The organism is Prevotella sp. oral taxon 317 str. F0108, assembly GCF_000162415.1.
GTDB lineage: Bacteria > Bacteroidota > Bacteroidia > Bacteroidales > Bacteroidaceae > Prevotella > Prevotella conceptionensis.
In genome coordinates this window covers 502,776-560,446 of the sequence record NZ_GG740072.1, presented here as the reverse complement: position 1 = coordinate 560,446, position 57,671 = coordinate 502,776, and the positions used below count along the sequence as shown (strand labels likewise).

The window sequence follows — 57,671 nt, the reverse complement described above, 5'->3', positions numbered from 1 at the left end:
AGGCTGTTATCCTTAGTAGGCACAACATACGTGCACCACTTTCTACAAAGGGAAGTTTGTTGGAACAAGTTACTACGCATCCTTGGTTCAAATGGACAGCAGGAGCCAGCGAACTAACAACTCGTGGGGGCGCATTGGAAAATCAGTTCGGCCTCTATTTCCGCAAATGGTCAGTAGATGCTGGTCTTTTCAAAGAGAACGCCACACCATCCCATAACGAGGTAATCGTTTACGCCAACAGTATGCAACGCTGTATTGCAACAGCCAATTATTTTACAACGGCACTCTTCCCTGTGGCCGACGTTCCTGTTAACCACCGTTTCGTGCCAAGCAAGATGGACCCCATCTTCTTCCCGCAACTTACCAAGTCGAGCAAGTCGTTCAGGGCACAAGCCATGAAAGAGATTGCCGCCATGGGTGGAAAGAAAGGTATCGTTGGTATTAATGAAGGTTTGAAGGAAAGCTACGAAATTACAGCCAAGGTTCTCGACTTGAAGGATTCGCCTGCATGCAAGGAAAAGAATTTGTGCGCTTTCGACAACTACAACACTCAGCTCATCCTCGACAAAGGTGATGAACCACGCATGAAAGGTTCATTGAAAGATGCCACTACCTGCTCGGATGCGCTTATCCTGCAATTCTATGAAGAACCAGATGCCAAGAAAGCTGCCTTCGGACACGACATTACTCTCGACGATTGGACAAAGATTTCCAAGATTAAGGACGTTTACGGCGACGTGCTCTTCACAGCTCCCGTAGTCGCTGTCAATGTGGCCCATCCACTTCTCGTCTACATGCGCGACGAACTAATGGATAAAGACCGCAAGCTGGCTTTCCTCTGTGGTCACGACTCTAACATTGCATCAGTAACGGCCGCTTTGGAAGTTGAACCATACGACCTACCCTATTCGATTGAGAAGAAAACGCCCATTGGCTGCAAGCTTGTTATCGAAAAGTTTGAAGGAAAAGACGGGAAAATGTATTGCGACATCAACCTTACCTACCAGTCAACCGAACAATTACGGCACATTGCGATGCTTAGTCTCGACAATCCCCCACAGATTTTCTCGCTTTCATTGAAAGGATTGCAGAAAAATGCAGACGGACTGTATCTGCTTAAAGATGTAGAGGGAAGATTTATGAAGGCCATTCGTGCCTACGACAAGATTGAGGACGAGCTTTAAAAGGCTCCTTAGATTTAGAAACATGAACAAGAAACTATTGCTTGCATTTGCTGCCTGCCTTTACATGGGGGCCGCAAGTGCACAAGAAAAGCTAGAAATCAAGGTTACGGGGCGCGCCCTCTTTGATGCAGCTACTTACACCCAAAACGCCCAGGCAAAGAGCGAAGACGGCAAGATGAACGAGGGTGTTGGCATTAGGGACATGCGCGTTGGCTTAAAGGCCACCTACGGCAAGTGGTATTTCCGTGGAGATGTTTCATACTCCAACAATAAAGTGTCCTTGAAAGATGTGTACCTACAATACAGTTTCAACGAGAACAACTTCTTGCGTGCCGGTCACTACACTGCACCATTCGGACTTTCGTCGGCTTATAGTTCGGCAAAGAAAGAGTATCTGGACGAGCCTGAAGGCAACATCTACCAGCCGGGGCGTCGCATTGGTGTGATGCACACCATTGCCAACCACAACCTGTGGCTCCAATATGGTGCATTTGCCGACAACTCGGCCCTAACAACCAGCACGGATAAGTCTGGTCCACAGGGCTACACGATTTCTGGAAGGTTTGTCTATCGCCCCATCATGACCGATGCAGGCGGTTTCCATGTTGGTTTCAGTGGCATGCACGTTAAGGCAGAGGCCGTAAAGGAAGGCGAACATGCCCACATAAAATACGACAAGAAGTACCTAACAGCAGTAGACAAGCGTACTGCCACGGCTATTGACATTACTGATGCACGATGGGAAAACAAGTTCACAGCCGAGTTCCAAGGCATTTGGCACAACTACCAACTTAGCAGCCAATACTATTGGTCGCATATCAGCCGCGACGAAAACAAAAGCTACAATACAGATGGTTTCTACGTTTCGGCACGTGGCATCATCATCAACCCGGCAGACTACAAGTATAACTATGCGTGCTCTGGCGTTGACAATCCTGCCGACAAGAACCTTGAATTGATGTTAGGCTTTGGGTATCTGAACTTGAAGGATGCAAAAGCATTGGCCGATGCTCCAATAGCTGGCATGGCCAAAGCTGGTCGCATGTCCGACCTTAGTGCTGGTCTTTCTTTCTTCTGGAACAAATATGTCACCTTGCGCCTGAACTATCATTACATACATTCGCACACATGGGATCAACCCACTGCTAAGGTGGTGAATGTCGTACAGATGCGTGTTCAGTATATGTTCTAATTACATAGTTTTAAAATCAGAAACATACAAAGTACGGTTCTCGTACAACTAAGCTAGATTACGCCAGCTACCGCATAATGGTAGCTGGCGTATCGTTTTTTCATCAGCAGGCCTATACAAATACAAAGGTTTAAATTCCATCGACAAACAACACATCGCGCATAGAAAACGACAAAATAATAAGAGAGGTTACACAACTTGTGTACCTCTCTTATTATTATCCGCTCTACTTACAGAATTAATCCATATAGAATTGAACAGGGATATTAGCCGTCAAAGGCGAATGAGATTTCTTAACAGGAGCGTTTGTACAAACCTGCGGAATAATACCATTGGTAGGCAAGAAACCATTTGGCAGATCCTTACGGTAAAGCACATCTTTGCGATAATGAGCCTCTGCTCCTTCGGCAATGCTCATACCAAGCATTCCACTGCGCCAATCCCCATCGTTGTCTACCTCGTTCATCACATCCACAAGTTCTGCACAATCAGATGGGACAGCAACTTTTCCCGCTTGCATATCTTGCAACTGTTTAATCACGCGTTGCATCCACTCTTCGTTGCATTGATGCGCTTTGTCTACGGCAACGATGGTAATCGCATGGAATGCCTCCCCTACTTTGTGGCCAGGTTTGTACAGTTCTGATTGTGCCGCAACAACTCCACGATACACAATTGGACCCTCACTATACTTTCTTCTCCACTTATCTTTGCCAAACCAAGGTGCCTTTCCGGCAACAGCCTTGAAAAATTCGCTATCGACACTGTGGGGTGTCTTCATATAAGGTTCAAGCTTAGAGAGATTGGTACAATTCTCATGGCCATTTCGTATTTCCTCCTGCGTAGTACTCCTTGGATGCTTAAATTACCAAAACATCACCCACTTACAACGAACGCCCGATTGCTATTAACAATCGGGCGTTCGTTGTAAGTGCAGCGTTCTTTCGCCTTATCTTTGATACTTAAAGCGTTTGATACTCTTCTTAGGCGTTTTCTCAAATTCTTCAGCATGGATTTCAATACTTGACAACTTACTATACGCAGGCAATATCGCGTTTAGTTGTTGACGGTTCTGTTCCATCAAGTTCACAAGGTCGTCGTTGTTCAATCCCAGGTTCTTAGCCTCATCAAAGTCGGGGAACACTAGGCCGACAAGCTTGTCGCCATCTTGTACCACCACGCTTTCAGTAACCATCGTCATCGAATTGAGCTTGTCTTCTATCTCCTCTGGATAAATGTTTTGTCCATTCGACCCAAGGAGCATATTCTTAGAACGACCTTTGATAAACACATTGCCTTCGGCATCCATCAATCCGAGGTCGCCCGTATGGTACCAACCGTCCTTATCAAGCGTTTTGCGTGTTGCCTCCTCATTCTTATAGTAACCCAACATCACATTCAAACCACGCGCCAAAATTTCGCCAGGTACGTTTTGTGGGTCGTGACTATCTATTTTCACCTCCATGTGAACCACAGCTTTGCCGCACGACGTGGGAACAAAGTCCTTATAATCGGCGTAAGTGATGATGGGTGCACATTCGGTTGCGCCATAACCAACAGTAAAGGGCAAGTCGATGCGTGTGAGGAAAGTCTCAACTTCGCGGTTGAACGCCGCTCCACCAATGATAATCTCATAGAATTCGCCACCAAAAGCCGCCGCCACTTGTTCTTTAATCTTTTGGTTTATCTTCTTGTTTATCACAGGCATATTAAGCAACAAGCGCATCTTGTTGTTCTGTATTTTTGGGAAAACACGCTTCCTAATAATCTTTTCGATAACCAATGGCACGGCAATAATCACCTTGGGCTTAATCTCGGCGAACGCTTGAGCGATGATGGCAGGACTAGGCATGCGATTAAGATAATAGATGTGGCATCCACAACAGAACTCGAAAATAAACTCGAATGCCATGCCATACATGTGAGCCATAGGCAGAATGCTGATGATGTGGGCACCCGGCGACACATGCGGACCTAGCACGCCCATGGCGAAGTCTAAGTTGCTCCACAGTGCGCGGTAGGGAATCATCACACCTTTCGAAAAACCTGTGGTGCCGCTTGTGTAGTTGATAAGCGCCAGTTCGTCGGGGTTCTCCTCTATATAATAGTTCACATGCTCCTTACGGAAGTATTTTGGGTACTTCTTTCCAAACATTTCATTAAGATGTTCACGTGCGTAAGTAAGCTTATCGGTACGCGAAAGCACCAACGAATAGTCGGGAATGTAGATGATACCTTCAAGTGCGGGCATCTTGGTAGCGTCTATCGTAGTTGCCACCACATCGCCCACAAAGAGCAACTTGGCCTCCGAGTGGTTCACGATGTTGTGCATTTGGTCGGCGGTAAACTCGTGTAGCACGGGTACGGCCACTGCGCCATAGGTGAGCGTTGCCAAAAAAGCCACCGCCCAGTTAGCACTATTGCGCCCTGCAAGGGCAATCTTGTCGCCCTTTACTACCCCGCTGTTTTCGAAGAGAATGTGCAATTTCTCTATCTTGCGCGCCACATCATGGTATTGTAGCGTTTGCCCTTTGAAGTCGGTCAGCGCATCAAGGTCCCAATGGTCTATGATGCTCTTCTGAACACAGGCATTAAAGCTAGGTATCTTTTCCATATTTGTTTGCTTTTAAACGTTATACTTGGTTTTGGTGCTAACCTTTAACCGCTATTCTCTGTTTATCGTTCTTTATTATAAATATAAATAGGAGTCGGCATCACACGTTTTGGTAAAGGTAGCGTTTTATGCTACGCTTGGGGGTTTTTTCAAACTCTGTGTCGTGCAACTTAATGGCCGACAGCTTGCAGTAAGTGGGCAAGATGGTGTTCAACTCGTGTCGGTTTTGTTCCATAATGGCCTCCAATTCTTCGGGCGAGAGGTCAAGCGATGCAACTTCTTCCATTTCGGGATACACCAAACCCACTAGTTTATCGCCCTTTTGTACCACAAGACTCTCGTTAACCAAGGTCATCGAGTTGAGTTTATCCTCAATTTCCTCCGGAAATACGTTCTGTCCATTCGATGCCAGCAGCATATTCTTAATGCGCCCGCGTATATAGATGTGTCCATCGGGGGCCATCGTGGCCAAGTCGCCCGTGTGATACCATCCGTCTTTATCTAATACTTGCCTCGTTGCCTCCTCGTTCTTATAGTAACCCTGCATCACATTGATACCGCGCGCCACTATTTCGCCTGGAACATTTAGCGGGTCGTTGCTCGCAATCTTTACTTCAACGTGTCGAACAGGCATGCCGCACGAACCTGCGGCAAACTGACTTTGGTCGGTAAAGGTTAATACGGGTGCGGTTTCGGTGGTGCCATACACCACCGTGATGGGGAAACCAATATCTGTAAGAAAGTCTTCTATCTCCTTATTAAGACTAGCACCGCCCACAATCACTTCGTAAACATTTCCTCCGAAGAGGTCACGAACCATCTGGCAAAGGCTGCTTTTCACCTTCCTGCCTATCACTGGCATGCTGGTCAGCAACTTAATGCGATTGTTTTGCACCTGCGGAAATATCTTCTTACGTATAATCTTGTCTACCATCAGCGGCACTGCCGAAACGATAGCAGGCTTTACTTCGGCCATAGCTTCAACGATAAGCGAGGGCGAAGGTTGGCGTGTAAGGAAGTGATTGTGCGCTCCAACGCAGAGAGCCAATAAGAACTCGAACATCTGCCCATACATGTGCGCCATAGGCAATATGCTCAATATGTTACTACCTGCTGGCACATGCGGTGCCAACTCGTGCATCATGAAGTCGAGATTACCCCACAACGCCCTATATGGCAACATCACACCCTTAGAAAAACCCGTTGTTCCACTGGTGTAATTGATGATAGCCAGCTCTTCGGCATGGTCACAATGGTAAGCCACATGCTCCTTACGGAAGAACTTAGGATATTTCTTACCAAACAATTCATTAAGATGTTCGCGCGCAAACGACAGCTTTTCCGACTTGCACTGGCGCAGTGAGAAATCGGGAAGGTAAACAATGGCCTCGACGTTAGGCATCGGTTCCATCGTTAGGTATGGCGCAACAACATCGCCCACAAAGAGCAACTTCGACTCCGAGTGGTTAACGATGTTATAAATCTGTTCGGGTGTAAACTCGCTTTGCACAGGAACAACTACCGCGCCGTAAGTGATAATGGCCAGATAAGCCACTGCCCAATGCGCACTATTTCGTCCGCAAAGTGCAATCTTGTCGCCTTTCACGATGCCGCCACTTTCGAACAGTATGTGTAACTTCTCTATTTTGCGTGCCACATCGTGGTATTGTAGCGTTTTCCCTTTATAGTCGGTAAGGGCATTAAGGTTCCAATGGTCCTTGATGCTCTTCTCGATATAGGCATTAAAGCTGGGTATTTGTTTCATTGCACATATTTCTTAATCTTGTGCAAAGATACAACGTTGTTTGCACATTCCCAAAACTTATGTGCAATTTGTGGTTTAATCTAGTAAATTATTCTGCTGTAACTCGTTCGTTCTATGCCTTTCATTTTCGATGGAAGCGGCCGTTATGCCAAGCCTACTTCCTTTCGTTCAACATTGCAATGAGCTCGTCGCGCCTTTCGCAACTGAACACATGTACGCGGTTAGGCGTATGCACCACCACCATTTGGTCGCCGTTTTTTACGTATGCCCGATACCTTCCCAAGCTGCGATTATAAAACAAACCATAATGGCCAAAGAAGAAAGAGATGCCCCAAAGGCGCAAGTCCAGTCCTATTTCGTCTTTGGTCTCCACCTTGGTGATAGAGTTTAACGGTATTCGCACCTTACCTATCTGTCGATGAATAACAAGTGCAGAGTCATCTACCGTAACTTTTCGTATCTGTAAACAAAAGGCATAGAGCACCACAAAAACGCAAGCGGCGAAGATAAGCAGATAGGTGAAGAAACGACCCGAACCGAGATCGCTACGAACCATTCCGCCCATGCAAGCCATAAAGGCACCGTGCATAAGCACCATACCTATAATGGTGGTTACAAGCATAAACTTTGAATAGGGCGAACGAAATGTCAATGTATTCATTTTTATTATCCGTTTTGTTTTATTTGGTTGCACAGGATGGGTAGTTTAAATCTCGCTTAGTTCTAACCAACGCATGCTCTTCTCGTCCAATTCATCTTTCAGCACGGGCAAGCGTTTGCTTTTCTCCGTTATTTCGACCACCGACAACGTGCCGCTAGAAAGTTGCGCCTCTATTTCAGCTTGCTCGGATTCAAGCGCGGCAATGTCTTTGCCCAACTGTTCGAACTCCGTTTTCTCCTTATAAGTTAGCTTGCGCTTGGTTTCGTTGCGATAGGCAGGTTTCTCTTTCTTCTCAACAGGCGCGGGCTTACTTTCTGCTTGCGATGCCAATTGGCTCCATTGGCGATACTGGGTATAGTTGCCAGGGAAGTCTTGTACCTCTCCCCCACCCTTAAACACCAAGAGATGGTCTACCACCTTATCCATAAAATAGCGGTCGTGGCTCACAATGATAACGCAACCGGGGAAGTCTTGCAAATATTCTTCAAGCACTTGCAGTGTCTTAATGTCCAAGTCGTTGGTGGGTTCGTCTAGTACAAGGAAGTTGGGATTGCGCATCAACACCGTACAAAGGTACAATTTTCGTTTCTCGCCACCACTCAACTTATATACATAGTTATACTGTTCTTCGGGCGAAAACATAAAATGCTGCAAGAATTGAGATGCCGAAAGGTGTCGGCCACTGCCCAAATCAATGTATTCGGCAATGTCGGTAACAACGTCTATCACCTTTTTTTGTTCGTCAAACTTCAAGCCTTCTTGCGAGAAATAGCCAAAGCGAACGGTTTCGCCGATGTCGAAACGTCCGCCATCGGGTTGCACCTCGCCAAGCAACATCTTAATGAATGTAGATTTTCCCGTACCATTGTTGCCCACGATACCCATCTTCTCGAAACGTGCGAAGTTATAGTAAAAGTCGTGAAGGATAACTTTTTCGGGCGACCATGCTTTGGAAACATACTGGCATTCGAATATTTTAGAGCCAATGTAGACATTGCTGCTTTTAAGGCGCACTTGCCTTTCTTCAATGCGCTGCTTGGCCTTGGCCTCCAATTCGTAAAACGCATCTTCGCGATACTTCGCCTTATGGCCGCGCGCCTGTGGCTGTCGGCGCATCCAATCCAGTTCGCGCCGATACAAGTTGTTGGCATGTTGCACCTCGGCACGCGCATTGTCTAGTCGTGCTTGCCGCTTTTCCAAGTAATAGGCATAGTTTCCCTGATAGGTGTAGATGGTGTTATTGTCTAGTTCAACAATCAAGTTGCACACGCGGTCCAGAAAATATCGGTCGTGTGTAACCATGAGCAAGGTTTTGTTACCTCGCGAAAGAAATCCCTCCAGCCATTCAATCATCTCCAAATCAAGGTGGTTGGTGGGTTCGTCTAGTATCAGGAAGTCGGGCTCGGTAATAAGCGTGTTGGCCAATGCCACGCGCTTTTGCTGTCCGCCACTAAGCTCTCCCATCGGCTGGTTCAAGTCGGCAATTTTCAGTTGCGTAAGTATCTGCTTGGCTTTAAGTACCTTATCGTCGTCACCTTGATGGTTAAAGCAAGCGTCGAGCACGGTTTCCTTAGGGTCGAACGTGGGCGATTGCACCAAGCAAGCCACGCGTAAGCCGTTGCGATAGATAACCTCGCCACCGTCTTTACCCTCTTCGCCCATCAGTATAGACAGCAGCGTAGACTTCCCTGTCCCATTTTGGGCAATCAGTCCTACGCGTTGTCCCTCGGCAATAGCGAACGAAATGTTTTCAAACAGCACCTTTGCACCAAATCTCTTGGTGAGGCTCTGCACGTCTAGCACAGGTTTCGGGTTTGCCATAAGTTTTATTGGGCCTCTATTTTTTTGTTTATTTCGTCAATGTAGTTAAGCAGTTCTTCACGCCCGATGCGCTTTTCTGAGCTGGTTATGAAGTAAGGCGGCAGTTCTTCCCACGAGTCTTCCAGCTGTTTCATCCACTTCTCGGCATTCTGTTTGGCCTTTACCAAACCCAGCTTGTCGGCCTTGGTAAACACGATGGTAAAGGGAACTCCACTCTCGCCAAGCCAATCAATGAACTCGCGATCAATCTTTTGCTGTTCGTGCCTGATGTCGATTAGCACAAAGAGGTTTACCAATTGTTCGCGTTGAAGGATGTAGCTAGAAATCATTTGTTGCAGTTTCTGCTGCACGGTTTTAGATCTCTTGGCAAATCCATAGCCAGGAAGGTCTACCAGATACCACGAATCGTTGATGATAAAATGGTTGATAAGTAGCGTTTTGCCAGGCGTGGCCGACGTTTTGGCCAAGCCCTTGTGGTTGCAAAGCATGTTTATGAGGCTCGACTTGCCCACGTTTGAACGGCCAATAAAGGCATACTCTATCTTGTTGTCTGTGGGACAAAGCCTTATCGAGGGGGCTGAAAGGGTGAAAGCCGACTTCTTGATGTCCATAAGTTCCGTAATTTTGTACCTTATATATAGGGTGGTAAAAGTTCGTGGGGCGTTACCCCCTGCAAACAGCAAAAGGACGTATCCCATACATCTATATATGGCATTGTACTGGTTGTGCGATTCCTGCCTTAACAACTGCCATATTCATTGCAAAGTTAGTGAAAACAATTGGTTTTCCTGCTTTTCGGGTAAGAAAACATAGCGCAGATAGGTATCAAATGGCTACCGAATGGCACAACGATATAGACCCATCTATAACTAACGATAGATAAAAACAATAAGGTATACATTGGAGAATTAAGAATAAAAGCCTAACTTTGAAGAAATAAATCATGCAGATATGACCGCACAATATATCGTCATCGCCGCCATTATAGCCATCGCCATTGGCTATGCGGCTTATAAAATATACGAAACTGTTAGCAATGCTAACAACCCTTGTGGGGGCTGTAAGGGCTGTTCTATGGGCCAACAGCAGCCCGAAAACGGCTTGCCAGACGAGAAAAAGCCTACTTGCGACCACAAAATGTAGAAAACATTTGGTGTTCCGAATAATTATCTATACCTTTGCATCGCATTTAACAAAAGGGTACCTTGGCCGATCGGTTAGGTAACGGTCTGCAAAACCGTGTAGGGCAGTTCGACTCTGCCAGGTACCTCAACAAAATGGGAAAGTTCTTCATTGAACTTTCCCGTTTTATTTTGATTTTAATTTACCCGATTGGCATTATTAAGGCTCAGCGGAAGATTATTAACGAAGTAATGCTTTGTTGAGCCATTTATAGCAGGTTGTAAGATTAGTGATATTGGCTCAACAATCAAACAAAATCTGCACAGGCCAAAATGTCCGATTTGGTTTAAAACACAAGTCAAAATAAATTTCCAAAGGAAACCTTAAACCGGAATCGGTTATTACGTATTTTCAAAAGCAAAGTTCTAGGAAGTTCTTCATTTATTATTTGAAATACGACCGGCGAGTTAACTCTTTGCGCGTGTTCAGCGTTTTCTTCAGCAGAATGAAAACGATTTATATAATAACCGATTTGGGTTACACATCAATTTGTCTTGGCTTTTAGTATTTTGGCCTATGGGTCAGAATCATCGCAACAAAAACAGGTTTTGCACGCCCTTTAAGTAACGTACAAAACCTGCTTTTGGTATTGTTTAAAGAGCCACTAGGGCCGCTTTAAGTGTTTAGCTTAGTCTAACCACTTCACGTAAGCGAAGTCTTGGCGATGTGGCAGAAGGTCGTTCTTGGGGTACATCCTCACACAACTTCTATACGTACCTGCGTTAGAAGGCTCTATTTCGGCCTCGAAGGTGAAGAGATTACCCTCGCGTTTAACCATCTTAAACTGATGTGTGCTGTACACTTCGCGTTCTGAGTCGCTTTGTTCGTTGTTCAGCGAAACAAGTTCCAGACCTACGGCATCATCCAAACCTTGTTCGTCGATAACATAGCGTATCTTGTACTTCATACCCGTTTCGCCTCCGTTCTCCAAGAACGAAGTTTCTTTCGAAACCACGTGGATGCCATCCCAGCGTTCGGCAACGGCCTCTTTCCACAGCGAAATCTTCTTGGCCAATTCGTTGTTGTTGGCCAACAACTCGGCAGAACGCTTTGCCTGACGGTTATAGAACTTGTCGAAGTAGTCGTCGAGTTGACGTTTCATCGTGTAGTGAGGTGCGATAGTGGCAATCGAATTCTTGATAACATGAATCCACTTCTCGCTATAACCTTTCTTGTTCTTCTTATAGTACATCGGGATAATCTCGTTTTCGAGCAATCCGTAGATGGTAGCTGCGTCGAGTTTATCTTGATACTCTTGGTTTTGATAGGTGCGTTTCTCGTCCAAAGCCCATCCTGCGCCTTCGCGATAGCCTTCAACCCACCATCCGTCGAGTACAGAGAGGTTTACTACACCGTTTAGTTCGGCCTTCTCGCCCGAAGTTCCCGATGCCTCCAAGGGACGTGTGGGCGTGTTCATCCAAATGTCTACGCCAGATACCAAGCGACGAGCCAACTGCATGTCGTAGTCTTCCAAGAAAATAATCTTGCCCAAGAACTCTGGCCGCTGGCTTATCTCGAAAATACTCTTAATAAGGCCTTGACCTGCGCCGTCGGCGGGGTGAGCCTTACCAGAGAAGAAGAAGAGTACGGGATGTTCGGGGTCGTTAACTATCTTAGACAAACGCTCAATGTCGGTAAAGAGTAAGTGTGCGCGCTTGTAAGTGGCAAAACGACGGCAGAAACCAATCATCAATGCGTTGGGGTTGATGCGTTCGAGCAGCGAAACAACGCGCGAAGGGTCGCCTTGGTTTTTGAGCCAAGTTTCAGTAAACATCTCGCGGATAAAACGAACAAGCTTGTTTTTCAACGCCATGCGCGTGTTCCAAATCTCCTCGTCGTCTACATTGTAGATGCCATGCCAAATCTTTTCGTTGCTTTGGTCGGACATGAACGAAGGATCGAAGTACTTATCGTAAAGCTTACGCCATTCGGTAGCGGTCCAAGTGGGCAGGTGAACGCCATTGGTTACATAGCCCACGTGGTTTTCTTCGGGGTAATAGCCTTTCCAAATGGGGGCAAACATCTTTTGGCTAACCCATCCGTGCAGGCGACTAACGCCGTTAACCTCTTGGCAAGTGTTGCAAGCGAACACCGACATACAGAATCTTTCATCGTGGTTATTGGGGTTTTCGCGGCCCATACCGATAAACTCGTCCCACGAAATGCCCAGGCGTGAGGGATAGCCACCCATGTACTTGCCGAACAAATTCTCATCGAAATAGTCGTGTCCAGCAGGTACGGGCGTGTGAACGGTGTAGAGTGAAGAGGCGCGAACCAGCTCCATTGCCTCGTTGAAAGGCATACCTCCATCAACGTAATCGCACAAACGTTGCAGGTTACACAGTGCGGCATGACCCTCATTGCAATGGTAAATCTGCTTTTTTATGCCCAGTTTCTTCAACGTTAAGATACCACCCATACCCAAAAGAATTTCTTGTTTCAGGCGGTTTTCGTTGTCGCCGCCATAAAGGGCGTGCGTAATGGGGCGGTCGTATTCAGAGTTCAGCTCGTTATCCGTGTCAAGCAAGTATAGGCTAATGCGCCCAACGTTCATGCGCCACACGTAAGCGTGAACCATATAGTTCATGTAAGGCACGTCTACAACCACAGGATTGCCGTTCTCGTCCAGCTGTCTTACCAACGGAAGCGAGTTGAAGTTCTGTGCGTCGTAGTTGGCAATCTGCTGTCCGTCCATGCTCAACGACTGCTTGAAGTAGCCATATCTGTACAAGAACCCGACGGCACACATGTCGACATTGCTGTCTGATGCCTCTTTAAGGTAGTCGCCGGCGAGCATACCCAAGCCGCCCGAATAGATTTTCACCACTTGGTTGATGCCGTATTCCATGCTGAAATAAGCCACCGAGGGGCGTTTGCTGTCGGGTTTTACATCCATATACTTGCGGAACATGGCGTACACGTCCTTCACTTTCTTCATCAGGGCCTTGTCCTTCACGATTTCTTCCTTACGGTCGTAGCTCAATCGTTCGAGCAACATCACGGGGTTGTGTCCCACTTTTTCGTAAAGCGTTTCGTCGAGGCTCTTCCACATGTTGCGTGCCTCATAGTTCCAAGCCCACCACATGTTGTGTGCAAGCTCGTCCAGACATTTCAGTTCTTCCGGCAGTCGCGACTTAATGGAAAGTTCTTTCCATACCGGATCATTTGAATAATCGGCTTTAATCTTCATAATTTCAGTTCAATTATTGAATAATGTTGTTTCTTCATCTTATTTTGTTCGTTCTTCCGCCTTTCTCAACGCAATGTCGTAAGCGTCTTCGTAATAGGCGATGAACTTTTTCCAAAGGGCTTTCTTCGAAAGGTTTCTTGCCTTTTCCCTTGCTTTCGCTACCTGTGTCTTGGTCAACAAGGTATAGTTTGCAACCGCATCCTTTATCTCATCGGCCACTTCGTGGTAGTTATAATCGGTGCGATGCACAACCTTTACGCCGTTTTCAAGACTGTTTTCTGCCTTCTCTTCGGCCAAAACATGTTGTGCCCAGATGCCAAACCCAGCCAAATCGGTAGTAATGCAAGGTATGGAGAAAGCCACAGCTTCGAGAGGCGTGTAACCCCAAGGCTCATAATACGAGGGGTAAACGCAGAGATCGTTACCAAGGATGAGGTCGTAATAAGGCATATTGAAGATACCATCGTTGCCGTTGAGATAGCAAGGAACAAAAATTATCTTTACCTTATCTTGCTTATTGTTCGCAAAATCCAACGAACGCATCATCGACAAGGCCTTGTCTTGATCCATGTTATGCAGCCAATGGGTGAGCATGGGACATTGTAGGGGTGTGTCGAAAGTGGTATTGGCCTTTGCTTTCAAGCGTTCGGCGAGGTCTTCGCGTGCGTTTCCCACCCAAGCGGGCACATCTATAAAGGCCACAACCTTCTTGTTCAGCCGTTCGTCGAAACGCAAACGGTTCATGGCATCAATAAAAACGTCGATGCCTTTATTTCTAAATTCGTATCGGCCACTAGTAGAAACGATGAGTGTATCGTCGTCGAAGGTGTCGCCCGTAAGACAATTCGCCACGCGTAACAACTCTGCACGTGCACGTTTTCGCTTGGTTGCGAAGGCATTAGACTTCGGAACAAAGTCGTCTTCAAATCCATTTGGCAGCACCACATCAACCTCTTTGTCCAGCAGTTCGCGGCATTCGTTGGCTGTGATGTCGCTAACGGTGGTGAAACAGTCAACGTTCCATGCCGTTTGTTTCTCTATCGAATGCTTGCTTTGCATGTTTAATTCGTCGGCCATTAGGTCTCCGTTGTAGGCAAACAGATATTCGTAGAGGGGCTTGTTGTTGCCGGCAATACTTCGTCCGATGCTTGTTGCGTGGGTTGTAAATATGGTTGCAACCGCTGGAAGGTGCTTTCTTACGTACAACAGACCCAATCCGGCCATCCATTCGTTACCATGATACACCACTTTTTCGTTCTTTCCTACCTGGTAACGGAAGAAACTCTCTACCACTTTGGCCGCTGCATACGAGAACATCGACGCCTCGTCGTAATCTCCATAGCCGTGCAAACTGTCCACTTGGAAGTCTTCCCACAGCTCCGTATATATCTTATCTTTCTCTGAAAAGAAGGGTTGAAAGTCTACCAACACAGCAACAGGCGAGCCAGGAACATCCCAACGACCCACCTTAACGTTCAAACCATCCGTCCGAGCTTGCTTTACCCAATCGGCATAAAGGCTATTCACTTCCTGAAAACCTGTGTTCTCTCCATTCAAGAGCGGCCCTACGAAGATTATCCTGTCGGGCATTACCGCCTGTAAAGTCCGTGCCCGTGTAGAAAGAACCGTGTAAATCCCGCCAACCTTGTTACATACTTCCCAACTTGATTCTAGAATATAGTCGGGGAATAGCTTTTTTCTATTCATTTATATATATAAAATATTGTTGCAAAGATAGCATAAATTTTAGACAACGCCCAAGTTATAGTTCATTAATTTGCTAAAAGGTGGTGTATACTTGATTTAGATTGGGTGGGCAAATGCACGTTAGGGCTTGTGTTAGAAAGCCCACAACTGGGATATATTCGGCCTCCCTTATGTTCAAAATGCGCATATAACAAGGTGCTCGAGCCTGCCGACACAAGCCACACTCCTTACAACTGATTGCACAAGTCGGCGAAACTGGCCTGTAAATAGTTGGGGATAATCACCTTAGTATATTGATTTATCACCTCAACGGAGTTTGAAGTGGCCAGTCCCACAAGCGGCATACCAGCCGACTTAACAGATTTAAAGCCATTAACACTATCTTCGAAAGCCACGCACTCGGTGGGTTTCACCCCGAAATAGCTTGCTCCAAGCAGATAACAATAGGGGTCGGGCTTGCTTTTGGCAAAGTCTTCGGCCGTGAAAACGTGGTCGAAAAGTGCCTTAAAGTTGGGATGTTGGTCATAAACCTGCTGCATTTTTTCTTTGTTGCTGCTTGTAACAACGGCCGTATTAACGTTAAGCTGATGCAATTGGGCAATGAAATCCTCAAAACCAAGCACATATTCAAACTTCATATCGCGCTCGAATACGTTAAGTTCTGCTGTTATTTCGTTCTGCAAATCAGGTTTATCAGCAAAGTAACGCTCATAAATCCATGTCAAAGTTTGTCCTTTAATGCTGGTGGCCAATTGAGGTTCGTTGGGATAATGGCGTGCAAATACGGTGCTCCAGAACGCCGTATATTGTGGTTCTGTGTCGAAAACGACACCATCCAAATCAAAAAGAGCTGCTTTTTTGTAACTCATATTCTCTATGTTTTAAAGGAAAATCCATCATATCATCCTACACGGGGCCTGGTGCGATGTCATTGCAAACAAAGCCATAAAGCCTGCCCTACCCTTTCTTTACTTGCGAACATACATGCCGGCATTTAGGTTTGCGATAAATTTTTCGCCCTCTTCAAACCCCTCTTCGTAAAGCTTTTCCAGCTTGTTCGTGTCTTTTTCAATTCTGCCCACATCCATAGGGCGTTGCGGACGAATACAAACTATTCGCCCTTCGCGCTCCAAATCTTCGGCCAATTGCAGCTGTGCGTTGTACACTTCAAGCCTTCTGCTTAGTGCAACCCTCAGTCGCGGATACTTCTTATATATAAAATTAGGTATCTTATGGTCTTTTCCCGTAGCCCTAAACCCATAGTTGCGTGTCATCACCACCACGTTAAAGTCGTGTCCTGTGTCGATAGCTCGTTGCACGGGTATGCTGTCTACGATGCCGCCGTCAAGCATGGGAATGCCGTCTACCTCTACAATTTTACAAACAAAAGGTAAACTGCTCGATGCCCTAACCACATCAAGCGCGCGTTGCTTGTCGTTTTTCTCCGTCAGGTACATTGCACCGCCTGTCAAGCAGTTGGTAGTAACCATTTCGAATGTTGTTCGATTGCTGAAATAAGCATCGTAATCGAAAGGCAATAGCTCATTGGGAAACTTGTCGTACAGCAAGTCTTGGTCGAATATACAACCTTGCGTAACCAAGTGGCGTAATCCCAAATAATCGTAACGGGCCAGAAAGTCGATATTTGAAAGTCTTGCCCTTCTTGGTTGCCAGCTCATATACGACATGCCGTTGCAGGCTCCGGCGGACACTGCAACAACATAATTAAATCGCAAGCCATGTTTCATAAAAGCGTCTAAAACACCGCTGGTAAACACCCCGCGCATGCCTCCGCCTTCAAGAACTAAGCCCGTATTTGCCCCTATTTGCATAAAACACTTTAAATTTTAGGGGCAAAGTTAATAAAACATGCTCATTTTTTCATATCTTTGCGTACAAATGTTTTAAAACTAATTATCATGTTCAGCAAGGAAACTTACATCCGTAGGCGTACCGAACTTAAAAAGTTGGTACAAAGTGGTGTGATTGTCATTTTTGGCAACAACGAATCACCATGCAATTTTCCCAACAATGGATACTATCCATTCCGTCAAGACTCGTCGTTCCTCTACTATTTCGGCGTACAACGCGATGGACTTGTTGGAGTAATCGACATTGACAACAACGCCGACACACTCATTGGCGACGACATCGACATTGACGACATCGTGTGGTATGGGTCGGTTGACAGTGTAAAAGACTTGGCCGCGCAGGTGGGCGTAGAGCATTCGGCCCCTATGAAACACCTCAAAACCGTTTGCCACGATGCCATTAAGCAAAAACGGAAGATACATTTCTTGCCTCCCTATCGGCACGACATCAAGTTGCAGATATTCGATCTCCTAGGCATTCACCCCAACCAACAAAAGGATGCTGCCTCTATGCAACTTATCAATGCCGTGGTGAAAATGCGTTCGGTAAAAGAAGACCAAGAGATTGAAGAACTAGAAAGGGCCTCTGAGATTGGTTACCTGATGCACACCACAGCCATGAAACTGATAAAGCCCGGCGTAACAGAGAAGTATGTGGCAGGACAAGTCAGCGGAATTGCCGGCTCGTACGGTGCAATGGTAAGTTTCCCCACAATCTTTTCGCAACACGGAGAAATTATGCACGGCAATCCTTCGATGGCCGTCCTAGAAGAAGGCAGGCTGGCCTTGTGCGATTGTGGTGCCGAAACGATTAACAACTACTGTTCGGACAACACGCGTACAATGCCCGTTAGCGGCAAGTTCACACAACGCCAATTGGAGATTTACACCATCGTTGAGGCTTGCCACGACCATGCGCTCGAGCTTTCTAAACCCGGCGTAAAGTATTACGATGTGCACATGGGTGTTTGCCGCATGATGACCGAACGCCTGAAAGAGCTGGGACTAATGAAGGGCGACACCGACGAGGCGTTGGCAGCTGGCGCACATGCCATGTTCCTGCCCCACGGACTTGGACACATGATGGGCATGGATGTGCACGACATGGAGGCGTTAGACCAAAAATACGTGGGCTACGACGAAGAAATACAGCCTTCTACCCAATTCGGCACCTCGGCCCTGCGCATGGCACGCCGCTTGGAAAAGGGATTTGTGGTTACAGATGAACCAGGAATATACTTCATTCCCGACCTTATCGACGATTGGCGAGCCAAAGGACACTGCAAAGACTTCCTTAACTTCGACCTCATCGAAACTTACAAAGACTTCGGCGGCATCAGATTGGAAGACGATGTGCTGATAACCGACAATGGTTGCCGCATGCTTGGCAAGCAAATCATACCCTACCACCCCAAAGACGTGGAAGAGTATATGGCCAAACACCGCGTGTAAGAACTACGCAAATGCCAGCAACGCCGGCACACACCTAAAAGGATGCCCACACGGGGGTGCGCCCTTGTGTGCGGCATCTCTTTATAAGGGCAGGCCAATGTCTTCGCTTATGCAACACAACTTTAAGCATGCAAACAGCAAATAGTGGCAGCCCCGAACAAACATGGCCGCATTTATAATGCCCACAACATAACAAACAAACCTACCGCGAAAGTGGTTAAGAACATGGTTTCAATTAACAATTTAAATATTTAAAAACAAGCAGAACAATGAAAAAAGTATTCTTCGCTGTACTTGTTGCGCTCACTGCGACAGGTTTGAACGCTAAGACTCCTAAGACAAAAACCACCCCTACTAGGAGCAAACCCGTGTTTACGGTGGTAAAGGAGAACAAAATTACCAGTATCAAAGACCAGAACCGCAGTGGAACGTGCTGGGACTACGCCACGATGAGTTTCATCGAGAGCGAAATCCTACGCAAGTCGGGTAAGACCTACAACCTCAGCGAAATGTTTATCGCGAGCAAAAACTACATGGATCGTGCCGTTAAGGCCGTTAGAATGCACGGCGACGTGTCGTTCGCACAAGGCGGTAGCTTTGACGACCCCATCCACGTTATCAGGCAACACGGTATCGTTCCCGAAGAAGCAATGGCTTTGCCTGGCACAATGACAGGCGACTCGTTGGCCAACTTCGGCGAGTTTTTTAGTGTGATGTCGCCTTATGTGTCTGCCGTTGCTACAAGCAAGGCCAAGAAACTTTCTCCTGCATGGAAAAAAGGCTTGCAAGGCATTCTCGATGCGTACCTAGGCAAATGCCCTGAAAACTTCACTTACGAAGGAAAGAGCTACACGCCGCAATCGTTCGCAGAGAGTCTAGGCCTTGATTGGGACGATTATATCACCTTCACCAGCTACACCCACCATCCTTGGTACTCTAAATTTGCCGTAGAGGTGCAAGACAACTGGCGTTGGGCACAAAGCTATAACGTACCTATCGAAGACCTTACCCGCATTATCGACAATGCCATCATGAACGGCTACACCATTGGTTGGGGTGGCGACGTTACCGAAGATGGTTTCACTCGCAAAGGTTTGGGTATTGCTATCGATGCCAAGAAGGTGCGTTCGATGGCTGGAACAGATGCCGACCGCTGGTTTAAGCTTTCGCAAGACGAGAAGAAGCACCGCTACGACTCGCTGGGCGTAAACGTTCCCGAACTTGTTCCCACACAAGCACTTCGCCAAGAGGCTTACGACAACTGGGAAACAACCGACGACCACGGCATGCACATCTTTGGCATTGCTAAGGACCAAAACGGAAAAGAATACTATATGGTGAAGAACTCGTGGGGTAAGTATGGCGACTATAAGGGCGTTTGGTACATGACCAAGGCTTACGTTGCCCTCAAAACGATGGACTTCATGGTAAATAAGAACGCCGTTCCTGCCGACTTGTTGCAGAAGATTGGCTTGTCGAAGTAATTCGAGTATAAAGGTACATTTACCTTTCCAAGTAAACAATCGTCTAGGCTGGGCTTGAAACATTTTCTTCTTGCCCGTCCTAGACGATTCTTTTTGTGCGCCAACAGATGGCGCATGCAGCATGGAGAACCGCATAAAGAAACTAACTACAAATGTTTCATCTGTTTTTTTAGGCAGACAATTTCTCCACGTATCGGCTCATTACCCAGAGCAAATCCGTCTTGACTTTTAATATTTCTGTAAATCGAGAGGAGTTTGTTGTCTTTGTGATGCCAACATAAGATAAACACTCCTCCCAGATACAAAGTGCAGAACAAATCAATTCACGGGCTTATAAACTCGCGAAAGCCCAACAACTTCCGAATACAACAACTCATCAAATTACAAACTCATCAACTCAAAAACTCATCAGCTCATCAACTCAAAAACTTATCAACTCACCAACTTATAAACTCACACACTCATCAACTTACAAAGTCATCAACTCAAAAACTCACCAACCCAAAACTAATCAACTCAAAAACTTAAATTATTACTTTTTATTTTACAATTCCACTCTGTTTTTCACTCCGTTCTAGCGAAAATATAGGCTATAAAGTAGTTAAATTGGTACTCTTTCTAGTTTTTCAGGCCTTCCAATATGTTCGTTTTTAAGAAAAAGACCTGCATTTTGCACCATTTAGCCTTTCTAGATTGGTCGTTGACTCATAATTTTTCATGCCCAGATACCCACTTTTAGACCCTAAAACCCCACTTTTTAACGGTTATTTTGCCCTTTTGAACCATGTTTTTGATGGTTCGAAGAGGTTTTGTCCATACCATTGCAGTGCATTTTTATGCACACCGTTACACATTTAGCAGCATTTTAGCTTGCGTTTTGCACCATTTTGCACGGCGTTTAGCACCATTTTACCTTGCATTTAGCACCAAAACGCACTCCATTTAGCACCAAAACGCACTCCATTTAGCGGCAAAACGCACTCTATTTTGCAGCAAATAGCCCCGAAAATGGTGCAAATGGCGGCTCTTTGAAATAAATATTCATTTTTCCGTATGCACAGACTGCCCACTTTTTGCACCAAAACCAACCTTCGCGAGAATCGTTTTTTTGCGGCAAGGTGAGCGATTGGTGAACGAAAATGGCACTCACAATGTTAAATTTCTTACCAAAAACTAGACAAAAACAATTGCGCTGTGTACACGCGCGTATGCAACGACACCTAATGCACGTGCGCTTACAACCGCCAGCGCGTGGGGTTGCAGGGCATGCAGCCAACGGCCAACGGAGATAGCATCATGGAAACGCAGAAGTAATCTGCCATCGACAGTCAGTTTTCTGGCTTGTAGTTTTCCAACTCGGCAACTTGTTAACCAGGTTACTTCCTACCTCATCAACTCGTTAACTTTATGGTTGAATGAAAGTAAACACGCCTAAATCACCCCGAAACGTGCGCGAACCAGCCGAAGTTAAGATCCTATCACAATGCGATGAGACAGCGGATAAGGACATATTTGAGCGGCACATAAAGCACGAAAAACATTATTTCGTGCTAAAATCGTGCTAAAATCGTTTGTCCGTGCAATGGGTTCACACACTTTTTACTATATTTGTATCTGCAAAAGACGAAAAAGACATGGTTCTACCACAAGAATTTACCGCTTATACAAGGGCACTCATGGGCAACGAGCTATATGGAAAGTTGCTTGTCGCACTAGAACAAGAGCCTCCCGTGAGCCTCAGACTGAACCCGTTTAAGACGAAAAACGGCGAGGTGGAGGTGTGTAACGCGGACGAAAGTGTGGCATGGACAGACTATGGTTATTACCTTTCGGGACGTCCAAACTTTACGTTCGACCCGCTTTTTCACGCTGGCGCATATTATGTACAAGAGGCATCGTCGATGTTTGTGGCGTGGATAGTGAAACAATTGATACACTCGCCCATCACAATGCTCGACCTTTGTGCGGCTCCCGGCGGCAAGTCTACGGCATTAAGGAGTGTTCTTCCACAAGGAAGTCTGCTGTTTTGCAATGAACCCATAACGCAAAGGGCGAGCATCTTGGCAGAAAACGTGCAGAAGTTTGGGCATCCCGACATGGTGGTGAGCAGCAATTTCGCCGCCGACTACCGCAAAAGCGGCTTGCAATTTGATGCCATCCTAGCCGACGTGCCCTGCTCTGGCGAGGGTATGTTCAGAAAAGATGCAGGGGCAATTGCCGAGTGGAGCGAAACAAATGTGGAGCGCTGTTGGCGATTGCAGCGCGAGATAATTGCCGATATCTGGCCTTGCCTAAAACCTGGCGGACTGCTTATATACTCTACTTGCACCTTCAACGACAAGGAAAACGAACGCAATGTGGAGTGGATTGCACAAGAATTTGATGCTGATTTTGACCTGCCACCCATCCCATCTGCATGGAATATCACGGGGAGCATCGGTTCGGACATCCCTGCATGCAGGTTTATTCCAGGCATATCTAAGGGCGAAGGGCTCTTCTTATGTGTGCTTAGGAAGAGGTACGAGCATGGTATGGTACACGATGAGCGGAAGAAACGTTCCTCAAAAAGCATGACAACAAAGGTAAGCTTGCCCGAAATGCCACAGTGGTTAAACGCAGATTTGGCGTTCGACACACGCCAAATAAACGGCAACATCCACGCTATTCCCTGTCTATGGACAAGTCTGTTCGACAAGGCTAGCGCAACATTGCGCATTGTTCATGCAGGAGTTGCGCTGGCTACACCAAAGGGAAAAGACCTCGTTCCACACCCAGCACTCGCCCACTCCATTGCACTCAACAGCGACGCATTTTGCAAATGCGAGTTAGATTACGCCTCGGCCATCGCCTTCTTGCGCCGCGAAGCCATCACCTTACATGCAGATACACCCCGTGGATACGTGTTAGTTACCCATCAAGGCATGCCGCTGGGCTTTGTAAAAAACATCGGCAACCGCGCCAATAACCTCTATCCGCAAGAGTGGCGCATAAAAAGCACGCACATACCACAACCACAACAGATTATAAAGTTAAAATGAAACAATATCTAGACTTGCTACAACGCATCGTGAACGAAGGTACACGCAAGGAAGACCGCACAGGAACAGGAACGCTAAGCGTTTTTGGACACCAGATGCGCTTTAACCTCGAAGAGGGTTTTCCGTTGCTAACCACGAAGAAACTACACCTCAAATCCATCATTCACGAGTTGTTGTGGTTTCTTAAAGGAGACACTAACGTAAAGTATCTGCAAGAAAATGGCGTGAGGATTTGGAACGAATGGGCCGACGAGAACGGCGAACTGGGGCCTGTTTATGGGCATCAGTGGCGTTCGTGGCCCAACTACAATGGTGGGCATGTCGACCAAATACAAGACATTGTGAATGCCTTGAAGAACAATCCAGACTCTCGGCGGATGATTGTCAGTGCGTGGAACGTGGCCGAAGTAGACCAAATGGCACTCCCACCCTGCCATTGTCTGTTCCAATTTTATGTGGCCAATGGCAAGCTTAGCCTGCAATTGTACCAACGTTCAGCCGACACTTTCCTCGGCGTACCCTTTAATATTGCCTCGTATGCTCTGCTAACGATGATGATGGCACAGGTTAGCGGACTGAAACCTGGCGACTTTATCCACACCACAGGCGACACCCATCTTTACCTAAACCACTTGGAACAGGCCAAAGAGCAGCTGAAACGCACTCCGCGTACATTGCCTAGGATGGTGATTAACCCCAATGTGACCAGCATTTTCGACTTTAAATACGACGACTTTACCCTCGAAGGCTACGACCCCTTGCCGCACATCAAGGCCGAAGTGTCGGTGTAGCCCCCTAACATAATAAGGACATGCAGATAAACATCATCGCAGCCGTGGCCCGAAACAGAGCCATAGGCCATCAAAACAAACTTATATATTGGTTGCCCAACGACCTAAAACGCTTTAAGGCACTTACCACTGGGCACACCATCATCATGGGGCGAAACACCTTTTTGTCACTTCCCAAGGGCGCATTGCCCAATAGGCGCAACGTGGTGTTGAGTAGCACACAGTCTGTTTTTGCGGGTTGCGAGCACTTCTCTTCGCTATCCGATGCGTTACAAAGTTGTGCACCCGATGAAGACGTATATATAATAGGTGGCGCAATGCTTTACAACGAGGCCATTGCCTTTGCCGATAAGCTGCTTTTAACTGAGATAGACGACACACCCGACGTGGCCGACGCCTTTTTTCCCAACTATAACGGATGGAAAGAAACGGCACGCGAATGCCACGAAAAGGACGAAAAGCATGCCTTTAACTATTGTTTCGCCGACTACGAACGCCCAACTGCGCTCTCTCGCGGTTAATTCCAAACACCTAAAATTACACTTATACACAAACGTATGATTATAAAGTTATGTGGCATGCAACATGCCGACGACATCAAAGCTGCCGAGCAATTGGGCGTTGACCTTCTTGGTTTCGACTTCATTCCCAAAAGTCCGCGATATGTAAGGATGATTTCATCACGAGCTGGCATCATTCCTGATTTCAGCGAAGAGCGACTTCGCGCCCTGAAACAGCCCAATTCGCCTCAACAACAGCCCGTAAAAGTCGGCCGTGTGGGTGTTTTTGCCGACGATATGCCGCAAAACATCGTTACGCGCGTTTATAACTACGAGCTCGACTATGTGCAACTTAACGGCGAAGAGCCTGCCGTTACACTCGAAAACCTGCGTCGTAGCATCGACCCAGACATTAGGAAGGGCATTAAAATCATCAAAAGAATAGTCGTCGACACGCAAGCCGACCTTGCTAAGGCTACGGAATACGAGGGAAAAGCAGACTTGTTGCTGTTTCATATCACGGCGAAAGAAACAGAATTACAAACCACTGGCGACGACAATTCGCCGCTAAACCAGTTGCTCTCAACCTACCACGGCTCCACACCTTTCTTAATAAGCAAGCCAAACGCCCCTTTCGACACCTTATTAATTAAGAGTATCACTCATCCACAGTTCGCAGGGATAAACCTTGATACGCAATTCGAATTGGAACCAGGCAAGAAAGACATGGAACAATTGCAGAAGTATGTTGAAGAACTTAAAGCCATCGAGTAAATGTGTTTACAACAAACGCCGCACCCCATCAGTACAACCATGAATGTTGCAATTATCGACAACTACGACTCGTTCACGTTTAATCTGGTGCACCTCATTGCAAGCCTAGGAGCAAACGTAACGGTATTGAAGAACGACGACTTTGAGCTTGCCGCCCTCGAACACTACGATAAGATTGTGCTTAGCCCGGGGCCAGGACTTCCTTCGGAGGCTGGAAAGACAATGGACGTGATAAGAACTTATGCCGAAACTAAACCTATTTTGGGCGTATGTCTAGGCCATCAAGCCATAGCGCAAGCCTATGGTTGTAAGCTAACCCACCTTTCGGAGGTTTGCCACGGACAGTCAACCCGAGGTTTGAACCTTGGTAACGACCCTATCTTTGAGGGATTGCCCACAGAAGTACTGATGGGCAGATACCATAGCTGGGTGGTGGAACGCGAAAGCGTGAGTAGCCCGCTGGAAATAACCGCCATAAGTTGCACCGGAGAAGTGATGGGCATCCGCCATAAACAACTTAGACTGCATGGCATACAGTTTCATCCTGAGAGTATTTTAACACCCAATGGCAAAACAATAGTGAATAATTGGTTGCATAAAGGTTAGGCAAAAACATCGAACAACAAGTTAATTACAAACAATAACCACTTACATAACAACAAATTAAGCGCATAAGATAAAGTCATTGTGTACCAATTAGCACTGCAAGTACAAACCTTATTTTATAAGAAAATGTATATTTAGTACTTAAAAATTAGGTGTTTTATAAAATAAAATCATACCTTTGTAAGAGAAAAAAGGACTTTATGAATACCACGAGCCCCATTATCATGACAACCAAACACTAAAACAGCCTTTAAAATGGAGCAGATGGTATCGGAACCTTAAGCTTGCCAGAACTTATGACGAGAAAACAACGACACTACAAATGGCACCTTGTTGGAAATGTAATTCTAAACATGGTCATGTTTACCGCTATCTCGGTAATCCTTAAACCTGTATTCATGTTTTACAACCACAGTGCCTTTAAGGATTGCAACTTTACAGATTATCTTGCAGTAATTTGGCATGGCCTTCCAATGGACGTATCTGTGGCTGGCTATTTCACAATCATTCCAGCTCTGCTTGCCCTTATCTCCATTTGGTTGCACCCTGCCCTTATTCGCATTCTGCACAGAACGTATTTGGCCCTCGCCTCGTTTTTAATCAGTATCGTTTATTGCACAGATGCCGTGCTATACGGCTTTTGGCAGTTCAGGATAGATTCCACACCGTTTTTCTACTTTCTCAGTTCGCCCAAAGATGCGCTGGCATCAGTGCCCATCTGGTGGGTACTGTTGGGCGTTGTGGTGGTGTTGCTGCTCACTGCCATGTTGTTCTTCATGCTATGCAAGACCATAGGCACGTTCCCCGAAAGCAAAGGTATCGCCAAAGATAGGCTTATCGCATCGGGCGTAATGGTTGTTGTGCTTGCCTTGCTGTTCGTTCCCATACGCGGAAGTCTGGGAACATCCACAATGAATCTTGGACGCGTATATTACAGCGAGAACCAAAAGTTAAATCACGCAGCCATCAATCCCTGTTTCAGCCTGCTCAGTTCGTTGATGAACGACGAAGACACCAAAGACCAATACCGCTTTATGGCTGCCGACGAAGCCAACAAGTTGTTTTCGCAAATCACCGATAAGACAAAGCAAGGGGGAACAGATGCGGTTTTTAAGTTACTCAACACCAACAGGCCCAACATCGTGATGGTGGTGTTAGAAAGCTTTTCGGCACACATCATGAAAAGCATGGGAGGAACGGCCAACGTGGCCGTGAACATGGACAAATGGGCTAACGAAGGCGTGCTGTTCACCAACTTCTACGCCAACAGTTTCAGAACCGACCGCGGATTGGCAGCCATCTTAGCCGGTTATCCTGCCCAACCCACGATGAGCATCATGAAGTATCCCAACAAAACAGGCAACATGCCCATGTTTCCACAAAAGTTAAAGAAGGCGGGATACCAGCTAAAATACTATTATGGCGGCGATGCCGACTTCACCAACATGCGTTCGTTTGTAACAACAGCGGGCTTTGAAGACCTCATTTCGGATGCCGACTTCCCCATTAAGCTGCGGCTTAGCAAATGGGGAGTGCCCGACCAATACGTGTTCGACCGCGCTTTGGCCGACATCAAGAGCCAAGCACCCAACGCTACACACCTCAGCGTGATACAAACAAGCAGCAGCCACGAACCATACGACGTGCCCTTTAAGAAACTGAACAACAAAATTCTGAACGCATTTGCCTATACAGACAACTGCCTAGGTAAGTTCGTGGCCGCCTTAAAGAAGCTCCCGTCGTGGAAAAACACACTCGTTGTACTTGTTCCCGACCATCAAGGATGCTACCCCGAAGACATGGATAACTATTCGCCACAACGTTATCACATTCCATTGCTTTTGCTTGGCGGCGCACTTAAAGCCAAAGGCCCCATCGCCACGCTTGGTTCGCAAGCTGATATTGCAGCAACCTTGCTGTCACAGCTAGGCTTTTCGTACAGCGAATTTACGTTCAGCAAAGACATGCTCAACCCCAATGTGCCCCATTTTGCCTTCTCAACCGTACCCAACGCGTTCATGATGAAGACAACAGACAACACCGTGTTCTACAATTGCGAAACAAACAAAACCATTTTGGACAACGGAAAGACGCCAGGAAAGAACCTGCCATACGGCAAAGCCTACTTGCAGAAACTTTACGACGACATTTCCAACCGCTAACAACATAGATGATAAAGACGCTCAACGACTTAGATGCAGCCTTGCTGCTATGGATTAACAGTTTCCACTCGCCCTTCTTCGACCAGTTTATGAACCTTGTTTCAGGAAAATGGGTGTGGGTTCCCATGTACGTGGGCATCTTTATTGTGCTAGCCATGCGCCTTGGCTTTAAGCCCAAGCTTGTGGCAATACTGGCAACCATCGGGGTTGCGCTTTTCTTTTCCGACTTCGTTTGTGCCGAAGTCATCCGCCCAATCTTTAATCGCCCCCGCCCAACTCAATTGGGAAGCGGCATTAGTCACCTCGTTCACATTGTAGACAACTATCGAGGTGGCGATTATGGATTCCCCTCTTGTCACGCCTCCAACTCGTTTATGCTAGCCACTACCGCCGCCCTACTCTTCCGTAACAAGATTTTATCTGCGTTCTTCTTCCTTTGGGCACTTGCCATGTGTTACAGCAGAGCCTACTTGGGCGTTCATTATCCCGGCGACCTACTTGCAGGAGCCGTATGGGGCACCATCGTTGCCTTTGCGCTTTACGCCCTTGTAAACCGCTACTACGCGCTTACCGAGGTTAAAACGGCCAAACACACCCAGCTTATCTCCATCGTAGGGACATCTACCTTCGTGCTTTTAGCCATTGTTTCGGCCGTACAAACCTGTGTTCAATAGCACATAGACACATAGGGTCACAAGCTCCCAACCACGGATCTCATCCTAGCTTTATATCACACGGTGAAAGCAGCAATAAGCCCGCTTTGCCCACAAAGTACAACCAATAAAGGCAAAACAAGCCAGCCTTTGTTTGTGTTGTCAATCTTTTTAAGTACATTTGCAGATACAATAACATAACAGGTAAACAATGAAACCAACACTTTTACTACTCGCCGCAGGCATGGGAAGCCGCTATGGTGGGTTGAAACAGCTCGACGGACTTGGCCCTAATGGTGAAACCATCATGGACTATTCCATCTACGATGCCATCAAGGCAGGGTTCGGAAAGATTGTCTTTGTTATTCGCAAAGACTTTGAGAAAGACTTCAAAGAGAAGATATTGTCTAAGTACGAGGGGCATATCCCTGCCGAATTGGTGTTCCAAAGCTTAGATGCCCTGCCCGAAGGGTTCGCCGTTCCCGAAGGAAGAGAGAAACCTTGGGGAACAAACCACGCCGTAATGATGGCCAAAGACGTTATCAAGGAGCCGTTCTGCGTTATCAACTGCGACGACTTCTACAATCGCGACTCGTTCATGGTGATAGGTAAGTTCCTTAGCGAACTACCCGATAATGCGAAGAACGCTTACGCTATGGTGGGTTTCCGCGTTGGAAACACACTCAGCGAAAACGGAACAGTGGCTCGCGGCGTTTGCTCGACAGACGAAAACGAACTGCTTACCACTGTGGTTGAGCGTACCGAGATTATGCGCGTAGACGGTAAGGTGTGCTATAAGGACGAGCAAGGACAATGGGTGGCCATTGCAGACAACACGCCCGTGTCAATGAACATGTGGGGTTTCACTCCCGACTACTTCGATTACAGCGAGGCTTATTTTAAGGAGTTCTTATCAGACGAGAAGAACCAAACCAACCTGAAAGCAGAATTTTTCATTCCATTGATGGTGAACAAGCTTGTTAACGACAAGACGGCCACCGTGAAAGTGCTTGACACCACCAGCAAATGGTTTGGCGTTACCTATTCGGCCGACCGCGAAGGAACGGTTGAACGCATACAATCGCTCATTAACGAAGGCGTATATCCTGCCAAATTGTTCTAAGGCAGGCTCAAAGGATAAAAGATAAGTGGTAGTCTGTTGTGTGTTCTGTTTCGCGCACAATAGTCTACCACTAGTTTTTGCATGTGGCTTAGCGTGTACAAAAAACATTCGTTGCCACAATATTCAATGCGCGGTAGGATTGCAATCTCACAAACAGAACAACTCGCTAACTTAAAAACTCATCCACAAACAAACCCATAAACTTAAAAACTCATCAACCAACAAACTTATCAACCCAAACAACTCAGCAACTTAAAAGCTCATGAACTAACAAAATCAAAAACTTAAAAGGCTACGCAAGACTTTACAAAACACACTATCCTCCCCACTCCATTCTAGCGAAAAAAGGGTCTCTAAACAGACAATTATACCCTAAAATCCGCCAAATCCATTTCCAATTTTGTCAAATTTTGAGCATATCGGTTGCATTTAGCACCACTTTGCCTTTCTAGTTTGGTCGCCAGCTCGTAATTTTTCAAGCCCAATTAGTCGTTTTTAGGCACCAAAACCCCACTTTTTAACAGCTGTTTTGCCCATTTTGGCCATGTTTCTAATGCCTCGAAAGGTTTTTGTTTATACCATTTCAATGGATATTTATGCTTTTCGGCTCGCATTTAGCAGCATTTCACCTTGCATTTAGCATCAAAACGCATTGCATTTAGCACCAAAACACACTGCATTTAGCACCAAAACGCACTGCGTTTAGCGGCATATTGCACGCCATTTAGCAGCAAAACGCACTACATTTTGCAGCAAATAGCCCAAAATCTGGTGCAAATGGCGGTTCATTGAAATAAATATTCATTTTGTCGTAAGCACAGGCTGAGCCCTTTTTGCATCAAAACCAACCTTCGCGAGAATCGAATTTTTGCGGCAAGGTGAGCGATTGGTGGACAGAAAGGGTACTCAGAATGTTAAAATTTGCACTGAAAACTGTACAAATTCGGGGTTGACTGCATCATTCTGATGCCAGCCAAAGATAAAAAAGGACACAAGAAATAAGGCCTAACGCAAATATGCGAAAGGTACAAAAGGACTAAAAAGATGCCAACTTAATCCTTATCTGCATACAACGATGCCGCCCTAACACGCGAAAGGGTTTCGGGAGTCATCTGCAAATAGCTGGCTACATACACCAACGGCGCACGCAAAACAACTTGTGGCGACTGTTTACAAAGTTTCAGATAGCGGTCTTGTGCCGTTTCAAAACGCAACATGTCGGCATGCACTTGCGAGATAATGAGACTCTCCTCCAATATCTTTCTGTACAATATCTGAATGTTAACGTTGTGCAAGGCCACCTCTTCCAATCTATGTTTAGGCATGGCATAGATGAGCGTAGGTTCGAGTGCTTCCAGTTGTAAGTAAGTGGGTTTCTCCTTAAAAAGGCTTTCGATACACATCACGATAGTGTGCTCCACCCCGATATGCTCGGTAAGTTCCTTGCCATTCTTAAAGTAGAATTGGCGAGTAAGGCCACGTTCCACATAATAAATATGTTCGCAAACGTCGCCCTCTTTGAGAATGATTTCCCCCTTGGCAAACTTCATCGGCACCAAGACGCTCTCTAAAATGTCGAGTTCGTCGTGAGTCATGGTGCTATACTTTCTCGCCAACTCGCGAGCAATGTCACGTGTCGTATTGTTGAGTTCTTTCATGTCTCCACTCCTTTCTTCTCTCTTGCAGCGGTTTAGTCGAGTTTCAGCACGGCCAAGAAAGCCTTTTGCGGAACTTCCACGTTTCCAATCTGCTTCATACGTTTCTTTCCTTTCTTCTGTTTCTCAAGTAGCTTACGCTTTCTACTAACGTCGCCACCATAACATTTGGCCGTTACATCTTTTCTAAGGCACTTCACCGTTTCGCGTGCAACAATCTTTGCACCGATGGCAGCTTGTATGGCGATGTCGAATTGTTGTCTGGGTATAAGCTCTTTCAGTTTTTCGCACATCCTGCGACCAAAGGTCGTGGCATTGTCGAAGTGGGTAAGCGTAGACAAGGCATCAACGGCCTCGCCGTTCAGCAAGATGTCGAGTTTCACCAATCGCGAAGGCCTAAAACAATCGACATGGTAGTCGAACGAGGCGTAACCCTTGGAAATAGACTTCAACTTATCGTAAAAGTCGATAACGATTTCGCCCAAAGGCAGCATGAAATGCAGTTCAACGCGATTGCCGCTAACATATTCTTGGTTGATAAGTTCGCCTCGCTTATCCATGCAAAGTTTCATTATCGGCCCAATATAGTTAACGTTGGTAATGATAGATGCCCTGATGTAGGGTTCTTCTATATGGTCTATCATCGTTGGGTCGGGCAATCCCGAAGGGTTATGCACCTCGCGTTCGTTGCCCATCTTGTCGTAAACCATGTACGAAACATTGGGTACCGTGGTGATGACATCCATATTAAACTCGCGGTCTAGTCGCTCTTGTATAATCTCCATGTGCAGCAAACCCAAGAAACCACACCTAAAACCAAATCCCAAAGCCACCGACGACTCAGGCGAAAACGTCAGCGAGGCATCGTTCAGTTGCAGTTTTTCGAGCGATGCGCGCAGGTTTTCGTATTCCGAAGGTTCGATGGGATAGACGCCAGCAAACACCATTGGCTTTACTTCTTGAAAGCCTTCTATGGCCGATTGACATGGTTTGTCGCGATGGGTAATGGTATCTCCCACCTTCACTTCTTTGGCATCTTTTATTCCACTGATGATGTAGCCCACCTCGCCGGTACGCAACTCTTGCTTGGGCACCATATCCATTTTAAGCACGCCCACCTCATCGGCCGCATACTCCATGCCCGTATTGAAAAACTTCACGTTGTCGCCCTTGCGTATAACGCCGTTCATCACCTTGAAGTAGGCAATAATTCCACGAAAGGAATTAAACACCGAGTCGAAGATAAGCGCTTGCAGTGGAGCATTATCATCGCCTGTGGGATGTGGCACCCTTTGCACAACGGCTTTAAGGATGTCTTCAACGCCCTCGCCCGTCTTACCCGATGCGCGTATGATGTCGGCCTTATCGCAACCCAGCAGTTCAACAATCTCGTCTTCAACTTCTTCTGGCATGGCGCTGGGCATGTCCACCTTGTTGATGATGGGAATAATCTCCAAATTGTGTTCGATGGCCATATAGAGGTTCGAGATGGTTTGCGCTTGTACGCCTTGTGTTGCGTCTACAACGAGCAATGCCCCTTCGCAGGCGGCGATACTGCGTGAAACCTCATAAGAAAAATCCACGTGTCCCGGAGTGTCGATGAGGTTAAGCACATAGTTTTGTCCCTCGTACTGGTATTCCATCTGTATGGCGTGGCTCTTAATGGTGATGCCGCGCTCTTTCTCCAAGTCCATATCGTCGAGCATTTGCCCGCCTGTAACTTGAATGGTTTTGGTAAATTCCAGCATACGGTCGGCCAAAGTAGACTTCCCGTGGTCGATGTGTGCGATGATGCAGAAGTTTCTTATATGGTTCATTCTTGGAAAAGAAGATTTATTTTTAACGGCAAAGTTAAGTATTTTAATTGGGATTTTATTGCTTACGCCTATAATTTTGGCAAATAATAGCTACCTTTGTACTAAAATAAAGAAACGATGAGAAAGATATTCTTCTTATTATTGGGTGCGGCGATGCTTACCGCGTGCCACGAAAGCATAGAAAAACGAGCAGAAAGAGAGGCTAAGGAGTACACGGCAAAGTATTGTCCCACGCCCGTAACCAACTATACGCGCACAGATAGCGTGGTGTTTTATCCCGAAACAAAGACCTATCACTATTATTGTTCGTTTGTAGACAAGATGGACGATGCCGCCATCATCAACAAGAACAGGCAGTTAATAGACGACATGCTGCTTAAATCGATTATCGAGTCAACGAGTTTGAAACCTTATAAAGAGGCTGGTTTTAGCTTTGCCTACACCTGCCATTCGGACAAAGAGCCACAAAAGGTGCTGTTTGAAACGAAGTACACCAAGAAAAGGTATTAACTAACAATTGGGCCAACAAGCACTTGTCTTGTTGGCCCAATTGCTTACCTGCTGTGCAAGGTGTGGGTATCTTTGCAATACAATAAAATATCTTTGATGGTGTTTTGTCTTATTTTTATCCATGAAACAAGGGTGAAACACATCTGGTTAATCATTATTCAAGGCCGAAAGCAATATCTTTTCGGCATTCTCCACGCGTTCGCTTGTTGGACTGTCAATGTGGTCGAGCGTATAATTCAGACCCAGTTTCTGCCATTTGTAGGCTCCCATCGAATGGTAGGGCAACACTTCTATACGTTTTACGTTGTGCAAGGTCTTGATAAAATCGCGCAAAGCATATAGATAAGCATCATTGTCGGTAATGCCTGGAACAAGCACGTGGCGTATCCACACGGGCGTTTGGATTTGCGAGAGATAAGTGGCGCAATCCAACACGTTGGTGTTGTCCCACCCTGTTAGCTTTTTATGCTCTTGGTTATCTATGTGCTTGAGGTCGAACAGCACCAAATCGGTAAAGCTCATCAGCTTAGTAAACTTAGAGAAGAAGGGTTCTTGGCGTGTAAAAGGCTGTGCGGCAGTGTCTAGACAAGTGTTTATGCCTAGTGCTTTTGCCTTTTCGAAGAGTTCGAGCATAAAGTCTATTTGCAGCAGAGCCTCTCCCCCGCTCACCGTTATGCCACCTTCCTTACCCCAATAGGGGCGAAAACGTAACGCCTGCTGCAAAAGTTCGTCGGCCGAACGCATGTCGGCAGACTTCATTGCCCACGTGTCGGGATTGTGACAATAGCGGCAACGCATCTTGCATCCGCTTAAGAAGATGATGAAACGAATGCCTGGGCCATCTACTGAACCAAACGACTCGATGGAATGAACGTAAGCTTTACGTGGCATTGCCTCGTTGGTTGCGTTCGCGTTGGTTGGAACAAACGTGTTATTGTTTTCCATTATTTATCCTGCTGGGCATGAGATAGCCCTGATTGTTGTTGTTCGCTAAATGCTGATCTGATGAGTTGGTGAACAGCGTTAGAAGAAAGTCCCTCCACGGAAAAGCGCAGAGGGACTTAAATATATGGCCGTAACGCCAAGTTTCTTTATGCCAACTTGCTGTGAGCCTGACGTGCAATTACGTCGAGTTGCTGCTCTTTTGTTAAGTCGATGAACTTAACGGCATATCCGCTTACACGGATGGTGAAGTTGGCGTACTCCTCTTTCTCCGGGTGTTCCATGCAATCGATGAGTTTCTCAACACCAAACACGTTCACGTTAAGATGGTGTGCGCCTTGGTCGAAGTAGCCGTCCATCACGCCTACAAGCGTATTTACGCGTTCCTCTTCATTGTGCCCGAGTGTGCTGGGTGCGATAGTCTGCGTATTAGAGATACCATCGAGCGCATATTCGTATGGAAGTTTGGCCACCGAATTAAGCGAAGCCAGCAAGCCGTTCTTCTCTGCACCATACGAAGGATTAGCACCTGGCGACAAAGGAGCACCTGCTGGACGGCCGTCGGGCATGTTGCTGGTGAACTTGCCGTAAACAACGTTCGAGGTAATGGTGAGGATGCTCGTGGTGGGTTCCGATTTGCGATAGGTGTGGTGCTTACGAATCATATTCATGAACGTCTTCAACAGCCACACGGCGATGTCGTCTGCACGGTCGTCATCGTTGCCGTAGCGGGGGAAATCGCCAACAGTCTCGAACTTAACGGGGAAGCCCGTGTCGTCGCGGATGATGTTGACCTTCGCATACTTAATGGCAGAAATGGAGTCTACCACGTGGCTAAATCCAGCAATACCCGTTGCGAATGTACGGCGTACATCGGTGTCTATCAGGGCCAACTCGGCTGCCTCGTAGAAGTATTTGTCGTGCATGTAGTGGATAAGGTTAAGCGTGTTGACGTAAACACCAACCAGCCATTCCATCATATCCATGAAACGAGGCATGAATTCTTCGTAAGTAACCACGTCGCCAAGTATCGGACGGAGGGCAGGACCGCATTGTTCGCGGGTTTTAGAGTCGACACCGCCGCTGATAGCGTAGGTTAGACACTTGGCCAAGTTGGCACGTGCACCAAAGAACTGCATCTCCTTACCCGTCTGTGTGGCCGAAACGCAACAACAGATGGAGTAATCGTCTCCCCAGATAGGACGCATAACATCGTCGTTCTCGTATTGAATGGAGCTTGTTTTCACCGAAATTCTCGATGCATAACGCTTAAAGCCTTCGGGTAAGCGCGAACAATAGAGCACCGTGAGGTTGGGTTCGGGCGATGGTCCCATGTTTTCGAGGGTATGAAGGAAACGGAAATCGCTCTTCGTAACCATCGAACGGCCGTCTTGTCCCATACCGGCCACTTCGAGCGTTGCCCAAACGGGGTCGCCAGAGAAAAGTTGATTGTAAGCTGGAATACGGGCAAACTTCACCATACGGAACTTCATCACAAGGTGATCGATAAGCTCTTGCGCCTCGGCCTCGGTGAGTGTGCCTTCGTTAAAGTCTCTTTGGATATATATATCGAGGAAGGTGGAGATACGTCCAACAGACATTGCCGCACCATTTTGCGTTTTAATGGCACCCAGATAGCCAAAGTAAAGCCATTGCACGGCCTCGCGAGCGTTGTTGGCAGGTTTAGAAATGTCGTAACCGTAAATCTCGGCCATTTCTTTCAGTTCCTTCAATGCCTTGATTTGCATTGAAATCTCTTCGCGCAAGCGTATGATATCCTCGGTCATAACGCCGCAACCGCAGTTGCGTTTGTCTTTCTCCTTCTCGTCGATAAGGAAGTCTACACCATAAAGCGCAACACGACGATAGTCGCCAACGATACGCCCACGACCGTAAGTGTCGGGCAAACCCGTAAGGATGTGATTGTGGCGAACGAGCTTCATCTCGTCAGTATAAGCATCAAAAACGCCGTCGTTGTGTGTTTTACAGTATTTAGTAAATATCTCGTGCAGTTTTTCAGATGGTTTATAGCCGTAAGTAGTGCAAGCCTGTTCGGCCATGTGGATGCCGCCATAAGGCATAAAGGCACGCTTGAGGGGTTTGTCGGTTTGTATACCTACAACCTTTTCGAGGCTTTTGGTGTTCTCGCCGATGTAGCCTGGGCCGTAAGCCGTCATCCCAGACACCACTTCGGTCTCCATATCCAAGACGCCTCCCTTGGCGCGTTCTTCTTTTTGAAGAACTTGCAGCATACCCCAAAGCTTGTTGGTGGCGTCTGTCGGTTCGGCCAGAAAACTCTCGTCGCCATCGTAAGCGGTGTAGTTGTTCTGTATGAATTCACGCACGTTGACTTCATCAAGCCATTTCTTGCCTGTGAAGCCTCTCCATTCTTGTCTCATTTTTGTTCAATGTTTGTTTGACATAATGTGCCGTAACGCACAAAAACATAGCTGAATATCTGCTTAATAGCTGATTTCGGATGCAAAGTTACACCGAAAAACAGTACCAAACAATACTAATTTATGGGTATTTTGCATTAATTACAAAACAAAGAGTGCGTGCCTATCTCCCTATCAGCCAATAAGTAAAGAACAAAATAACACCAAAAAGAACATTTACCCGAACGCTTTATGCGAAAACATCATAAACTGATGGACAAAAGTAAGCACATATAACGTAAGAGCAAAAAAAAGAGATAGGCAGCGAAATGAACGTAATTGACGATACGACAGGAAGGAACAAACGGTTAAAATAGCAAAAAGGAGATAGGCTGGTAGCCAAACGAAACCAAACTAACAATTGGGTTTCGTTTGACAACCAACCTAATATGGTATAAGCACAGCCCTAAGCCGCTGCCGACGGATGTGGCCTACACCAACTTGAAACGAACGCGGAAAGTACGTGTCGTTTCGTCCCAATTGGTACCCAATAGCACGAATTTGCCAATCTGCCCCGTAGAACGCACGTGCTTGCCTATGCAGGGACAAGCATCGAAATCGCCTATTCTAACGATTCTCACCATGCTTGAATAGTCGTCGGGCACGCGCGAGAGGTCGATACCTTCGGGTAAGTCGTACCTATCTACAAGCTCGTAGGTAACTGGGAGGTCTTCTTCTATCAGCTCGTTCATGCGTCGTTCTATCTCCTTCTCGTCTTGTCGCGAAGGTTTTCTATCAAGCGTGTAGCTTATTTTGCTCTTCTTTCGCTCTACGTGCGCATTGGTTGAGCGTCCACAATCGAACATCCTAATCATCACTTGGTTAAGTAGATGTTCGGCCGTATGCGCTGGCGGGAACTCGTCCTTATTGTGCGTGCACAGCAATAGTTCGTTGTCTTTCATCTTAGTGTTAAACTTAAAAATTCTTCCGTTATATGGAGCGAGTGTCATCGAGATGTTCCCATCGCGGCCGAGGTTCTCAACGGTAGTTTCGCCAGTGAGCAAATCTATCGCGCCAAAATGTCCTTCGGGCAGTTCCAGATAGTCGAAAGCATGACCAGGGATGTTAACCTGCACGCTATTGCTTTCGCCAGAAAAGTTAACCACAATCAAAAGCAATTCGTCTTGCCACTTTCTTAGGAAGGCGAAATGCCGTGCAGGATTGAAATTATCTGACTGCGGATTAACGTACATCAGGTCGAAGAAAAGCCCTTTACCAATAGCCGACTCGCCACGCGCAATGCGAAGAATGTGCTGATACTGGGCATAAATCTCGTTTTCTTGTGCAGAAAGCTTTTCGCGGTCGAAGTAACCACGATAAAGAGAGCCAACCGTCCAATAGTCGAAGATGGTTGTGCGCCCGTCTATACCGCTAAATCCTTCGTTGTCCATGCCTGGTTCGCCGAACTCTTGGCCAGCATATATCAGCATGGGGTTGCGTTGCATCAAGGCCGATACAATAAGTGCGGGTATGGCTCGCTGGGCATCGCCACAGAAGAAGGGACTTGCAATGCGCTGTTCGTCGTGGTTTTCAAGGAAGTAAAGCATGTGCTTACCAATGTCGTCGAGCGATTGCCACTGATAAGTGATGGCTGCCGCATGGCTTTCTTGGCGCACAATGCTCTTCATACAATCGTACATGCCCACCTTATCATAAAGGTAATCAAAGCCCGACTGCACATAAGCGCGGTATTGGTAGGGGTCGTAAACTTCGCCAATGACGATAGTTTGCGGATAATTTTCCTTTAAAATGCCCGTGGCGTATTGCCAAAAGGCTGTTGGAACCATTTCAACCATGTCGCAACGGAAACCATCCACGCCCGCATCTGCCCAAAACAAAAGGATGTCTACCATCTTTTTCCAAGTGTTGGGCACAGGAACGAAATGCTCGCTACGCCCAGCAGCGTCGCAATAGTCTACGCCATAGTTCAGCTTAATGGTTTCGTACCAGTCGTTAATGCCAGGATGATTGTCGAAACGATCGTTGCCTGTGGCTTTTGCAGGCTGTTCATGATAGGTGTTTCCTGCGCTATCGGTAAGCGAAATGGAGGGTTCGAACGGCTTTCCCCAACAATAATAAAAGTTATTGTTGGTTGAGAAATGCAGGCTTGTGTCGTCGTTTTCACCTAAGTCGGCCACGCCATTCGGCCTGCAAACCGACTTATATTCTCGTGCAACATGGTTGGGTACAAAATCAACGATTACCTTCATGCCGCACTTGTGCACCCTTTGCACCAATGCCTTGAACTCTTCGAACCGATGTTCAACGTCTACGGCCAAATCGGGCGAGACGTCGTAATAGTCGGTAATGGCGTAAGGCGAACCTGCCTTACCCTTCACTATGGCGTTGTGTTGCGCGGGAATGCCGTACTCAGAGTAGTCTGTTTGCGATGCGTGACGGATAATGCCCGTAAACCAAATGTGGCTAATGCCCAACTTGCGGATGCGTTGCAGAGCCTGTTCGTCGAAGTCGTTCATCTTCCCACAGCCATTTTCGGCAATCGTCCCCCACTTCTTATTAGTGAGGTTGCGATTGCCGAAAAGCCGTGGAAACACCTGATATATGATAATCTTGTTGTTCACGATGGTGTGTTTATTCCAAAGGTGGAACGCGCAAGAAATGCGTTCCCTAGTAATGATTATTCTATGCCGTGTGCAGCAACAGCCTTGTCGATGCGACCAATCATGCCCTGTAAGGCTTTACCTGGACCGCATTCGGTGAAGTCGTTGGCACCGTCCTTTATCATGTTTTGCACGCTAGAAGTCCATCTTACCGAGCTGGTAAGCTGTGCTATGAGGTTTTTCTTAATCTCTTCGGGTGCAGTGTGGGCCTGTCCGTCCACGTTTTGGTAAACGGGACACTTGGGTTCAGCAAACGTAGTGTTCTCAATGGCGGTCTGCAATTCGTCTTTTGCGGGCTGCATCAAGGGCGAATGGAAGGCTCCACCCACCTTCAAGGGCAACGCACGCTTGGCGCCAGCCTCTTTAAGCAGTTCGCAAGCTTGGTTTACAGCATCAATGTTACCCGAAATAACAAGCTGTCCGGGACAGTTGTAGTTGGCAGCAACCACCACGTTGCCCGTTGTGCTTACCTGTTGGCAAACCTTTTCCACCGTTTCATCGTCCAAACCAACGATAGCGGCCATTGTTCCGGGAGCCACTTCGCAAGCCTTTTGCATGGCCATTGCACGGGCATAAACCAAGCGCAAACCATCTTCAAAGCTCAATGCACCAGCTGCTACGAGTGCAGAAAACTCGCCCAAGCTATGTCCGGCAACCATTGATGGGGTAAATTCGTCGCCCAAACAAAGGGCCGAAATAACGCTGTGCAAGAACACAGCAGGCTGAGTTATCTTTGTTTCTTTAAGTTGCTCGTCAGTTCCGTTGAACATGATGTCCGTGATACTATAACCAAGTATCTCGTTGGCCTTATCAAACAATTCCTTTGCCAAAGGCTTTGAGTCGTACAGGTCTTTGCCCATACCCGCAAATTGTGCTCCCTGACCAGGGAAAACGTATGCTTTCATACCGAATTTAATTTGTTGTTGTAATTGATTTTAACTATTATGCAAAATTAATACTTTTCTTCCAACTCTGCAAATAATCGCCGCCCTATACTTATTTGCTCACTGCAAATGCTGTACATTATTCCATTACACACATTTAACCACAATCAGTTCATTAGAAAAAAACGCTTTGAATTTGCCAAAGGAAAGACTGAACACGCGCAAAGCGTGAACTCGCCGGTCATATTCCAAATAATAAAGGAGGATTTTCATAACACGCTGCTTTTGAAAATCTGTAATGAACCGATTTGGGTCTAATAAAATGCAACCGAGCATATAGCGTTTCCAAACTCGTTGCCATCTTGACAACAAAACACCTTATACACCTGCAAGGTCTGGATTATCATTTAGTTCGCTTACGGCAATACTTTGAGGAACAAACTTTGCTCGATTATGAATCATGAAATTACCTGACTTACCATTATAGTTTACAGCAGCATCAGGAAATGCAACCAGATTGTTCTCTGGCTTAGGTGAAATTTCTCTTGTTCCATCGGGTAAGGTGTAATACCAATATACTTTCTGTCCTATTTTCTTTAGAATAGCATACACCTTATTCTTCCATGCCCTTTCTTCTTTGTCGACTATCTTATACGAATCGGCTATCCTGCCATGCTGCAAACAACCTTCTACATTTCTATCAGGTGCTGAACGTAAGAATTGCATTTGAGCTCGGCCTAGTTGGAAAAAGTGGTAATATCCGCTACGCATTTTGTAACACTTGCTCAATTCTCCCTTACTAATCATGTCAAGATTGACTATTGAGAAGATATCACTATCCAATCTCGTTACATCGGTAACTAAGCGCTCGTCTATACACGCTTCAAAAGAGGGCTTTACATCCAAAAAGTATATATTAGGATTAAAAACTCTCAAGGCCTTACAAAACATCTTTTCGTCTGTTGTTGTCATAAACAACTGACAATCTCTGACCTTTTCCATCATTAATGGTGTTAATGGTTGGATAACTCCCTCATATTTAGTCGCACATAAACCAATGGGGGCATGTCGAAAACCACAGTGATCACTGCCCTCGGTAGAACAGCGGACACGATGTCGCTGCTATTGCACATTGTTTATCTCCTTATTGTCCAAAACTTTTTTACAATGAAGTTGTCTCGACTTTTATTGTTTATACGAATTGAGAGGAGTATATTATCTTTGTGATGCAAAACCAAAACAAACACCCCTCTCATGCACGAAGTACTGGACAAAGATACGATAAAATCCAAAATTCTGCACCATTTGTCTGTGGCTAAACGTGGTTATGTCTCAAAAATGACCTGATGGAAGTCATTCTATACATTCTCTACAAGCCCAAAAACCGGCTGTCGATGGCAGATGACTTCTGCGTTTCCATGATACTGTTTCCGTTGGCCATGAGCAGTATGTCCTACAACTACTCGCGCTGGCGGTCGTAAGCGTACGTGCTTTCTGTGCCGTTGCCCATGCGCGCGTACTTAGCACAACCGCTTTTGTCTAGTTTTATGTAATAAATTTAACATTATAAGTGCCCTTTTCGTCCACCAACCGCTCACCTTGCCGCGAAAAATCGATTCTCGCGAAGGTTGGTTTTGACGTAAAGGGGGGTTAGCTTGTGCATACGGTAAAATGAATATTTATTTCAAAGAACCGCCATTTGCACCAGTTCTTAGGCTATTTGCAGCAAAATGAAGTGCAATATGCCGCAAAACGCAGTGCATTTTGGTGCTAAACGCAGTGCGTTTTGGTGCTAAATGCAATGCGTTTTGGTGCTAAATGCAGTGTGTTTTGGTGCTAAACACAAGCTAAAAAGCTGCTAAATACGTAACGAAACGCATAAAAATACACCGCAATGGAATAAACAAAACCTTTTAGGACCATTGAAAACAAGACCGGAAAGGGCGAAATTGTAGTTAAAAAGTAGGATTTTAGGGTCTAAAAGTGGGTAATTGGGCTTGAAAAATTACGAGCTGGCAACCAAACTAGAAAGGCTAAATGGTACAAAATGCAGGTTATTTTCTTAAAAACTGACACTTCAGAAGACGTGAATGGCTAGAGATAGTGGCTATTTACCTACTTTTTTACCTTAATTTTCGCTAGAACTGAGTGGAAATTAGAACGCTATTGTAAAATAAAAATAATATTTTTAAGTTGATGAGTTGATGGGTTGGGGTGGGTTTAAGTAGATGAGTTGGTGAGCTCTTGAGTTGATGAGTATTTGAGTTTACGAGCTTTTGAGTTGTTGAGTTGATGAGTTATGAGCTTGGGGGGGTGATGAGCTTGGGGGTTGAAGAGTTGATGAGCTTGTGTGGGTTGTTGAGTTGATGAGTTGATGAGCTTGCGGGTTTATGGGTTGAGCAGAATTTCGTTCAATATCTCAAAATTACACATCCCACCTTATTAGTCTGATGCCTGGATGTAGAAGGCATGAAAACAGAAACCCCGACTGACCTTTGGCCAATCGGGGTTCATATAGATTTGCTTTACAGTGCAAAATTATTCTGCTGCGGGAGTTTTCTCTACTTCGGCGTTGGGAGTTTCCTCAACAACCTCAGCAACGGGTGCTTCTTCTACTGCGGGTGTTTCAACAGCTGCGTTTTCGGCAACAACCTTAACAGGAACAACTATTTCCACTTCTTTATGGAAGTGAACAACAGCCTCGAAATCGCCAACACGCTTAATATCGCGCATGGTGATAATCTTCCTGTCTACCTCGATGCCTTGTTTCTTCAATTCTTCGGCAACGGTGGCTGCGTTAACCGAGCCGTATGTTGCGCCAGTTGCAGAAACCTTGGCCTCGATAACAAGTGCCACGCCTTCTAGTGCTTTCGCCTTCTTTTCGGCCTCGGCCTTGATGGCAGCAAGCTTGTGAGCCTGTTGTTTCAAGTTCTCGGCGAGAACCTTCTTAGCCGACTCAGAGGCAATAACGGCCTTACCCGTAGGGATGAGATAGTTACGGCCATAGCCGCTTTTTACATTTACAATATCGTTCTTATAACCCAGTCCGATAATGTCTTCTTTGAGTATTAATTCCATTCTGTTCCTCCTCTCGTTATTTCATCAAATCGGTTACATAAGGAAGCAACGCTATTTGGCGTGCGCGCTTGATGGCTTGTGCCACGCGGCGTTGGTATTTGAGCGAAGTGCCTGTGATGCGACGGGGCAAAATCTTACCCTGCTCGTTAAGGAACTTCTTGAGGAACTCGGGATCCTTGTAGTCGATGTATTTGATACCGCTCTTCTTGAAACGGCAATATTTCTTCTTTTTGGTATCCACCGAGGGTGGGGTCAAATAGCGAATTTCTGATTGCTTGTCTGCCATGTTTAAGCCTCCTCTAATTTTTTAGTCCATTTGTGCTTTCTCTTCTCGGCGTATTGTACAGCGTACTTGTCGAGTTTCACTACCATGTGACGGATAACTTTCTCGTCACGACGATAGCCTGTTTCGAGCGATTTAATCACTTCTGGCTCGGCCTTGAACTCCAACAGACAATAGAAGCCTGTTGATTTCTTCTGAATAGCATAAGCCATTTTTTTCAATCCCCAGGCCTCTTCGTTCACAATCTCGGCACCTTTATCGGTGAGGAGTTTCTTGAATTTAGCGACCGTTTCCTTCATCTGTTCATCAGACAAAACGGGAGTCAAAATGAAAACGGTTTCGTATTGATTCATACTGAAAATGTAATTAATAAATGTTATTTTGCAAATTGCGGTGCAAAGGTATTGATTTTTATTGATTTAACCAAACCTTTTTTGTAATTTTGTCTTCACATTAGATTGATTATGAGGAAATTTTATCCATATATCGGCCTTGCGTTGGTCTGCATGGGCGTTATTATATTTATCGTTAGCTACTTTGCCAAGTGGACGCACAGCAACCTTCCGCTCTTTGTAGGACTGGTTTCGGTGGTTTGCGGTGCCGTGCTACATGTTGTTTGGCAAAAGAAGTCGAGCGAATATTAAGCCCGCGTCACATACGATGGGGTTAAAGCATACGCGTCAACGGGGCACTGGCAGATTTGCCAAGCACCCCGTTAAAATGGAAAGCTAAGGTTAATTAAGTTACCTAAGTTTTTGAGTTATTGAGTTTGTGAGTTATGAGTTTACACGCCATCTCCTATTCTCCCCAAATTAAAAGCTTACGAACTTATAATTGCAGAAGAACTTGAGAGTTTAAAAACTCATGAACTAGCTAGCCCACGAACCAACGAACTCGGAAACTTTTTAGTTTATAGCCTACTCCACATCGGGTGTTATCAGTTTATAACCCTTACCGTGGATGTTGATGATTTCGATGTCTTCATCGTCCTTCAAATGCTTACGCAATTTCGTGATATACACGTCCATTGAGCGAGCATTGAAATAATTGTCGTCTATCCAAATGGTTTTCAGTGCAAAGTCGCGCTGCAAAATCTCGTTGGCGTGCGAACAAAGCAGTGCCAACAACTCATTTTCCTTGGTGGTAAGCTTGGTTTGCTTGCCGCCAATGGTAAGCAATTGTTTCTGCGTGTCGAACAAGAACTTGCCTATGTGATATAAGGTATTTTCCTTGTTCTTCTTTCCGCGAACGCGGCGCAGTATGGCCTCTACGCGGAAAACCAACTCTTCCATCGAGAAAGGCTTGGTGATATAGTCGTCTGCTCCAATCTTGAAACCTTCCAGAATGTCTTCTTTCAGCGTCTTGGCCGTTAAGAAAACAATGGGGATTTCAGAGTTAGCTTGCCTTATCTCCTGTGCTAATGTAAAGCCATCCTTTTTAGGCATCATCACATCTAGCACACAAATATCAAACTTCGTTTTCAAAAAGGCCTTGTAGCCAGCCTCGCCGTCAGGACAAAGTTCAGCCATATAGCCCTTAGCCTGCAAGTACTCGCGAAGCAACATTCCCAAATTCTCATCGTCCTCGCATAACAGGATTTTTAATTTCTCGTCCATAGTCTTTAATCTTTTATTATTGGTAATTTTATCGTAAACGTTGTTCCTTTGCCGTATTCGCTCTCTACGGAAATCTCACCTTTGTGTACGTCTATTATCTTTTTTACGTAAGCGAGCCCCAGTCCGAAACCTTTCACATTGTGAAGGTTGCCTGTATGAACACGGAAGAACTTCTCAAACACTTTCTTTAAATTATCTTTCTTTATGCCGATACCTGTATCTCGCACCGAAAGGTAAAGGTGGTCGTCATCGTTCCATGTGCGAAGGTATATGTCCAGTGGGCCATCGGGTTTCTTATACTTCACTGCATTGTCCATCAAGTTGAAGATGGCGTTTTGGAAGTGCATTTCATCTACATAGATGGTAGAGTCTAGCGCCTCTATGTCCGTATATATCTTACCACCCGTATGCTCAACTCTTAGGGTGAACGTGTGTGCAATATTCTCGACCATTTCGTTGAGGTCGAGCTGTTTCATGTTGAAGATGGCTTTCTTCTTGTCGAAGAGCGACATCTGCAAAACCTTCTCTACAAGGAACCGTAAGCGTTTCGACTCGTCGTTTATAACGCCCCCCAGGTGTTTCATCATGCTCTCGCTCTTGGTAACGCTGGTATCGTTCAGCATTTGGGCGGCAAGCGAAATGCTGCTGATGGGCGTCTTCAACTCGTGCGTCATGTTGTTGATAAAGTCGTTTCGCATCTCGGTGTATCGTTTCTGGCGGAAGATAACCACGATGGTGAAGATGAAAGTGACAAGCAACACCAATGTGAATATTACCGAGGGGATAACAAAACGCACACTCGAATAGATGTAGCTGTTCATGTCGGGGAAGTGTATCTTCACCAATCCCATTTTAGAGGCGGGGTCGTTTCTGAACAACACCTGCGAGTAAGAATAGTCTTCGCCCTCTTCCGAATAGTCAGAACAGCGATAAATTTCTCTACCATCGGGCGTTGACACCGTGAAATGGTATTGCAGGTTTATGCCGTTGCTCATCAATTCGTTTTTAAGGTCCTGATCTAGCGACTTGAAGTTGATGCGCTCTTTCAGCGGACGCTCAGATGCCGAATAAAGAATGGTGTAGACCACCTCGTCTAACAGCGCGCGTTGGTAAACATACCTGTTCTTCACCACCTCTTGCATGGCTTTCGATGCTTCGGAGAGCGAGTTTTTGTCGCTCCTCAAAATCATAGCCTTTGGCATTTGGGAGGGCTTGGTTGTAATGGTTTTCAGTTCGAAAGCCGTGTACATCATGCCGCCCTTGTCGCCAAGCGACAATTGGTGCGAACGTTGGTAAGAGCCGTCGGGCAAACCGTTTCGCCCACTAGCACTATCGTTTTGAAGTGCCTTATGCTCGGTTTCGTTAATGTCTTTTTCAAGATAGCGAAGCGTTTCGTTAAGTTCCATGTTACGCGACGCTTGATATAAAGCTCGATTTACAGACTCATCAAACTGCTCCTTCTTCATGTCCGCCATCTCCTGAATATACTTCAGCTGTACGAACAGAAGAGCAAGGAAAGAAGTTCCCATTATGATTGCTATTGTCCAAATCGTTCTTTTCTTCATATTTGCAAAATTAACAGGGCAAACGAGATAACACAACTCGAATGTTAAAAACGTTTCCAGTTTTCAAATACGTTAACGAAAAAGCCGGTGTGTATGCGAATATAGGCAATTAACTCTCAGTGCTTTCCTGGTAAAAAGGCGTTTTTCGAATGGTATCAATCCCCGACAGCCACATACGATGGCTGCCAGGGACTTAATTAATGATAAACCTAAACAAATTTACTCTTCTTCATTAGCCAGCTCGGCCTCGTGTTCCTTAATAAGCTCTTGCTGTATTTCGTTCGGAACAAGCTCGTAGCTAGCAAACTTAGTGGTGAATGATGCGCGTCCGCCAGTAAGCGAACTCAACGATATAGAATAGTTAGACAGCTCCTTTAAGGGAATCTTAGCCATCAGCTTTTGGTATCCCGCTTCGCTGTCCATACCCATTATCAATGCGCGTCTTCCTTGCAAGTCGCTCATCACGTCGCCCATGAAATCGTCTGGAACGTACACTTCCAAGTCGTAAATGGGTTCGAGAATCTTTGGTCCTGCTGCCTTAAACGCGTCAGAGAAGGCGCGACGTGCAGCCAACATGAACGAAAGTTCGTTTGAATCTACGGGGTGCATCTTGCCATCATACACGATAACACGTACGTCTCGTGCATAGCTGCCCGTTAACGGACCATGTTCCATACAGTCCATGATGCCTTTCAGTATTGCCGGCATGAAACGTGCATCAATGGCTCCACCAACAACCGAGTTGATAAACACCAGCTTGCCTCCCCACTCCAACGGCAATTCTTCTTTGCCCTTGATATTCATCTTCACATCTTGGCCATTCAACTTATAGGTTGTTGGGTCGGGCATGCCTTCTGCATAAGGCTCGATAATGAGATGAACTTCACCAAATTGCCCTGCACCACCACTCTGTTTCTTGTGGCGATACTCTGCGCTAGCCGACTTGGTGATGGTCTCACGATAAGGAATTTTCGGTTCACCGAATTTCACTTGCAGTTTCTCGTTGTTTTCCAGTCGCCATTTGAGGGTTCTTAAATGGAACTCGCCTTGACCATGTACGATGGTTTGTCGCAACTCCTTGCTTTGCTCCACCACCCATGTTGGGTCTTCCTGGTGCATTCTAAGCAAGGCAGCCATCAACTTCTCGGTGTCTTGCGTGTTAACGGCCTTTATTGAGCGCGAATATTTTGAATTGGGGTATTTGATAAAATCGAACTTATTGTCGCAATCCTTAGCGTTGAGGGTGTTACCAGTCTTTACGTCTTTAAGTTTAACGGTACATCCGATGTCGCCTGCATTCAGTTTGTCTACGGGTATGCGGTTTGCGCCAGCACAAGCGTAAAGTTGTCCGATACGTTCTTTCGAACCGCGGTCGGCGTTCGTCATGTCGTCGCCCACCTTTACGCACCCGCTCATCACCTTGAAATAAGACACTTCGCCGATGTGCGGTTCCATTCCCGTTTTAAAGAAGTAAATGGAGGTAGGTCCTTCCGCTGCAGGTGTTATTTCTTCACCGCGAGTATTGTGCAGTTTGGGCATCTCGCTTACGAACGGAACCACATTACCCAAGAACTCCATAAGTCTACGCACACCCATGTCTTTGCCTGCGCACACGCAGAATACGGGGAAAATGCTGCGCGTTACAAGACCTTTGCGAATGCCTTCACGCAGTTCGTCTTCGGTAAGCGTTTCGCTTTCGAAGAACTTCTCCATCAGTCCTTCGTCGTTCTCGGCTGCTGCCTCAACCAATATCTTATTCAAAGCCGTAGCCTTTTCCATTTCTTCAGCAGGAATGTCTTCCACCTTTGGCGAGCCTCCCTCAGCGTTCCACGAATATTTTTTCATGGTAAGCACGTCGATGATGGCATTAAAGCCTGGCCCTGTTTGCGTTGGATACTGAATTTGCACACATTTCTCGCCATAGATATCCTTCATGGTCGAGATGATATTATCGAAGTCGCACTTCTCTGAATCCAGCTGGTTGATAAGGAAGATAACAGGTTTCTTGAGTTTTTCCGTATATCTGAAATTGTTTTGTGTTCCCACTTCGGGACCGTATTGCCCGTTAATCAGGATAACGGCCTCGTCTGTAACGTTCAGCGCGGTTATTGCTCCGCTCACAAAATCGTCAGCTCCGGGACAGTCGATGATGTTCAGCTTTTTGTTGTTCCACTCTACATGGAATATTGTCGGGAAGACCGAGTAGCCATATTCCTGTTCAACGGGGAAATAATCGCTCACCGTGTTCTTTGCTTCCACCGAGCCACGGCGCTTGATTACACCACTACCAAAAAGCATTGCCTCGGCAAGAGTGGTCTTGCCGGAACCCGCACTGCCCACTAGGGCAATGTTCTTAATTTCGTTCGTCTGATAAACCCTCATATCAAAAGATTTAAAGTGTTAGTAATCTCACGTTTCATGGAGAAAAGCATCGTTGCCTTTTCCGCCGTCTAAGATAGGTATTTTATACCACCCCACCAAAACATCACATAAAAAGTGTACAGAATTTAAAACATTTTAGTACTTTTGCTCCTAAAAAGAAAAAGATGGCTGGTATTTACATACATGTTCCTTTCTGTGCAAGCAGGTGCATCTATTGCGCTTTCTACACCACAACTACCCTTTCTAGCCAAGACCGCCTTGTGCAGGCACTGTGTTCCGAGCTGGCAATGAGGCGCGATTACCTGCTTGACAAGGCCTTCCCCTCGTCGGCGATAACGATAGATACCATTTATTTGGGCGGTGGAACGCCTTCGCAACTAAGCGAACAAAACTTACAACGGCTGTTCGACACCATATATAATAAGGAGCAACAGCTACCTGCCTTCCATATTTCGCCCAATGTCGAAGTAACCATCGAGTGCAATCCCGACGACATAACGCCCCAATTTGCCCAAACCATCAGCCGCCTGCCCGTTAACCGCATCAGCATGGGCGTTCAAACATTCTCCGACGAACGGCTAACATTCCTTCGCAGACGACATAAGGCTACCGACATAGCACCTGCCATTGAAAGGCTTAGACAAGTGGGCATCAACAATATCAGCATCGACCTTATCTTCGGATTTCCCAAACAGACACTTGACGAATGGGCCATAGACTTACAAAATGCCATTGAACTTGGCGTTGAACACATCTCGGCTTACAGTCTGATGTACGAAGAAGGCACGCCACTATTCCGACTTCTACAACAACAACGCGTGTCGGAAATAGACGACAACCTAAGCCTAGACATGTTCAACCTACTTGTAGACACGCTCGTTGCCAACAACTACGAACATTACGAGATAAGTAACTTCGCTCGCGAAGGGTTCAGGTCGCGCCACAATGCCAGCTATTGGCAAGCCATTCCGTACCTGGGACTTGGCCCATCGGCTCACTCTTACGATGGTAACTCGCGCCAATGGAACGTCTCCAACCTTCGAAAATACATGGATGCCATTGAAAACGGCATCCTGCCAATGGAAAGAGAAGTGCTAAACGAGGACACAAAATACAACGATTGGATAACAACAGCACTCAGAACAAAAGAGGGATTAGACCTCAATAGGTTAAGCAATGCGCATCGCCAGTATCTTTTGGAAGCCGCCGAACATCATTTAAAGCAAGGCCACCTAGTGCTTTCGGGCAACAACATTGCGCTTTCAAGAACGGGTATCTTTATCAGTGATAGCGTAATGAGCGACTTGGTGAAGGTGTAAACGAGCCATGCAGACCATAAACCCAAAGCCACGGCAGGGCCCATCTAAGTAAAGCCCACTTGTTATGCAGCAGGAACTTTTAAACCAGCCATTATAATAAAACGCCCAAAAGCACGTTGCTAATACAAAAAGCTGCCAACTTCATACGAAGAAACAACAAGATGAAACCAATTCACATAAACACCCTTCTGATGGTCTTAACCATCATCGCCACATCGTGTGGTGCCGACGCTTACATCAAGAAGGGTGAAAAAAACTTGGCACTGGGCGAATATTTCGATGCCGCCAATAATTTTAAACAGGCTTATACGCGAACGCCAGCCAAAGATAAAGCCGCAAGAGGGCACATCTCTACCAAGCTGGCGTTCTGCTACGACAAAATGAACGCTAGCCAAAAGGCTGTGGGCGCATACCAAAATGTGCTGCGTTTTGGGCTAGCCGACGCCAACACGCACCTTCTTTTGGGCAGACAACTGCTCAAAACGGGAGCATACAAGGCAGCAGAAACGCAATTTAAGATTGCCCTCGACTCGTTGCCTGGAAACAAATTGGCCAACGAAGGACTTATCTCTGCACAACAAGCGGCGCAAGCTAAGAGCAAAGGCTCACACTATATTGTAAAACGCATGGACGCATTTAACTCTCACAGAGCCGACTATTCGCCCATGTACTTCGGCGACGACCACAACAAACTTTACTTCTCGTCCACGCGAAACGAGGCCAAGGGCGATGCGCTAAGCGGAATAACAGGCGCTAAACCTGCCGACATTTTTGTTTCGGAACGCGATGACAAGGGCAAATGGAGCAAGCCCGAACCCGTGCAAGGCGGACTGAACACCGAATACGACGAGGGGGCTTGTACCTTCTCGCCCGACCAACGCACGATGTACTTTACCCAATGCGCCACAGACCCCAACTATCCGCGTTATGCGCAGGTGATGACTTCTGCCCGTTCGGATGCTGCTTGGGCAAAGGCCACGAAACTAGACATATCGAAAGACACGCTTTCAAGTTTCGCCCACCCTGCCGTTTCGCCCGATGGACAATGGCTTTACTTTGTTTCGGACATGCCAGGGGGACAAGGTGGGCAAGACTTATGGCGCATTAGACTTACCACCAACGGCTTGGGAGAAATGGAGAACCTTGGAGAAACCATCAATACAGCCGGCAACGAATGTTTCCCTACATTCAGACCCAACGGCGATCTTTACTTCTCGTCCGACGGACACGTTGGCCTGGGTGGGCTAGACGTGTATGTGGCGCGGCAAAATACCGACCAACGATGGACGATAGAGCATCTAGGATTTCCCCTAAACTCGAATGGCGACGACTTCGGACTTACCTTCGAAGGCCCATACAACCGCGGATTCTTCTCTTCGAATCGTGGAGATGCGCGCGGATGGGACCACATCTACGCCTTCGAATATCCCGAAATAGTGCAGAGCATTAAAGGATGGGTGTACGAACAAGACGGTTACGAACTGCCCGCGGCACAAGTATTTATGGTGGGAAACGACGGAACGAACCTCAAACTGAACGTGCTGGCCGATGGTTCGTTCAAACAAGTGGTGAAACCAGGCGTTGAATACGTGATGTTGGCCACCTGCAAGGGCTACCTCAACCACAAAGAAGAACTAGCGGTGAAACCTTCCGAAACCTCGCACGAATACGTTTTGCAGTTTCCCTTGGCCTCCATCACGGCTCCCGTACTCATCGACAACATCTTTTACGATCTGGATAAGTACACCCTGCGCCCCGAATCAAAGCAGGCACTAGACGAACTTGTGAAACTTCTTAACGAGAACCCCAACGTCACTATCGAACTAAGTGCGCACTGCGATTATCGCGGAACGCCCGAATACAATAAGGTATTGTCACAACATAGAGCCAATGCCGTGGTGCAATACCTTATCGACGCAGGCATCGCCCCACAAAGACTCACCCCCGTTGGCTATGGTAAGGAAAAGCCTAAAACCATCAGAAAGAAACTGACTGAGCGTTATAAGTGGTTGAAAGAGGGCGATGTGCTGACCGAAGACTTTATTACCAAGCTAGACAAAGACAAGCAAGAGATATGCAACCAGCTGAACCGCAGAACAGAATTTGTGGTTCAACGCACAACCTATGGTTTGCTAGACGATAAGGGCAACTTGAAAAAACAGAAGAAAGTGCCAAAACAATCGGAGAAAGATAAGGAGGATGTGTTCGACATCGTGGAATAAACATCCATGCGAGGGCACGTTTCAGCCATTCCACTCCACTTTCGACAGGCTAACTCTCGTGATATACACTCACACCAACAAACAAAACGATGAACGGAAAGCCACATAAAGTTGTTTAATAGTACGCCATGACATAGAGATGGCGTACAACCGACAACCATTATCATGGCAATCTGCATTCAACACAACACGAAATCAAATGCAATGAACACAGGAAAACTACTTTTTGTACCCTCAGGCGGACTAGCCAACAGAATGCGCGCTATGGCATCGGCATGGCAGTTAGCCGCAAATACAGGGGTTAAAGTCGAGACGATATGGTTTTGCGATTGGGCACTTAATGCGCCTTTCCATTCCATTTTCGAACCTATTGATAACGTAGCGATGGTGGCAAGGGAGGCCAAAGCATGGGAACTACTTACGCTCGACCGACCTAGAAAGCGTAATTTCCGCATTCCATTGTTATATCAGAGGCTCCGTTTCGCGCAACGCATAGACGAATGGCAGGTTACACCCTTAAAAAATCAAAGATTCAACTTTAATGAATGGGCAAGAGGAAAGAACAGCTATATGAGCTGTTACCAAGATTTTGGGAACGTTCCCAATTCTGTTTATAAGCATTTGTTCCATCCCGTCGGCCCTGTTCTCGATGAAATACAAAGCTATCGCGAACATTTCTCGGCGCATACCATTGGCATGCACATTAGGCGCACAGACAATAAGGAGTCGATTGAACGAAGTCCGCTTAGCTTATTTGTCGATGCTGCACGACGTGAAATTGATCAACACAATGACACGTGCATATTTCTTGCAACCGACGATGAGACTACCAAGACGGCATTAAAGGCCGAATTTGGCGACCGCATCATCACTTCGCCCAAGCCTGCCGCACGCAATAGCATTGCAGGCATTAGGGGTGGAGTGGCCGAACTGTGGATGCTGGCCTCCACCACTACCATCTATGGCTCGGCGGGAAGTAGCTATTCGGTTATGGCTGCTAAGATTGGAGATAACAAGTTGGAAGTATTAAGCAAGTGAAGAAAGGAGATTGGTTGACAAGTCAACAAGAAGACAAGTTAACCAGTTGACGAGATACAGGTTAACCAGTTGACCAGTGAACCTAGGATAAGTTTATGAGTTGACAGGTAAACGAACTAACAAGCAAACAAGCTGACGAGTCGGCAAGAAACGAGTTAACCTTTTCCTTTGCCTTCCCGTTAGCCTGCAAACCTGCTTATACTTCTTTATCTTAACCCAACAACAGCTTGCTCACCTCGGCGGTGTTCAGCGCCCATTGGTAGTTGTAACGTTCATCGGCATCGCTTTCGTTGCCAACCAGCGTCATCCCTTGTGCCTCAGCCCTTATTTCCAGCAGTTCGCCAACCGTTGTTTTCTCTTCCAATCGTTTGAGAAGAGCCTCAACACTAGTTGTATCAACGCCTAAAATGGTTTGTGAAGTGTAGGGCATCTCCAGCCAAACTATCTCTCTTTGTAGCACATTGAGCACACCAAACACTAATCCCTTAGACAAATTGGACTCGTCAACACGCACAATATGTTGAACGCACGACGGGTCGTAGGCCACACCATCCTTATCAGAAACGGTCATGGGATAGGCAGAATTCATCCAACCAACCATTAAATTGGGCGACAGTGCACCGCAAGAGTAGGCATTGCAACTAAATGTTACGTATCGCGCACCAGCCTTTTCCAATTCGTTTAAGTTCAATTCGATGTACTCGGCCGTACCAACCTGCTCTGGAATATTTCGTATATCGCCCGAATGCTTTGCTCCTGGGCAAGATAGATTGAAATAAGAGCAGAATATTGATTTACCATTTTCAAGGGCTATACCAGCACTTAGATCCATGTCTAGGTGTTGGGCATGCAACCCATTGCCCCATTGCATGAACAGCCTAACGGCATTGCCTTCTACCTTAAATCGCGTTCCTTGCAACGCACATGCCCTGTCTTGAACGCTATTCGACCTATCGCCAACGCCGATTGGCACCTGATAAAGTCGTGGGTCAATATAAACGGTGCCACCAACACTGTGAGGTTGTTGCGCATATCGGCTTTTCATTGCTCGCTTGTACATCGCATTTACGTCTGCAATCATCTGTTTCAGCTGTGCATCATCGAAAGAAACGAGCAGCGGATGAGGGTCGAGATTGTGCATCACACCCGTTATGGGACGTGCCAAACGCATGCGCTCTGGGTCGAAATAGGCCTTAGCCCCATTGTTTAACGAGAGCAACAGACGCGCAGGCAGCTGATGAACAATGCCTTCGAAGGCCGCAAGTGTTGTCTGCGAATCAAAGTTAAGCATGGTTGAGAACAGACTGCGGGCAAACAAACCAGGGCGTTGGGACAATAACGAGAGGGTAAGTTGCACGTCGTTAGCCCTTCGCGCCTTGTCTAACGTACCTAACCAAGGGGTGTAAGTTTGGCAATAAAACACGTCTAGCAATGCGGCAAGTCGTTCGAACCCTTTCTTACGCGCATATTCAGCCAGCCGCAATGCCCTAATCATACGCACCCACATTCCCCTTTTGGCGTGCATTGCCTCTGCCGACTTCTCGCTAGATAGGGGAATGGCATTCATCCACGTGGCCACAAGTCGGCAATACGCCCTGTTGTATTTCAGTTTTAGTCGCTCGCGCATAGCCTCTCCCGCTTCACTAGCCTTGTTTTCTTGTGCGGCCATGTGCCAATAAAGACCTCTGGCGTTGGCAATGAGCGTTCGGGGGTCAATAATTCGTGCGCATCCATTTTTCTCGTACCATAGAAACCGCAGTATATCGGCAGGCGTTTCAAAAAGCCTTGTTGCCTGTTCGCCTTTTCCTGCCGCCACCAATGCCTTAATGGCAATCATCGCCGTCTCTTTCATGGCAATGTTTACATCGCTAGGCAAATCGAACAACATGAGCAGTTGCGCCACCGATTGCGCCTGAGTAGCATCTAACGGCGTGGGCGAGGTAAGCAAAGTGCGAAGTTCGCGCTCCAAGTCAACGCGTGTAAAGAGGTGCAGGGGTTTTAGTTTCTTTCCCTGTCCCTCGTAAACGAATGTTGAAGTGACAAACGGTGTGCCGCAATAAGGGCAACCGTTGTATCGTTCTAACGGGAAAGTGCCGTAGGGAATGAAGTGTCCGCAAGGCAAAGTTGTGCCTTCCAGTTGAAGTTTCCCCTTAAACAAGTTGGCCACATAGGTGATAAAATGGTCGATAAGGCTTTCTTTTGTTGGCGTACCCCAACCTTTTACCAAGGAAGCCCAATTCTGTTTCAGGCGCAACACATCAGCCATCACTACATAAACAGCCTCAATTTGTTTGGCAGACGCCCAATAAAACGCCTGCAACAAATCTTGTTCTACGCCATATCCAAACTTGCTAAGGCGCGAAACCAAGGTCAACGCAACCACAGTTGGTTCGTGGGGTTGCTTTATCTGTTGGCTATCAATATCTATAAACAGGGCTTGATAACGCAAAGCCACTTTGTTTGCTATGATGTTGTCCATGTTGTGGAATTGTTGATGCTGGTTGTTTTCCAAGCTGTTAAAATATGGGCGAGGCGTTATTGCTCGCCATTGGCTTTATAATCTAGAAATAAAGACGTAGCGTTTCATCGCTGTTTAGTTCCTAATTGTATTACGTTCCCCTGCATACGCCTTAGCTTACGAGCTATAAACTTAGGAGGATGTTTGAGGATTATAACTCATCAACTCACAGACTAACGAAATCGCCACCTAAATAAAAAAGGGGGTGAGAGGGCGGTAATTGCTGGTCTAAAATCCCTTAGATGTTGAAGTAAGACCAACTTGACCGTCCCTCCATTTCCCTTTACAGTATGCGCCAAGCTGCGCCGTTAGGGTGTGTTAGCGATAAACACATGCCTCTATATAAAGGAGCACTACGTTTTATCACTCGTTGCGCAGCTTTGTTCATTGCCTAGCCACCTTAACCCTTAATCACCGCGATGGGTAACAGTTTGGTTTTCACCTTAATCAGGTCTGTTTGGTTGGCAATAACCTCTTCGATGTCTTTGTATGCGCCTGTTGCCTCTTGCATATCGTCTTGCGAACGTATGGCATGAACAATGCCTTTGGCCTCGAGCTGTGCCACTTCGGCCTGCATATCCAGTGACGCTATGGCTGCCGTCCTACTTAAAACGCGACCTGCACCATGCGAACAAGAATTGAACGAGGCTGCATTGCCAAGCCCCTCCACGATATACGATGCCGTGCCTTGCGAGCCGGGGATGATGCCCACCATGCCTTCGCGAGCCAAAGTAGCACCTTTGCGATGTACAATAACATTCTTACCATAATGGTTTTCCCATGCGGCATAGTTGTGCGCAATGTTTATCATCGGCTCGAACGCAATGCCGGGCAGTGCATCTGCAAGCACCTCTTGCACCCTTTGCATCATCAGGCTTCTGTTGCATAACGCAAAATCTATACAATATTGCATTTCTGCCCAATAATTTTTAAACTCTGCCGACCCAACGGGTAAGAAAGGCAAATGCAATTTCTCGTCTACCACCGTGTGCCAACGGGCGTTAAGCTGCTGG

At 46.5% G+C, this 57,671-nt stretch carries 44 protein-coding genes and 1 tRNA gene (2 of these 45 cut by a window edge); 20 read left to right on the top strand and 25 right to left on the bottom strand.

What is annotated here, in order from left to right; translation table 11 throughout:
- Positions 1–1,184 carry the 3' portion of a histidine-type phosphatase gene (locus tag HMPREF0670_RS02010; RefSeq protein ID WP_009229491.1) on the top strand. It extends 109 nt beyond the left edge of the window, so 1,184 of the gene's 1,293 nt are visible here — the last part of the coding sequence; its start codon lies beyond the left edge, outside the window; its stop codon occupies positions 1,182–1,184.
- Positions 1,185–1,206: 22 nt separating this feature from the next.
- Positions 1,207–2,376 (top strand): porin, encoded by a 1,170-nt coding sequence (locus HMPREF0670_RS02005; protein WP_009229490.1) that lies wholly within the window; start codon positions 1,207–1,209, stop codon positions 2,374–2,376.
- A 238-nt stretch (positions 2,377–2,614) separates the two neighbouring features.
- On the opposite strand, the gene HMPREF0670_RS02000 is transcribed toward HMPREF0670_RS02005, so the two are convergent.
- The 6 genes from HMPREF0670_RS02000 to yihA form a co-directional block, all read right to left on the bottom strand.
- On the bottom strand, positions 2,615–3,157 hold the full coding sequence (locus HMPREF0670_RS02000; protein WP_009229489.1) for a hypothetical protein: 543 nt from the start codon (positions 3,155–3,157) through the stop codon (positions 2,615–2,617).
- A 168-nt stretch (positions 3,158–3,325) separates the two neighbouring features.
- On the bottom strand, positions 3,326–4,990 hold the full coding sequence (locus HMPREF0670_RS01995; RefSeq protein WP_009229488.1) for an AMP-binding protein: 1,665 nt from the start codon (positions 4,988–4,990) through the stop codon (positions 3,326–3,328).
- Positions 4,991–5,090: 100 nt separating this feature from the next.
- On the bottom strand, positions 5,091–6,755 hold the full coding sequence (locus tag HMPREF0670_RS01990) for an AMP-binding protein (RefSeq protein WP_009229487.1): 1,665 nt from the start codon (positions 6,753–6,755) through the stop codon (positions 5,091–5,093).
- 154 nt (positions 6,756–6,909) lie between these two features.
- Positions 6,910–7,416, bottom strand: coding sequence for a PH domain-containing protein (locus HMPREF0670_RS01985; protein ID WP_009229486.1), 507 nt, complete (start codon positions 7,414–7,416; stop codon positions 6,910–6,912).
- A gap of 45 nt (positions 7,417–7,461) precedes the next feature.
- Positions 7,462–9,237, bottom strand: a complete 1,776-nt coding sequence (locus tag HMPREF0670_RS01980; protein WP_009229485.1) for an ABC-F family ATP-binding cassette domain-containing protein — start codon at positions 9,235–9,237, stop codon at positions 7,462–7,464.
- A gap of 5 nt (positions 9,238–9,242) precedes the next feature.
- Complete coding sequence (gene yihA / locus HMPREF0670_RS01975) at positions 9,243–9,848, bottom strand: ribosome biogenesis GTP-binding protein YihA/YsxC (protein ID WP_009229484.1); 606 nt, start codon at positions 9,846–9,848, stop codon at positions 9,243–9,245.
- 340 nt (positions 9,849–10,188) lie between these two features.
- Here yihA and HMPREF0670_RS01970 point away from each other — a divergent pair, with 340 nt between their 5' ends.
- Complete coding sequence (locus HMPREF0670_RS01970; protein WP_009229483.1) at positions 10,189–10,380, top strand: FeoB-associated Cys-rich membrane protein; 192 nt, start codon at positions 10,189–10,191, stop codon at positions 10,378–10,380.
- A 56-nt stretch (positions 10,381–10,436) separates the two neighbouring features.
- Positions 10,437–10,507: transfer RNA gene (locus tag HMPREF0670_RS16135), tRNA-Cys, on the top strand.
- A 540-nt stretch (positions 10,508–11,047) separates the two neighbouring features.
- Here the strand turns inward: HMPREF0670_RS16135 and glgP are convergent.
- The 4 genes from glgP to HMPREF0670_RS01945 form a co-directional block, all read right to left on the bottom strand.
- A complete protein-coding gene (glgP, locus tag HMPREF0670_RS01960) occupies positions 11,048–13,609 on the bottom strand; it encodes an alpha-glucan family phosphorylase (protein ID WP_009229482.1) in 2,562 nt (853 codons plus the stop codon).
- A 39-nt stretch (positions 13,610–13,648) separates the two neighbouring features.
- A complete protein-coding gene (locus HMPREF0670_RS01955; protein ID WP_044077604.1) occupies positions 13,649–15,316 on the bottom strand; it encodes a glycogen/starch synthase in 1,668 nt (555 codons plus the stop codon).
- Positions 15,317–15,543: 227 nt separating this feature from the next.
- On the bottom strand, positions 15,544–16,185 hold the full coding sequence (locus HMPREF0670_RS01950; protein WP_009229481.1) for an HAD family hydrolase: 642 nt from the start codon (positions 16,183–16,185) through the stop codon (positions 15,544–15,546).
- A gap of 99 nt (positions 16,186–16,284) precedes the next feature.
- Positions 16,285–17,148, bottom strand: coding sequence for a patatin family protein (locus HMPREF0670_RS01945; protein ID WP_009229480.1), 864 nt, complete (start codon positions 17,146–17,148; stop codon positions 16,285–16,287).
- 87 nt (positions 17,149–17,235) lie between these two features.
- Here HMPREF0670_RS01945 and HMPREF0670_RS01940 point away from each other — a divergent pair, with 87 nt between their 5' ends.
- The 10 genes from HMPREF0670_RS01940 (at position 17,236) to HMPREF0670_RS01895 (ending at position 29,770) form a co-directional block, all read left to right on the top strand.
- Entirely contained in the window at positions 17,236–18,639 is a 1,404-nt protein-coding gene (locus HMPREF0670_RS01940; protein WP_044077603.1) for an aminopeptidase P family protein, read from the top strand.
- A 269-nt stretch (positions 18,640–18,908) separates the two neighbouring features.
- Complete coding sequence (locus HMPREF0670_RS01935) at positions 18,909–20,123, top strand: aminopeptidase C (RefSeq protein WP_009229478.1); 1,215 nt, start codon at positions 18,909–18,911, stop codon at positions 20,121–20,123.
- A 1,634-nt stretch (positions 20,124–21,757) separates the two neighbouring features.
- A complete protein-coding gene (locus tag HMPREF0670_RS01930) occupies positions 21,758–23,161 on the top strand; it encodes a methyltransferase RsmF C-terminal domain-like protein (protein ID WP_044077838.1) in 1,404 nt (467 codons plus the stop codon).
- Positions 23,158–23,952, top strand: a complete 795-nt coding sequence (locus HMPREF0670_RS01925) for a thymidylate synthase (RefSeq protein WP_009229476.1) — start codon at positions 23,158–23,160, stop codon at positions 23,950–23,952. Before HMPREF0670_RS01930 ends, HMPREF0670_RS01925 begins: the two co-directional genes overlap by 4 nt.
- Positions 23,953–23,972: 20 nt before the next feature.
- A complete protein-coding gene (locus HMPREF0670_RS01920; RefSeq protein WP_009229475.1) occupies positions 23,973–24,473 on the top strand; it encodes a dihydrofolate reductase in 501 nt (166 codons plus the stop codon).
- A 36-nt stretch (positions 24,474–24,509) separates the two neighbouring features.
- Complete coding sequence (locus tag HMPREF0670_RS01915; RefSeq protein WP_009229474.1) at positions 24,510–25,226, top strand: phosphoribosylanthranilate isomerase; 717 nt, start codon at positions 24,510–24,512, stop codon at positions 25,224–25,226.
- A 39-nt stretch (positions 25,227–25,265) separates the two neighbouring features.
- Positions 25,266–25,832, top strand: a complete 567-nt coding sequence (locus tag HMPREF0670_RS01910) for an anthranilate synthase component II (protein ID WP_044077837.1) — start codon at positions 25,266–25,268, stop codon at positions 25,830–25,832.
- A 353-nt stretch (positions 25,833–26,185) separates the two neighbouring features.
- Entirely contained in the window at positions 26,186–27,994 is a 1,809-nt protein-coding gene (locus tag HMPREF0670_RS01905; protein WP_198009280.1) for an LTA synthase family protein, read from the top strand.
- Between the two features lie 8 nt (positions 27,995–28,002).
- Positions 28,003–28,668 carry a phosphatase PAP2 family protein gene (locus tag HMPREF0670_RS01900; RefSeq protein WP_009229471.1) on the top strand — a complete coding sequence of 222 codons (666 nt, stop codon included), beginning with the start codon at positions 28,003–28,005 and terminating at the stop codon, positions 28,666–28,668.
- Positions 28,669–28,858: 190 nt separating this feature from the next.
- Positions 28,859–29,770, top strand: a complete 912-nt coding sequence (locus HMPREF0670_RS01895) for a sugar phosphate nucleotidyltransferase (RefSeq protein WP_009229470.1) — start codon at positions 28,859–28,861, stop codon at positions 29,768–29,770.
- A gap of 1,052 nt (positions 29,771–30,822) precedes the next feature.
- On the opposite strand, the gene HMPREF0670_RS01890 is transcribed toward HMPREF0670_RS01895, so the two are convergent.
- Both HMPREF0670_RS01890 and lepA read right to left on the bottom strand, forming a co-directional pair.
- Positions 30,823–31,428 carry a Crp/Fnr family transcriptional regulator gene (locus tag HMPREF0670_RS01890; protein WP_009229469.1) on the bottom strand — a complete coding sequence of 202 codons (606 nt, stop codon included), beginning with the start codon at positions 31,426–31,428 and terminating at the stop codon, positions 30,823–30,825.
- A 32-nt stretch (positions 31,429–31,460) separates the two neighbouring features.
- Positions 31,461–33,242 (bottom strand): translation elongation factor 4, encoded by a 1,782-nt coding sequence (lepA, locus tag HMPREF0670_RS01885; RefSeq protein ID WP_009229468.1) that lies wholly within the window; start codon positions 33,240–33,242, stop codon positions 31,461–31,463.
- 117 nt (positions 33,243–33,359) lie between these two features.
- Between lepA and HMPREF0670_RS01880 the strand changes: the two genes are divergently transcribed.
- Entirely contained in the window at positions 33,360–33,752 is a 393-nt protein-coding gene (locus tag HMPREF0670_RS01880) for a membrane lipoprotein lipid attachment site-containing protein (RefSeq protein WP_009229467.1), read from the top strand.
- A 147-nt stretch (positions 33,753–33,899) separates the two neighbouring features.
- Here HMPREF0670_RS01880 and pflA read toward each other — a convergent pair whose 3' ends face one another.
- From pflA to HMPREF0670_RS01850, 5 genes are all read right to left on the bottom strand, one after another.
- The gene (gene pflA, locus HMPREF0670_RS01875) at positions 33,900–34,643 is read right to left on the bottom strand and encodes a pyruvate formate-lyase-activating protein (RefSeq protein WP_009229466.1); all 744 of its coding nucleotides are present in this window, start codon (positions 34,641–34,643) and stop codon (positions 33,900–33,902) included.
- A 200-nt stretch (positions 34,644–34,843) separates the two neighbouring features.
- Positions 34,844–37,093: a formate C-acetyltransferase gene (gene pflB / locus HMPREF0670_RS01870; RefSeq protein ID WP_009229465.1), complete on the bottom strand. Its 2,250-nt coding sequence runs from the start codon at positions 37,091–37,093 to the stop codon at positions 34,844–34,846.
- Between the two features lie 470 nt (positions 37,094–37,563).
- A complete protein-coding gene (locus HMPREF0670_RS01865) occupies positions 37,564–39,714 on the bottom strand; it encodes an alpha-amylase family glycosyl hydrolase (protein ID WP_083786774.1) in 2,151 nt (716 codons plus the stop codon).
- A gap of 56 nt (positions 39,715–39,770) precedes the next feature.
- Complete coding sequence (fabD, locus tag HMPREF0670_RS01860; protein WP_009229463.1) at positions 39,771–40,658, bottom strand: ACP S-malonyltransferase; 888 nt, start codon at positions 40,656–40,658, stop codon at positions 39,771–39,773.
- Positions 40,659–41,015: 357 nt separating this feature from the next.
- On the bottom strand, positions 41,016–41,642 hold the full coding sequence (locus tag HMPREF0670_RS01850) for a hypothetical protein (RefSeq protein ID WP_009229462.1): 627 nt from the start codon (positions 41,640–41,642) through the stop codon (positions 41,016–41,018).
- 341 nt (positions 41,643–41,983) lie between these two features.
- On the opposite strand from HMPREF0670_RS01850, the gene HMPREF0670_RS17510 reads away from it, so the two are divergent.
- Complete coding sequence (locus tag HMPREF0670_RS17510) at positions 41,984–42,118, top strand: hypothetical protein (RefSeq protein WP_009229461.1); 135 nt, start codon at positions 41,984–41,986, stop codon at positions 42,116–42,118.
- A gap of 1,057 nt (positions 42,119–43,175) precedes the next feature.
- Here HMPREF0670_RS17510 and rplI read toward each other — a convergent pair.
- Genes rplI through rpsF form a run of 3 tightly spaced genes read right to left on the bottom strand, consistent with a single transcriptional unit; the run spans position 43,176 to position 44,351 of the window.
- On the bottom strand, positions 43,176–43,715 hold the full coding sequence (rplI, locus tag HMPREF0670_RS01845; RefSeq protein ID WP_009229460.1) for a 50S ribosomal protein L9: 540 nt from the start codon (positions 43,713–43,715) through the stop codon (positions 43,176–43,178).
- A gap of 16 nt (positions 43,716–43,731) precedes the next feature.
- Positions 43,732–44,001, bottom strand: coding sequence for a 30S ribosomal protein S18 (gene rpsR, locus HMPREF0670_RS01840; protein ID WP_009229459.1), 270 nt, complete (start codon positions 43,999–44,001; stop codon positions 43,732–43,734).
- Between the two features lie 2 nt (positions 44,002–44,003).
- Positions 44,004–44,351 (bottom strand): 30S ribosomal protein S6, encoded by a 348-nt coding sequence (rpsF, locus tag HMPREF0670_RS01835; protein WP_009229458.1) that lies wholly within the window; start codon positions 44,349–44,351, stop codon positions 44,004–44,006.
- 111 nt (positions 44,352–44,462) lie between these two features.
- Here rpsF and HMPREF0670_RS01830 point away from each other — a divergent pair, with 111 nt between their 5' ends.
- A complete protein-coding gene (locus HMPREF0670_RS01830) occupies positions 44,463–44,642 on the top strand; it encodes a hypothetical protein (RefSeq protein WP_019187963.1) in 180 nt (59 codons plus the stop codon).
- A 273-nt stretch (positions 44,643–44,915) separates the two neighbouring features.
- On the opposite strand, the gene HMPREF0670_RS01825 is transcribed toward HMPREF0670_RS01830, so the two are convergent.
- The 3 genes from HMPREF0670_RS01825 to HMPREF0670_RS01815 form a co-directional block, all read right to left on the bottom strand.
- The gene (locus HMPREF0670_RS01825; RefSeq protein WP_009229457.1) at positions 44,916–45,614 is read right to left on the bottom strand and encodes a response regulator transcription factor; all 699 of its coding nucleotides are present in this window, start codon (positions 45,612–45,614) and stop codon (positions 44,916–44,918) included.
- Between the two features lie 5 nt (positions 45,615–45,619).
- Positions 45,620–47,179: a sensor histidine kinase gene (locus tag HMPREF0670_RS01820; protein ID WP_009229456.1), complete on the bottom strand. Its 1,560-nt coding sequence runs from the start codon at positions 47,177–47,179 to the stop codon at positions 45,620–45,622.
- Between the two features lie 219 nt (positions 47,180–47,398).
- A complete protein-coding gene (locus HMPREF0670_RS01815; RefSeq protein WP_009229455.1) occupies positions 47,399–49,561 on the bottom strand; it encodes an elongation factor G in 2,163 nt (720 codons plus the stop codon).
- A gap of 164 nt (positions 49,562–49,725) precedes the next feature.
- Between HMPREF0670_RS01815 and hemW the strand changes: the two genes are divergently transcribed.
- The 3 genes from hemW (at position 49,726) to HMPREF0670_RS01800 (ending at position 54,140) form a co-directional block, all read left to right on the top strand.
- Positions 49,726–50,880, top strand: a complete 1,155-nt coding sequence (gene hemW / locus HMPREF0670_RS01810; protein ID WP_009229454.1) for a radical SAM family heme chaperone HemW — start codon at positions 49,726–49,728, stop codon at positions 50,878–50,880.
- A 161-nt stretch (positions 50,881–51,041) separates the two neighbouring features.
- On the top strand, positions 51,042–53,102 hold the full coding sequence (locus tag HMPREF0670_RS01805; RefSeq protein WP_044077600.1) for an OmpA family protein: 2,061 nt from the start codon (positions 51,042–51,044) through the stop codon (positions 53,100–53,102).
- A 204-nt stretch (positions 53,103–53,306) separates the two neighbouring features.
- Positions 53,307–54,140 carry a hypothetical protein gene (locus tag HMPREF0670_RS01800; RefSeq protein ID WP_009229452.1) on the top strand — a complete coding sequence of 278 codons (834 nt, stop codon included), beginning with the start codon at positions 53,307–53,309 and terminating at the stop codon, positions 54,138–54,140.
- 211 nt (positions 54,141–54,351) lie between these two features.
- On the opposite strand, the gene HMPREF0670_RS01795 is transcribed toward HMPREF0670_RS01800, so the two are convergent.
- Positions 54,352–56,619, bottom strand: coding sequence for a TerD family protein (locus tag HMPREF0670_RS01795; protein WP_009229451.1), 2,268 nt, complete (start codon positions 56,617–56,619; stop codon positions 54,352–54,354).
- A 439-nt stretch (positions 56,620–57,058) separates the two neighbouring features.
- Positions 57,059–57,671, bottom strand: partial view of an RtcB family protein gene (locus tag HMPREF0670_RS01790; protein ID WP_009229450.1) — the 3' portion only. It continues 560 nt past the right edge of the window; 613 of the gene's 1,173 nt are visible here — the last part of the coding sequence; its start codon lies beyond the right edge, outside the window; its stop codon occupies positions 57,059–57,061.

Coding starts and splice junctions, on each gene's coding strand:
- HMPREF0670_RS02005 (WP_009229490.1), top strand. CDS start 1,207: ATGAACAAGAAACTATTGCTTGCATTTGCTGCCTGCCTTTACATGGGG.
- HMPREF0670_RS02000 (WP_009229489.1), bottom strand. CDS start 3,157: ATGAAGACACCCCACAGTGTCGATAGCGAATTTTTCAAGGCTGTTGCC.
- HMPREF0670_RS01995 (WP_009229488.1), bottom strand. CDS start 4,990: ATGGAAAAGATACCTAGCTTTAATGCCTGTGTTCAGAAGAGCATCATA.
- HMPREF0670_RS01990 (WP_009229487.1), bottom strand. CDS start 6,755: ATGAAACAAATACCCAGCTTTAATGCCTATATCGAGAAGAGCATCAAG.
- HMPREF0670_RS01985 (WP_009229486.1), bottom strand. CDS start 7,416: ATGAATACATTGACATTTCGTTCGCCCTATTCAAAGTTTATGCTTGTA.
- HMPREF0670_RS01980 (WP_009229485.1), bottom strand. CDS start 9,237: ATGGCAAACCCGAAACCTGTGCTAGACGTGCAGAGCCTCACCAAGAGA.
- yihA (WP_009229484.1), bottom strand. CDS start 9,848: ATGGACATCAAGAAGTCGGCTTTCACCCTTTCAGCCCCCTCGATAAGG.
- HMPREF0670_RS01970 (WP_009229483.1), top strand. CDS start 10,189: ATGACCGCACAATATATCGTCATCGCCGCCATTATAGCCATCGCCATT.
- glgP (WP_009229482.1), bottom strand. CDS start 13,609: ATGAAGATTAAAGCCGATTATTCAAATGATCCGGTATGGAAAGAACTT.
- HMPREF0670_RS01955 (WP_044077604.1), bottom strand. CDS start 15,316: ATGAATAGAAAAAAGCTATTCCCCGACTATATTCTAGAATCAAGTTGG.
- HMPREF0670_RS01950 (WP_009229481.1), bottom strand. CDS start 16,185: ATGAGTTACAAAAAAGCAGCTCTTTTTGATTTGGATGGTGTCGTTTTC.
- HMPREF0670_RS01945 (WP_009229480.1), bottom strand. CDS start 17,148: ATGCAAATAGGGGCAAATACGGGCTTAGTTCTTGAAGGCGGAGGCATG.
- HMPREF0670_RS01940 (WP_044077603.1), top strand. CDS start 17,236: ATGTTCAGCAAGGAAACTTACATCCGTAGGCGTACCGAACTTAAAAAG.
- HMPREF0670_RS01935 (WP_009229478.1), top strand. CDS start 18,909: ATGAAAAAAGTATTCTTCGCTGTACTTGTTGCGCTCACTGCGACAGGT.
- HMPREF0670_RS01930 (WP_044077838.1), top strand. CDS start 21,758: ATGGTTCTACCACAAGAATTTACCGCTTATACAAGGGCACTCATGGGC.
- HMPREF0670_RS01925 (WP_009229476.1), top strand. CDS start 23,158: ATGAAACAATATCTAGACTTGCTACAACGCATCGTGAACGAAGGTACA.
- HMPREF0670_RS01920 (WP_009229475.1), top strand. CDS start 23,973: ATGCAGATAAACATCATCGCAGCCGTGGCCCGAAACAGAGCCATAGGC.
- HMPREF0670_RS01915 (WP_009229474.1), top strand. CDS start 24,510: ATGATTATAAAGTTATGTGGCATGCAACATGCCGACGACATCAAAGCT.
- HMPREF0670_RS01910 (WP_044077837.1), top strand. CDS start 25,266: ATGAATGTTGCAATTATCGACAACTACGACTCGTTCACGTTTAATCTG.
- HMPREF0670_RS01905 (WP_198009280.1), top strand. CDS start 26,186: ATGGTCATGTTTACCGCTATCTCGGTAATCCTTAAACCTGTATTCATG.
- HMPREF0670_RS01900 (WP_009229471.1), top strand. CDS start 28,003: ATGATAAAGACGCTCAACGACTTAGATGCAGCCTTGCTGCTATGGATT.
- HMPREF0670_RS01895 (WP_009229470.1), top strand. CDS start 28,859: ATGAAACCAACACTTTTACTACTCGCCGCAGGCATGGGAAGCCGCTAT.
- HMPREF0670_RS01890 (WP_009229469.1), bottom strand. CDS start 31,428: ATGAAAGAACTCAACAATACGACACGTGACATTGCTCGCGAGTTGGCG.
- lepA (WP_009229468.1), bottom strand. CDS start 33,242: ATGAACCATATAAGAAACTTCTGCATCATCGCACACATCGACCACGGG.
- HMPREF0670_RS01880 (WP_009229467.1), top strand. CDS start 33,360: ATGAGAAAGATATTCTTCTTATTATTGGGTGCGGCGATGCTTACCGCG.
- pflA (WP_009229466.1), bottom strand. CDS start 34,643: ATGCCACGTAAAGCTTACGTTCATTCCATCGAGTCGTTTGGTTCAGTA.
- pflB (WP_009229465.1), bottom strand. CDS start 37,093: ATGAGACAAGAATGGAGAGGCTTCACAGGCAAGAAATGGCTTGATGAA.
- fabD (WP_009229463.1), bottom strand. CDS start 40,658: ATGAAAGCATACGTTTTCCCTGGTCAGGGAGCACAATTTGCGGGTATG.
- HMPREF0670_RS01850 (WP_009229462.1), bottom strand. CDS start 41,642: ATGATGGAAAAGGTCAGAGATTGTCAGTTGTTTATGACAACAACAGAC.
- HMPREF0670_RS17510 (WP_009229461.1), top strand. CDS start 41,984: ATGGAAGTCATTCTATACATTCTCTACAAGCCCAAAAACCGGCTGTCG.
- rplI (WP_009229460.1), bottom strand. CDS start 43,715: ATGGAATTAATACTCAAAGAAGACATTATCGGACTGGGTTATAAGAAC.
- rpsR (WP_009229459.1), bottom strand. CDS start 44,001: ATGGCAGACAAGCAATCAGAAATTCGCTATTTGACCCCACCCTCGGTG.
- rpsF (WP_009229458.1), bottom strand. CDS start 44,351: ATGAATCAATACGAAACCGTTTTCATTTTGACTCCCGTTTTGTCTGAT.
- HMPREF0670_RS01830 (WP_019187963.1), top strand. CDS start 44,463: ATGAGGAAATTTTATCCATATATCGGCCTTGCGTTGGTCTGCATGGGC.
- HMPREF0670_RS01825 (WP_009229457.1), bottom strand. CDS start 45,614: ATGGACGAGAAATTAAAAATCCTGTTATGCGAGGACGATGAGAATTTG.
- HMPREF0670_RS01820 (WP_009229456.1), bottom strand. CDS start 47,179: ATGAAGAAAAGAACGATTTGGACAATAGCAATCATAATGGGAACTTCT.
- HMPREF0670_RS01815 (WP_009229455.1), bottom strand. CDS start 49,561: ATGAGGGTTTATCAGACGAACGAAATTAAGAACATTGCCCTAGTGGGC.
- hemW (WP_009229454.1), top strand. CDS start 49,726: ATGGCTGGTATTTACATACATGTTCCTTTCTGTGCAAGCAGGTGCATC.
- HMPREF0670_RS01805 (WP_044077600.1), top strand. CDS start 51,042: ATGAAACCAATTCACATAAACACCCTTCTGATGGTCTTAACCATCATC.
- HMPREF0670_RS01800 (WP_009229452.1), top strand. CDS start 53,307: ATGAACACAGGAAAACTACTTTTTGTACCCTCAGGCGGACTAGCCAAC.
- HMPREF0670_RS01795 (WP_009229451.1), bottom strand. CDS start 56,619: ATGGACAACATCATAGCAAACAAAGTGGCTTTGCGTTATCAAGCCCTG.